The 54,726-nt window shown below is 55.4% G+C and carries 63 protein-coding genes; 42 read left to right on the top strand and 21 right to left on the bottom strand.

Annotated elements, in window-relative coordinates:
- Positions 1–178: 178 nt before the first annotated feature.
- Positions 179–763, bottom strand: coding sequence for an FMN-dependent NADH-azoreductase (locus AC13DE_RS04595; protein ID WP_483047181.1), 585 nt, complete (start codon positions 761–763; stop codon positions 179–181).
- 137 nt (positions 764–900) lie between these two features.
- Here AC13DE_RS04595 and AC13DE_RS04590 point away from each other — a divergent pair, with 137 nt between their 5' ends.
- Both AC13DE_RS04590 and AC13DE_RS04585 read left to right on the top strand, forming a co-directional pair.
- Positions 901–1,776 carry a LysR family transcriptional regulator gene (locus tag AC13DE_RS04590; protein ID WP_446314266.1) on the top strand — a complete coding sequence of 292 codons (876 nt, stop codon included), beginning with the start codon at positions 901–903 and terminating at the stop codon, positions 1,774–1,776.
- Complete coding sequence (locus AC13DE_RS04585; protein WP_483047180.1) at positions 1,776–2,657, top strand: DMT family transporter; 882 nt, start codon at positions 1,776–1,778, stop codon at positions 2,655–2,657. The genes AC13DE_RS04590 and AC13DE_RS04585 overlap by 1 nt, the downstream gene beginning before the upstream one ends.
- Before the next feature lie 206 nt (positions 2,658–2,863).
- Here AC13DE_RS04585 and AC13DE_RS04580 read toward each other — a convergent pair whose 3' ends face one another.
- Positions 2,864–3,244 (bottom strand): ArsR/SmtB family transcription factor, encoded by a 381-nt coding sequence (locus AC13DE_RS04580; protein WP_483047179.1) that lies wholly within the window; start codon positions 3,242–3,244, stop codon positions 2,864–2,866.
- 262 nt (positions 3,245–3,506) lie between these two features.
- Here AC13DE_RS04580 and AC13DE_RS04575 point away from each other — a divergent pair, with 262 nt between their 5' ends.
- The 5 genes from AC13DE_RS04575 (at position 3,507) to AC13DE_RS04555 (ending at position 6,117) form a co-directional block, all read left to right on the top strand.
- On the top strand, positions 3,507–3,836 hold the full coding sequence (locus tag AC13DE_RS04575) for an AtpZ/AtpI family protein (RefSeq protein ID WP_446296611.1): 330 nt from the start codon (positions 3,507–3,509) through the stop codon (positions 3,834–3,836).
- Position 3,837: 1 nt separating this feature from the next.
- Complete coding sequence (locus AC13DE_RS04570) at positions 3,838–4,596, top strand: F0F1 ATP synthase subunit A (RefSeq protein ID WP_446296612.1); 759 nt, start codon at positions 3,838–3,840, stop codon at positions 4,594–4,596.
- Positions 4,597–4,663: 67 nt separating this feature from the next.
- Entirely contained in the window at positions 4,664–4,900 is a 237-nt protein-coding gene (locus AC13DE_RS04565) for a F0F1 ATP synthase subunit C (protein WP_138662497.1), read from the top strand.
- Between the two features lie 86 nt (positions 4,901–4,986).
- Positions 4,987–5,553 carry a F0F1 ATP synthase subunit B' gene (locus AC13DE_RS04560; protein ID WP_446296613.1) on the top strand — a complete coding sequence of 189 codons (567 nt, stop codon included), beginning with the start codon at positions 4,987–4,989 and terminating at the stop codon, positions 5,551–5,553.
- Between the two features lie 3 nt (positions 5,554–5,556).
- On the top strand, positions 5,557–6,117 hold the full coding sequence (locus tag AC13DE_RS04555; protein WP_446314269.1) for a F0F1 ATP synthase subunit B: 561 nt from the start codon (positions 5,557–5,559) through the stop codon (positions 6,115–6,117).
- Positions 6,118–6,219: 102 nt separating this feature from the next.
- On the opposite strand, the gene AC13DE_RS04550 is transcribed toward AC13DE_RS04555, so the two are convergent.
- Entirely contained in the window at positions 6,220–6,981 is a 762-nt protein-coding gene (locus tag AC13DE_RS04550; protein WP_483047178.1) for a FadR/GntR family transcriptional regulator, read from the bottom strand.
- A 93-nt stretch (positions 6,982–7,074) separates the two neighbouring features.
- On the opposite strand from AC13DE_RS04550, the gene AC13DE_RS04545 reads away from it, so the two are divergent.
- Together AC13DE_RS04545 and smc are read left to right on the top strand one after the other, a co-directional pair.
- Entirely contained in the window at positions 7,075–7,416 is a 342-nt protein-coding gene (locus AC13DE_RS04545; protein ID WP_483047177.1) for a hypothetical protein, read from the top strand.
- A gap of 195 nt (positions 7,417–7,611) precedes the next feature.
- On the top strand, positions 7,612–11,067 hold the full coding sequence (smc, locus tag AC13DE_RS04540; RefSeq protein WP_483047176.1) for a chromosome segregation protein SMC: 3,456 nt from the start codon (positions 7,612–7,614) through the stop codon (positions 11,065–11,067).
- A gap of 82 nt (positions 11,068–11,149) precedes the next feature.
- Here smc and AC13DE_RS04535 read toward each other — a convergent pair whose 3' ends face one another.
- Positions 11,150–12,139, bottom strand: a complete 990-nt coding sequence (locus AC13DE_RS04535) for a glutathione S-transferase family protein (RefSeq protein ID WP_446296618.1) — start codon at positions 12,137–12,139, stop codon at positions 11,150–11,152.
- 185 nt (positions 12,140–12,324) lie between these two features.
- Here AC13DE_RS04535 and AC13DE_RS04530 point away from each other — a divergent pair, with 185 nt between their 5' ends.
- Complete coding sequence (locus AC13DE_RS04530; protein ID WP_446314273.1) at positions 12,325–12,684, top strand: hypothetical protein; 360 nt, start codon at positions 12,325–12,327, stop codon at positions 12,682–12,684.
- A gap of 2 nt (positions 12,685–12,686) precedes the next feature.
- On the opposite strand, the gene AC13DE_RS04525 is transcribed toward AC13DE_RS04530, so the two are convergent.
- Positions 12,687–13,856, bottom strand: coding sequence for a MalY/PatB family protein (locus AC13DE_RS04525; protein WP_446296619.1), 1,170 nt, complete (start codon positions 13,854–13,856; stop codon positions 12,687–12,689).
- A gap of 99 nt (positions 13,857–13,955) precedes the next feature.
- Between AC13DE_RS04525 and def (AC13DE_RS04520) the strand changes: the two genes are divergently transcribed.
- The 5 genes from def (AC13DE_RS04520) to AC13DE_RS04500 are packed head-to-tail and all read left to right on the top strand — an operon-like array spanning position 13,956 to position 16,619.
- The gene (gene def / locus AC13DE_RS04520; protein WP_446296620.1) at positions 13,956–14,474 is read left to right on the top strand and encodes a peptide deformylase; all 519 of its coding nucleotides are present in this window, start codon (positions 13,956–13,958) and stop codon (positions 14,472–14,474) included.
- Positions 14,471–14,938 (top strand): peptide deformylase, encoded by a 468-nt coding sequence (gene def, locus AC13DE_RS04515; RefSeq protein WP_483047175.1) that lies wholly within the window; start codon positions 14,471–14,473, stop codon positions 14,936–14,938. The genes def (AC13DE_RS04520) and def (AC13DE_RS04515) overlap by 4 nt, the downstream gene beginning before the upstream one ends.
- Positions 14,935–15,432, top strand: a complete 498-nt coding sequence (def, locus tag AC13DE_RS04510; protein ID WP_446314275.1) for a peptide deformylase — start codon at positions 14,935–14,937, stop codon at positions 15,430–15,432. The genes def (AC13DE_RS04515) and def (AC13DE_RS04510) overlap by 4 nt, the downstream gene beginning before the upstream one ends.
- Positions 15,433–15,461: 29 nt before the next feature.
- Positions 15,462–16,376: a methionyl-tRNA formyltransferase gene (gene fmt, locus AC13DE_RS04505; protein ID WP_483047174.1), complete on the top strand. Its 915-nt coding sequence runs from the start codon at positions 15,462–15,464 to the stop codon at positions 16,374–16,376.
- 3 nt (positions 16,377–16,379) lie between these two features.
- Positions 16,380–16,619, top strand: coding sequence for a hypothetical protein (locus AC13DE_RS04500; protein WP_446296624.1), 240 nt, complete (start codon positions 16,380–16,382; stop codon positions 16,617–16,619).
- Positions 16,620–16,621: 2 nt separating this feature from the next.
- On the opposite strand, the gene AC13DE_RS04495 is transcribed toward AC13DE_RS04500, so the two are convergent.
- The 5 genes from AC13DE_RS04495 to AC13DE_RS04475 form a co-directional block, all read right to left on the bottom strand.
- Complete coding sequence (locus AC13DE_RS04495; RefSeq protein WP_446296625.1) at positions 16,622–17,245, bottom strand: trimeric intracellular cation channel family protein; 624 nt, start codon at positions 17,243–17,245, stop codon at positions 16,622–16,624.
- Positions 17,242–17,697, bottom strand: coding sequence for a ribonuclease HI (gene rnhA, locus AC13DE_RS04490; protein WP_446296626.1), 456 nt, complete (start codon positions 17,695–17,697; stop codon positions 17,242–17,244). Before rnhA ends, AC13DE_RS04495 begins: the two co-directional genes overlap by 4 nt.
- A gap of 142 nt (positions 17,698–17,839) precedes the next feature.
- Positions 17,840–18,292: a DUF3429 domain-containing protein gene (locus tag AC13DE_RS04485; RefSeq protein WP_483047173.1), complete on the bottom strand. Its 453-nt coding sequence runs from the start codon at positions 18,290–18,292 to the stop codon at positions 17,840–17,842.
- Positions 18,289–19,239 (bottom strand): 4-hydroxy-3-methylbut-2-enyl diphosphate reductase, encoded by a 951-nt coding sequence (gene ispH / locus AC13DE_RS04480; RefSeq protein WP_483047172.1) that lies wholly within the window; start codon positions 19,237–19,239, stop codon positions 18,289–18,291. Before ispH ends, AC13DE_RS04485 begins: the two co-directional genes overlap by 4 nt.
- 288 nt (positions 19,240–19,527) lie before the next feature.
- The gene (locus AC13DE_RS04475) at positions 19,528–20,070 is read right to left on the bottom strand and encodes a LabA-like NYN domain-containing protein (protein WP_446296629.1); all 543 of its coding nucleotides are present in this window, start codon (positions 20,068–20,070) and stop codon (positions 19,528–19,530) included.
- 128 nt (positions 20,071–20,198) lie between these two features.
- Between AC13DE_RS04475 and folK the strand changes: the two genes are divergently transcribed.
- The 11 genes from folK (at position 20,199) to recO (ending at position 29,025) form a co-directional block, all read left to right on the top strand.
- Entirely contained in the window at positions 20,199–20,801 is a 603-nt protein-coding gene (gene folK / locus AC13DE_RS04470; RefSeq protein WP_483047171.1) for a 2-amino-4-hydroxy-6-hydroxymethyldihydropteridine diphosphokinase, read from the top strand.
- Between the two features lie 70 nt (positions 20,802–20,871).
- Complete coding sequence (rpoZ, locus tag AC13DE_RS04465; protein ID WP_446296631.1) at positions 20,872–21,225, top strand: DNA-directed RNA polymerase subunit omega; 354 nt, start codon at positions 20,872–20,874, stop codon at positions 21,223–21,225.
- Between the two features lie 36 nt (positions 21,226–21,261).
- Positions 21,262–23,412: a RelA/SpoT family protein gene (locus AC13DE_RS04460; protein WP_446314281.1), complete on the top strand. Its 2,151-nt coding sequence runs from the start codon at positions 21,262–21,264 to the stop codon at positions 23,410–23,412.
- A gap of 34 nt (positions 23,413–23,446) precedes the next feature.
- On the top strand, positions 23,447–24,142 hold the full coding sequence (locus AC13DE_RS04455) for a DUF2062 domain-containing protein (protein ID WP_446296633.1): 696 nt from the start codon (positions 23,447–23,449) through the stop codon (positions 24,140–24,142).
- Entirely contained in the window at positions 24,126–24,878 is a 753-nt protein-coding gene (locus tag AC13DE_RS04450) for a pyridoxine 5'-phosphate synthase (RefSeq protein ID WP_446296634.1), read from the top strand. The genes AC13DE_RS04455 and AC13DE_RS04450 overlap by 17 nt, the downstream gene beginning before the upstream one ends.
- Before the next feature lie 89 nt (positions 24,879–24,967).
- On the top strand, positions 24,968–25,381 hold the full coding sequence (gene acpS, locus AC13DE_RS04445; RefSeq protein WP_483047170.1) for a holo-ACP synthase: 414 nt from the start codon (positions 24,968–24,970) through the stop codon (positions 25,379–25,381).
- Between the two features lie 104 nt (positions 25,382–25,485).
- Positions 25,486–26,322: a signal peptidase I gene (gene lepB / locus AC13DE_RS04440; protein ID WP_446296636.1), complete on the top strand. Its 837-nt coding sequence runs from the start codon at positions 25,486–25,488 to the stop codon at positions 26,320–26,322.
- Positions 26,319–27,005: a ribonuclease III gene (gene rnc, locus AC13DE_RS04435; protein WP_446306546.1), complete on the top strand. Its 687-nt coding sequence runs from the start codon at positions 26,319–26,321 to the stop codon at positions 27,003–27,005. Before lepB ends, rnc begins: the two co-directional genes overlap by 4 nt.
- Positions 27,002–27,910, top strand: a complete 909-nt coding sequence (gene era, locus AC13DE_RS04430) for a GTPase Era (protein ID WP_483047169.1) — start codon at positions 27,002–27,004, stop codon at positions 27,908–27,910. The genes rnc and era overlap by 4 nt, the downstream gene beginning before the upstream one ends.
- Positions 27,911–27,970: 60 nt before the next feature.
- On the top strand, positions 27,971–28,300 hold the full coding sequence (locus AC13DE_RS04425) for a DUF1491 family protein (RefSeq protein WP_446297580.1): 330 nt from the start codon (positions 27,971–27,973) through the stop codon (positions 28,298–28,300).
- The gene (recO, locus tag AC13DE_RS04420; RefSeq protein WP_483047168.1) at positions 28,300–29,025 is read left to right on the top strand and encodes a DNA repair protein RecO; all 726 of its coding nucleotides are present in this window, start codon (positions 28,300–28,302) and stop codon (positions 29,023–29,025) included. The genes AC13DE_RS04425 and recO overlap by 1 nt, the downstream gene beginning before the upstream one ends.
- 121 nt (positions 29,026–29,146) lie before the next feature.
- Here the strand turns inward: recO and AC13DE_RS04415 are convergent, their stop codons facing one another.
- On the bottom strand, positions 29,147–30,832 hold the full coding sequence (locus tag AC13DE_RS04415) for an acyl-CoA dehydrogenase family protein (RefSeq protein ID WP_483047167.1): 1,686 nt from the start codon (positions 30,830–30,832) through the stop codon (positions 29,147–29,149).
- 146 nt (positions 30,833–30,978) lie between these two features.
- Between AC13DE_RS04415 and AC13DE_RS04410 the strand changes: the two genes are divergently transcribed.
- Positions 30,979–31,746: a sulfite exporter TauE/SafE family protein gene (locus tag AC13DE_RS04410; protein ID WP_483047166.1), complete on the top strand. Its 768-nt coding sequence runs from the start codon at positions 30,979–30,981 to the stop codon at positions 31,744–31,746.
- Positions 31,747–31,748: 2 nt separating this feature from the next.
- On the opposite strand, the gene AC13DE_RS04405 is transcribed toward AC13DE_RS04410, so the two are convergent.
- Positions 31,749–32,111 carry a helix-turn-helix domain-containing protein gene (locus tag AC13DE_RS04405; RefSeq protein ID WP_483047165.1) on the bottom strand — a complete coding sequence of 121 codons (363 nt, stop codon included), beginning with the start codon at positions 32,109–32,111 and terminating at the stop codon, positions 31,749–31,751.
- Positions 32,112–32,266: 155 nt separating this feature from the next.
- Between AC13DE_RS04405 and AC13DE_RS04400 the strand changes: the two genes are divergently transcribed.
- On the top strand, positions 32,267–33,163 hold the full coding sequence (locus AC13DE_RS04400; protein WP_483047164.1) for a helix-turn-helix domain-containing protein: 897 nt from the start codon (positions 32,267–32,269) through the stop codon (positions 33,161–33,163).
- A 77-nt stretch (positions 33,164–33,240) separates the two neighbouring features.
- Positions 33,241–33,948, top strand: coding sequence for a hypothetical protein (locus AC13DE_RS04395; RefSeq protein ID WP_446297575.1), 708 nt, complete (start codon positions 33,241–33,243; stop codon positions 33,946–33,948).
- 53 nt (positions 33,949–34,001) lie between these two features.
- Here AC13DE_RS04395 and AC13DE_RS04390 read toward each other — a convergent pair whose 3' ends face one another.
- Positions 34,002–35,600, bottom strand: a complete 1,599-nt coding sequence (locus AC13DE_RS04390) for a phosphoenolpyruvate carboxykinase (protein ID WP_483047163.1) — start codon at positions 35,598–35,600, stop codon at positions 34,002–34,004.
- A 362-nt stretch (positions 35,601–35,962) separates the two neighbouring features.
- Here AC13DE_RS04390 and AC13DE_RS04385 point away from each other — a divergent pair, with 362 nt between their 5' ends.
- The 7 genes from AC13DE_RS04385 to AC13DE_RS04355 are packed head-to-tail and all read left to right on the top strand — an operon-like array spanning position 35,963 to position 41,319.
- Positions 35,963–36,664, top strand: coding sequence for a response regulator transcription factor (locus tag AC13DE_RS04385; RefSeq protein WP_446297573.1), 702 nt, complete (start codon positions 35,963–35,965; stop codon positions 36,662–36,664).
- Positions 36,665–36,705: 41 nt separating this feature from the next.
- Positions 36,706–38,382, top strand: a complete 1,677-nt coding sequence (locus tag AC13DE_RS04380) for a sensor N-terminal transmembrane domain-containing protein (RefSeq protein WP_483047162.1) — start codon at positions 36,706–36,708, stop codon at positions 38,380–38,382.
- A gap of 9 nt (positions 38,383–38,391) precedes the next feature.
- On the top strand, positions 38,392–38,817 hold the full coding sequence (locus AC13DE_RS04375) for an HPr kinase/phosphorylase (RefSeq protein ID WP_446297571.1): 426 nt from the start codon (positions 38,392–38,394) through the stop codon (positions 38,815–38,817).
- A complete protein-coding gene (rapZ, locus tag AC13DE_RS04370) occupies positions 38,810–39,703 on the top strand; it encodes an RNase adapter RapZ (protein WP_446314286.1) in 894 nt (297 codons plus the stop codon). The genes AC13DE_RS04375 and rapZ overlap by 8 nt, the downstream gene beginning before the upstream one ends.
- Complete coding sequence (locus AC13DE_RS04365) at positions 39,700–40,092, top strand: PTS sugar transporter subunit IIA (protein ID WP_446297569.1); 393 nt, start codon at positions 39,700–39,702, stop codon at positions 40,090–40,092. The genes rapZ and AC13DE_RS04365 overlap by 4 nt, the downstream gene beginning before the upstream one ends.
- 15 nt (positions 40,093–40,107) lie before the next feature.
- The gene (locus AC13DE_RS04360) at positions 40,108–40,377 is read left to right on the top strand and encodes an HPr family phosphocarrier protein (protein ID WP_446297568.1); all 270 of its coding nucleotides are present in this window, start codon (positions 40,108–40,110) and stop codon (positions 40,375–40,377) included.
- Between the two features lie 51 nt (positions 40,378–40,428).
- Positions 40,429–41,319 carry a lysophospholipid acyltransferase family protein gene (locus AC13DE_RS04355; RefSeq protein ID WP_446297567.1) on the top strand — a complete coding sequence of 297 codons (891 nt, stop codon included), beginning with the start codon at positions 40,429–40,431 and terminating at the stop codon, positions 41,317–41,319.
- 71 nt (positions 41,320–41,390) lie between these two features.
- Here the strand turns inward: AC13DE_RS04355 and AC13DE_RS04350 are convergent, their stop codons facing one another.
- Entirely contained in the window at positions 41,391–42,266 is an 876-nt protein-coding gene (locus AC13DE_RS04350) for a 3-hydroxybutyryl-CoA dehydrogenase (protein ID WP_483047161.1), read from the bottom strand.
- 157 nt (positions 42,267–42,423) lie between these two features.
- Here AC13DE_RS04350 and AC13DE_RS04345 point away from each other — a divergent pair, with 157 nt between their 5' ends.
- Positions 42,424–43,254 carry a DUF6473 family protein gene (locus tag AC13DE_RS04345; RefSeq protein ID WP_483047160.1) on the top strand — a complete coding sequence of 277 codons (831 nt, stop codon included), beginning with the start codon at positions 42,424–42,426 and terminating at the stop codon, positions 43,252–43,254.
- Between the two features lie 53 nt (positions 43,255–43,307).
- Here AC13DE_RS04345 and AC13DE_RS04340 read toward each other — a convergent pair whose 3' ends face one another.
- From AC13DE_RS04340 to AC13DE_RS04315, 6 genes are all read right to left on the bottom strand, one after another.
- The gene (locus tag AC13DE_RS04340) at positions 43,308–44,234 is read right to left on the bottom strand and encodes an electron transfer flavoprotein subunit alpha/FixB family protein (RefSeq protein WP_446297564.1); all 927 of its coding nucleotides are present in this window, start codon (positions 44,232–44,234) and stop codon (positions 43,308–43,310) included.
- Positions 44,234–44,992 carry an electron transfer flavoprotein subunit beta/FixA family protein gene (locus tag AC13DE_RS04335; protein WP_446297563.1) on the bottom strand — a complete coding sequence of 253 codons (759 nt, stop codon included), beginning with the start codon at positions 44,990–44,992 and terminating at the stop codon, positions 44,234–44,236. Before AC13DE_RS04335 ends, AC13DE_RS04340 begins: the two co-directional genes overlap by 1 nt.
- Before the next feature lie 144 nt (positions 44,993–45,136).
- Positions 45,137–45,709 (bottom strand): cob(I)yrinic acid a,c-diamide adenosyltransferase, encoded by a 573-nt coding sequence (locus AC13DE_RS04330; RefSeq protein ID WP_483047159.1) that lies wholly within the window; start codon positions 45,707–45,709, stop codon positions 45,137–45,139.
- The gene (locus AC13DE_RS04325) at positions 45,709–45,915 is read right to left on the bottom strand and encodes a twin transmembrane helix small protein (protein WP_446314289.1); all 207 of its coding nucleotides are present in this window, start codon (positions 45,913–45,915) and stop codon (positions 45,709–45,711) included. The genes AC13DE_RS04330 and AC13DE_RS04325 overlap by 1 nt, the downstream gene beginning before the upstream one ends.
- Before the next feature lie 59 nt (positions 45,916–45,974).
- Entirely contained in the window at positions 45,975–46,802 is an 828-nt protein-coding gene (locus tag AC13DE_RS04320) for an SDR family oxidoreductase (protein ID WP_483047158.1), read from the bottom strand.
- Between the two features lie 61 nt (positions 46,803–46,863).
- Positions 46,864–47,481: an SH3 domain-containing protein gene (locus tag AC13DE_RS04315; protein ID WP_483047157.1), complete on the bottom strand. Its 618-nt coding sequence runs from the start codon at positions 47,479–47,481 to the stop codon at positions 46,864–46,866.
- A 201-nt stretch (positions 47,482–47,682) separates the two neighbouring features.
- Here AC13DE_RS04315 and AC13DE_RS04310 point away from each other — a divergent pair, with 201 nt between their 5' ends.
- From AC13DE_RS04310 to AC13DE_RS04300, 3 genes are read left to right on the top strand one after another with little or no spacing between them, the layout of a single operon-like run.
- Positions 47,683–50,004: a DNA topoisomerase IV subunit A gene (locus AC13DE_RS04310; protein WP_483047156.1), complete on the top strand. Its 2,322-nt coding sequence runs from the start codon at positions 47,683–47,685 to the stop codon at positions 50,002–50,004.
- 57 nt (positions 50,005–50,061) lie between these two features.
- The gene (locus AC13DE_RS04305) at positions 50,062–51,318 is read left to right on the top strand and encodes a DUF898 family protein (RefSeq protein WP_483047226.1); all 1,257 of its coding nucleotides are present in this window, start codon (positions 50,062–50,064) and stop codon (positions 51,316–51,318) included.
- Positions 51,315–52,409 carry a M48 family metallopeptidase gene (locus AC13DE_RS04300; protein ID WP_446313096.1) on the top strand — a complete coding sequence of 365 codons (1,095 nt, stop codon included), beginning with the start codon at positions 51,315–51,317 and terminating at the stop codon, positions 52,407–52,409. Before AC13DE_RS04305 ends, AC13DE_RS04300 begins: the two co-directional genes overlap by 4 nt.
- Here AC13DE_RS04300 and AC13DE_RS04295 read toward each other — a convergent pair.
- Positions 52,406–53,755 (bottom strand): cytochrome P450, encoded by a 1,350-nt coding sequence (locus AC13DE_RS04295; RefSeq protein WP_483047155.1) that lies wholly within the window; start codon positions 53,753–53,755, stop codon positions 52,406–52,408. The genes AC13DE_RS04300 and AC13DE_RS04295 overlap by 4 nt on opposite strands.
- 126 nt (positions 53,756–53,881) lie before the next feature.
- On the opposite strand from AC13DE_RS04295, the gene AC13DE_RS04290 reads away from it, so the two are divergent.
- Positions 53,882–54,463, top strand: a complete 582-nt coding sequence (locus AC13DE_RS04290; protein WP_446297555.1) for a hypothetical protein — start codon at positions 53,882–53,884, stop codon at positions 54,461–54,463.
- Between the two features lie 126 nt (positions 54,464–54,589).
- The coding region (locus AC13DE_RS04285; RefSeq protein ID WP_273101514.1) for a GTP-binding protein at positions 54,590–54,726 on the top strand (137 nt) is incomplete at its 3' end.

Raw genomic sequence — 54,726 nt, 5'->3', positions numbered from 1 at the left:
GCCAGCGTTTAATACACAAATGCCCCCACGGGCGTAACACGCTGGTGGGGGGCGATCTCTGACTGCGCCAGAGACCGGAAGACATGATGCTTCCGGAGGAATGGGGGTTGTTTAGGCAAGGGGCGGGCGAGAGTCAACCCGCCCGCGTTACCGGTGCGCTTGTACGGGATCAGCCGGTTTAGGCCGCTTGCGCCAGCGCGTCTACTGCATCGTTGGCCCGTGCAATCGTGCCTTCGGGATCGGTGGCCAAGGCGTCGGCTGACACGATGGTCACATCGGTCATTCCCATGAAGCCGAGCACCGCTCTGAGGTAGCCTGTGTTGAAATCAGCTTCGGATCCGGCTGGGACACCGCCTGATGCCATGGCGACGATCACGCGTTTGCCTTTGACCAACCCTTCGGGGCCTGCCTCGGTGTAACGAAAGGTGACACCAACACGCGCAACGAGGTCAATCCACGCTTTCAACGACGGGGGAACGCTGAAGTTGTAGATCGGCGCGCCGATGACAATGGTGTCGGCGGCTAAAAGTTCGGCGACCAGTTTATCGGATTCCGCCAGTGCTTCGGATTGTTCGTCTGAACGGTTTTCTTCGGGGGTGGCGCGGGCAATTGCCCATGTATGGGTGATCTGAGGCAGCGGTTCGCGCGCCAGGTCGCGTACGGTGACGTCCGTGTCACCGAGTTTCGCGATAATACGGTCGGTCAGGGCGCGGGTTACAGAGTCTGTAGTATTCGCGGATGAATCAATGCGCAGGATAGACATGAAATATGATCCTTTCGGTTCGGGTTGCTGCTGTCCTATTAAATTGTGTCTTGCTCATGCGAACGCAACTTGCGTAAACGCGTGGTGCGTGTTCAAATTTGCACAATGGGCGCAAAGCGCTGTTGAGAGACTCGCGGATGGATAACTGGGACGAGATCAAGACTGCCTATCAGGTGGCGAGATTGGGGACGGTAAGTGGTGCTGCCGAGGTGTTAGGCGTGCATCATGCGACGGTGATACGTCACATCGATGCGCTCGAAGCGCGCCTTTCGGTAAAGCTTTTTCAACGCCATGCGCGGGGATACAAGGCGACCGAAGCGGGCGAGGATTTGCTAAGGGTGGCAGAAGCGACCCATGACCAGTTCAGCCAGCTTGCCAGCCGGATCAAAGGGCGCGGCGATACGATATCAGGAGAGCTTGTCGTTACATCGTTAATTGAACTGGTTGGGTGGATGACGCCGGTTCTGGTGGCCTTTCAAAAGGAAAACCCCGATGTCACTGTGCGGTTTCTGACCGGTGAGCGGCTGTTCAGACTTGAGTACGGTGAGGCACATGTGGCGATCAGGGCAGGATTGGCACCAGACCAACCCGACAATGTCGTTCAACCGTTCATCACGCTCCGGGTCGGGTTTTATGCGCATAAATCTTATGTAGACAGGTTCGGGATACCTGCCGGCGTCGAGGACTATGCAAAGCATCGCTTTGTGGTTCACGATGACATGCAGATGCGCGCGCCCTTTTTCCAGTGGATGCATAAAGTTGTTCCGAAGGACGCAATGACATTCCGCTGTCTGGATTCCAACGCGCTGACCGAAGCGATCCTGAGCGGCGCCGGCATCGGGTTCCTGAACCAAAGGGATGCGAAGAATAACCCGGATCTGATCGAAATCCATCCCGCGCTACCGGAATGGGATTCTCCGCTTTGGCTGGTAACGCATGTTGATCTGCATCGAACACCAAAGGTGCAGGCTTTGGTGAAGTTTCTCAAAAGCAATGCTAAAGGCTTGGTTTGATGCGGCCCGACCTAAAGGGGCATCTTGCAATGCTGACGTTCTCTGCCTTGGTGGCAGGGTCATTTTCGCTGGGCTCCATGTCGGCCAATCTGATTTCGCCAGCGGCCTTGAATGCCGCGCGGTTCATCATTGCAGCGATGGTGATTGCGGTTGCCGTGGTGACGACCACGGGCTTTCACCGCGAAGCGGCACGTGCGCCTTGGCGATATCTTGTTTTGGGGGCGCTGTTTGCGGTCTACTTCGTGCTGATGTTCGAGGGGCTCAAAACAGCGCCGCCCGTCAGTGCCTCTGCGGTCTTTACTTTGACGCCAGTCATGGCGGCTGGCTTTGGTTGGCTGTTACTGGGGCAAATAACGACGCCGCGCATGGCGTTCGCGCTGGCCATTGGGGCGGGCGGTTCGCTTTGGGTCATTTTCCGTGCAGACCTGGAGGCGCTTCGTAACTTCGAGATTGGACGGGGCGAAGCCGTTTTCTTTGTCGGGTGTATCAGCCACGCCTTGTATACGCCGATGGTTCGCAAGCTGAACCGAGGGGAGCCCGCGGTGGTGTTCACGCTTGGCACTCTGCTCGCGGGGGCAGCGCTGCTGTTGATCTACGGCTGGCGAGATGTTCTGGGCACCGATTGGGTCGAGCTACCGTCGATTGTCTGGATCACCATCTTCTATGTAGCGGTAGCCGCGTCGTCGGCAACTTTCGTCCTCTTGCAGTTCGCGTCGCTTCGACTGCCCTCGGCCAAGGTGATGGCCTATACCTATCTGACGCCCAGTTGGGTTATTTTGTGGGAGATCGCGCTTGGCAACGGGACCCCACGTTTGGCGGTGCTTGCAGGGGTGCTTTTGACGATTATTGCTCTTTATCTGCTGCTGCGCGATGACGGCTGAAACAATATCCTGGGCTTGATGGAACCCGGAGGGTGGTTTTCGCGTTTGGTCACAGAAAGTTTATAAAAGGACTTCTCAATGCGTAGCATTATTTATCTGATTGGTTTGATTGTAGTTGTTTTGGTCATCTTGCGTTTTGCGTTCGGTGTGATTTAACAGCTTCATTCTTGGCTCTTCCGTGTAAAACCTCGTCGCGGAAGAGCCAATTATTCCCTTTCCTCGTCCTGCCTGCTTTCTGTTACTTCTGTTGTCGCGCCAGAACGGAACGAAACGAGTTCAGCCGCGATAAATCTCTCGAAATCATCAAGGTTTACCGGTTCAAACTGGCCGAACCCCTGCATCCAGACCGATGGCGGTTTGAGAGCGGATGGTTCGAGCTTGCACCACTTCACGCGACCGCGCCTTTCCTGTGTGATCAGCCCCGCGCGCTCAAGCACTCCCAAATGTTTGGAAATCGCAGCGAGCGAAATCGCGAAGGGTTCAGCGACGTCCGTCACCGCCATGTCGTCCTCGAGCAGCATAGCTAGTATGGCCCGGCGCGTCGGGTCGGCGAGGGCGGCGAAAACAATATCAAGACTGGCGGTCATGGTGTGGGCATTATCCAATATTGAAAGACACAAGGTCTGGTGATCCTGCCAGGCCTAGCTAATGTATCGCATGTTCAACCGAAAGGTTGAATAAGGAAACCGTCGAGTTTGATGGTGCGCAGCCCTGAAATTCGGATAAACCCCACGGGCTGCAAACAATAAATCTAAATATAATCAGGATGTTACGTTAATCCACCACACTGTTGACTCTGGCAGCGGGTAAAAGTAGCTACTGCGCAACACATCTCGTGAGGGTTCAGGCGTGACCGATCCAGACCAACAGCAGCGGCTAAAGCAGCTAGAGGCAAAGATCGAAGCCGCCAAGCGCGCGCAAGCGCCGAAACCTCGGGTGGATGAACACTATTCCCAGGCCTCGCTTGCCTGGCGGATGGTAATCGAACTTTGCGCCGGTCTCGGGATTGGTTTTGGCATCGGATATTCGCTGGATTGGTTCCTTGGAACGCTCCCGATATTTATGGTGCTGTTTGTAATGCTGGGCCTCGCGGCGGGAGTGAAGACAATGCTCCGTTCCGCGCAGGAGATCCAGGAAAAGAAAGTGGCCGAAGAGGCCGACGAGGATAAAGGGGCCTGAGATGGTTGCAGAAGCAAAAGGCGCAGAGGCGGGCGGATTGGTTTTCCACCCGATGGACCAGTTCATCGTCGAGCCGTTCTTCGGCGACGGTGCAGTATCCTGGTACACGATAACCAACTCTACTGTATGGATGGCCATCGCCGTGCTGGCAGTATTTGCGTTGCTGGTTATGGGAACTTCGAAGCGGGCAATCGTCCCGACGCGAATGCAGTCGGTCGCCGAACTGGCGTATGGCTTTATTTACAAGATGGTCGAAGACATCTGCGGTAAAGAAGGCGTAAAGTACTTTCCGTATATCATGACCCTGTTCATGTTTATCGTGTTCTCGAACTTCCTGGGTCTGTTGCCAATGGCATTCACGCCCACTTCGCATATTGCTGTGACGGCGATTATGGCATTTGCGGTATTCTTTGCCGTGACGATCCTGGGTTTTGTCAAGCACGGCGCTTCGTTCCTCGAGCTGTTCTGGGTATCCAGCGCGCCTCTGGCGCTCCGTCCGATCCTGGCATTGATCGAAGTAATCTCGTATTTCGTACGCCCGGTAAGCCACTCTATTCGTTTGGCTGGTAACATGATGGCCGGTCACGCCGTTATCAAGGTGTTCGCAGGTTTTGCGGCGATCGCGGCGATTGCACCGCTGTCCGTTGTCGCCATTACCGCGATGTACGGGCTCGAGGTTCTGGTGTCGTTTATCCAAGCTTACGTGTTCACCATTCTGACGTGTGTCTATCTGAAAGACGCGCTTCACCCGCATCACTAACAACGGGCGTGGGTCATTCTGACCTGCTCCACTTCATCACCTCAATTCCATCGTAAGGAGAATTCTCATGGAAGGCGATATCGTACAAATGGGCGCATACATCGGCGCGGGTCTGGCATGCATGGGCATGGGCGGCGCGGCAGTTGGTGTGGGCAACGTAGCGGGCAATTTCCTTGCCGGCGCATTGCGCAACCCTTCGGCAGCTGCCGGTCAGACTGCCACACTGTTCATCGGCATCGCCTTTGCAGAAGCACTCGGGATCTTCTCGTTCCTCGTTGCCCTGCTGCTGATGTTCGCCGTTTAAGCGTCAGACTGACACTTCCTTACGCTTCGGGCAGCGGGCTTTGGTCCGCTGCCCATGGGATTTGACCGTTTTGACAGGAGGCCAGCATGGCAACCGAGACTACAAATAGCGACGGCCTTGCTGACGTGATGGGGGTACAATCCCACACGCCGGCCGATACCGCACCTGGCATGCCTCAACTGGATTTCACGACCTTTGGCAATCAGATATTCTGGTTGATTATAGCGTTGGTCGCGATCTATTTTATCCTGTCGCGCGTTGCCCTGCCGCGTATTGGCGCTGTTTTGGCTGAACGCCAAGGCACGATCACCAATGACATTGCTGCTGCCGAAGACCTTAAGGTCAAGGCGACAGAGGCAGAAGCCGCATACGACAAGGCGTTGATTGAGGCGCGCGCGGAAGCGCAGCGTATCATCGCGGCCGCGAAAGCGGATATTCAAGCAGATCTTGCCAGGGCGATGGCCGAAGCAGATGTGGAAATATCCGAAAAAACCGCAGAATCTGAAAAAGCCATCAGCGAAATTCGGGCAACCGCCATGCAGAATGTCGAAGTAGTGGCCAAGGATACTGCCGAAGCGATTGTTGTTGCTTTGAGCGGTTCGGCTGATGCGAAAACTATTTCCGCGGCGGTTGATGCCCGGATGAAAGGATAAGCCATGCGTTTGACTTTCTCAGCACTTATTGCCGGTACGGTCGCATCGCCAGCATTCGCCGCTGGCGGGGCTTTCTTTTCGCTGACAAACACCGATTTCATCGTTTTGATGGCATTCATCTTGTTTGTAGCGGTTTTGATTTACTACAAGGTGCCATCGGTTCTGGCGGGCCTGCTGGACAAGCGTGCAGATGGGATCAAATCCGAGCTCGACGAAGCTCATACGCTGCGTGAGGAAGCTCAGATGCTTCTGGCCAGCTACGAGCGTAAACAGCAGGAAGTTAAGGATCAGGCAGACCGTATCGTCACCGCCGCAAAAGCCGAAGCAAACGAAGCTGCGGATCAGGCACGGATCGACCTTGAGAAATCCATCACGCGTCGTCTTGCCGCCGCCGAAGAGCAGATCGGTTCCGCTCAGGCTGCTGCTGTGAAGGAAGTTCGCGATCAGGCGATCGTGATTGCGATTGCCGCCGCGAAGGAGGTTATCGCCAAGAAGATGACCGCCGCTGAAGGCAACGCATTGATCGATAGCGCGATCGCAGAGGTCGATGCCAAGCTGCACTGAGCAACCTGCAAGCTAGATTGATTAAGGCCTCGGATCGCTCCGGGGCCTTTATTTGTTCATGCACCGGCACGTACGCCAAAGCAAGGAAGGTAGATTTTCGCTCTAGCTTTCGTGCTGGAGTCTCTGCCGCGCCACTTCCTCGTTTCGTTCGGCCTTTTGATGGTCCCTAAGCGCGTTTTCAACGTAGGTAAGATGGGCCTCGACCGCAGTGCGGGCGGCTTCCGGATCCCGCGATTGGAGGGCATCATTAATGCTCCGGTGCTGATCAAGCAGGGCGGATCTGGTCGTACGCTGCTTGAACATCACCTGCCGGTTATAAAACACCCCACCGCGCAACAGATCATACATTGACCGCATCATATGCAACATGACCACGTTATGGCTGGCTTCGACGATGGCCATGTGAAATTGTGCGTCCAGCTGCGCTTCTTCATCGGGATTGCGCTTTTGATGCGCCGCTTCCATCTTGGAAAATACCGTTTTTATGACCAGAAGATCGGTATCCGATCCCAATCGGGTTGCGCGCTCTGCGGCAAGCCCCTCCATATCACGCCGGAACGACAGGTAATCAAACACCGCTTCATCATGCCGCCCGAACAGGTCGATCAAGGCAGGCGAAAATGCCCCGCCCAACACATCCGCAACATATACCCCTGCGCCAGGCCTGGATGCGAGCAACCCACTCGCCTGGAGCTGAGCAATCGCATCCCTAAGAGAAGGTCTGGAAACAGCGAGCCGTTCGGCAAGTTCGCGTTCCGCAGGAAGTCTTTCGCCCGGCCGCAAGATACCACGCAGGATCAGCTCTTCGACCTGACGCACCACAGCATGCGATAATTTTTCGGAAGATATGGGGCGAAAGGGCATGATATTATCCTTGGATTGGTCAAATTATATGACCAATGGCTACAAGCGGCAATGCGATTTTCGCTGGCTCGTCGTATGTTAAGGGATCGTTAAGTGGCGTTGACCTACGGTTTTTCGATGAAGATCATCGCTGTTTTAGGATTTGTTGCTTTAATAGGTAGCGGATGCAACACCCCGGGTCCGTATTTTCGCGGTATTGAACCTGTTCGCATCACGGTTGAAGGGTCGGTATTTGATGTACGTGTCAGGGGGGAAACCGCTGAAGCCATCCGCATCAATCCCGAATATGCACCGCGTTTCGGCGTAATCAGAGACCGGGCGAGTGTCGCGGCAATGACGGTGAGCGGGTGCAGCGTCAAGGAAGTGTTGGGCGATCAGGCGTTGGTGATCATCCGGTTGGATTGCGATCGGGCTGGTCGAAGGCGGCCATCATGAATGAAGGATGACCGGTTTCGGCCGTCGCATCGGACGCTTAGCGTGCAAAGGGGGCGGGTTGCCACGGCGGTGCCGGAACAATCTCTTGTGGATAAGCAGTGCGTGATATGCTTCTTGTTGTGTGCATAGGTTGACACGGCTTGGTGAACCCCGCCACCCTGTGCCACTACTGGAATCACACGGGCAGGGCACAGGTTGCGCTTTTCCAAGCTTCGACTAACTGGCTTCAAGAGCTTTGTAGATCCTACGGATCTGATTATCGCTGACGGCTTGACCGGCGTCGTCGGGCCGAATGGATGCGGTAAATCCAACCTTTTGGAAGCGCTTCGATGGGTAATGGGTGAAAACCGGCCTACCGCGATGCGTGGAGGCGGCATGGAGGATGTCATCTTTGCCGGTGCATCGACCCGTCCGGCCCGAAATTTTGCCGAGGTTGCTCTTCACATCGACAACACGGAGCGGTTGGCCCCGGCAGGCTTTAACGACGCCGACCAAATCGAGATTATACGTCGGATCACCCGGGATGTCGGTAGCGCCTACAAAGCCGCTGGCAAAGATGTTCGGGCACGTGACGTACAGATGTTGTTTGCAGATGCGTCGACCGGTTCGCATTCGCCTGCACTGGTACGCCAGGGTCAGATTGCCGAGCTCATCAACGCGAAACCCAAGAACAGACGACGTATTCTGGAGGAAGCCGCCGGCATTTCCGGACTATATGCCAGACGGCATGAAGCCGAATTAAAGTTGAACGGTGCCGAGGCCAACTTGACTCGCGTGGATGACGTGATTGAGCAACTGGCCACCCAGCTTGCCCAGCTAAGTCGTCAGGCCCGACAGGCCGCCAGATATCGCGAAATCGGCGATGATCTGCGAAAGGCCGAGGGTATGTTGCTGTATCGGCGCTGGCGCGAGGCAGATGATGCACGGGCTGCGGCTGCGGGCGATCTGCGTGAACGCGTCACACAAGCGGCTCGGGCAGAGGCTTCCGTCCGGCTGACGGCAAAAGAACGTGAGTTGGCGGAAAATGCACTGCCCTCCCTGCGTGAGGAGGACGCGATCGCGTCGGCGGTGTTGCAAAGGCTGCTTACCGAGCGTGACAGTCTGGCCGAACAGGACACCCGCGCCAAGGCGACGATTGCAGCACTGGAGAAACGCATTGCGCAGCTTGGACATGATATCGACCGAGAAGCAGGTCTGAACCGCGATGCCGTCGAGACCATAGAGCGTCTGGAATGGGAGGCCCGCGAGCTTGAGAAAGCGGGCGCAGGACACGCAGACACACTCGAAGCTGCCGCTGACGCCGCACGTGAAGCCGCAGCCGCGCTCCAGGACCACGAGGAAGAGCTTACATCGCTGACAGAAGACGTAGCCCGGCTGGCGGCGCGTCATGGATCCGCTGAACGTCTGCTTGCGGATCAGCGCAAAACCCTGGGCAAATCCGAAGCCGAGGCACTCAGGGCCCGGCAAGCCGTGGAAGAAAGCCAAGCGGCCTTGGCCAAGGCGGTGAGTGATTTCAACGCTGCAGAAACCGCTGAAACCCATGCGGTTGAACAGGCGGCAAGTGCCGAGGAAATACTTGCCGAAGTGGAGGAAGCCCGCGCAGAGACACAGCACCGGGAAGCTGACGCCCGGGTTGAACGGTCCGAAGCGGAAGGGGAAATGAATGCCTTACGGGCCGAAGCCGGGGCGTTGGCAAAGTTGGTTGAGCGCGACACAGCCGAGGGCGGCCAGCTTCTGGATCGGTTGCAGGTCGAGCACGGCTTTGAAAAAGCGTTGGGTGCCGCACTGGCCGACGATTTGCGTGCGCCAGAGGTCGATATCGACGGTCCTTCTGGGTGGGCTGCTTTGCCCGAGTATCCATCGGTGCAGCCTCTTCCAGCAGGCGTCACTGCATTGACCTCTCATGTTTCAGTGCCTGATGTATTGGTCCGCAGGATGACCCAGATCGGGTTGGTCGACGCGGATGACGGTCCTCGGTTGCAGGCGTCGCTGCAACCTGGTCAGCGGCTGGTTTCGCCCGAGGGCGATTTGTGGCGGTGGGACGGTTACCGGGCGTGGGCTGAAGACGCGCCATCGGCCGCGGCCCTACGGCTGCAACAAATCAACCGGCTTGAGGTGCTGAAACAGGCATTGGAACAAGCAACCCAACGCGCGGATGGCGCACGTGACGCGCATGAGCGACTGCAAGATACCCTTAACGCGCAGACCCAAGCAGACAAGCGGGCTCGCGAGGCGCGCCGGGAAGCCGATCGCGCTGTTGCCGACGCAGGCCGAGCGTTGAGCCGCGCCGAAGCGGACCGCAATCTTGCCGAGGGGCGCCTGGAAAGCCTGGGGCTTGCTGTCGCACGTCACGATGAAGAAGCATTGGAGGCGCGTCGGTCAGTTGTCGAGGCCGAACGGGTGTTGGCGGGGCTGGGTGATGTCGGCAAAGCCCGCGAGGGAGTGGACGCTTTGCGGATGACAGTCGAGGGCGCGCGGATCGCGATGATGTCACGCCGGTCTGCCCATGATGAGCTTCGCCGCGAGGGGGACGCCCGCCTTAGGCGTTCGCAAGAGGTGACCAAGGAGCTGAGCGGCTGGAGGCATCGGCTCGAGACTGCTGACAAGCGTAGCGCGGAGTTGATTGAACGTAAGGCGGCTTCTCAGCAAGAATTGGAAACAGCGGCCTGTGTTCCTGCTGACATCGCCGCCAAGCGTGACGAGTTGACCGGAGCGATCGTGACAGCCGAAAACCGCAAGGCCGAGGCTGCCGATCAATTGGCGGCCGCTGAGACCACGTTGCGAGAGGCGACGTTGGCGGAACGAGAGGCTGAGAGGTTGGCATCGGAAGCTCGCGAAGCGCGCGCCCGGTCCGAAGCGCGTACCGAAGCGGCGAAAGAGACTGTTGCGCATGCGGCTGACAGGATTTCCGAAGAGCAGAAGCTCACCCCCAACCAACTGCTTGGCAAACTGGGTCTTTCCCCCGATCAGATACCCGGAACCGAGGCGTTGGAAACGGACGTCAGCCGGTTCAAGCGCCAACGAGAGGCATTGGGGGCGGTAAACCTGCGGGCCGAGGAAGATGCGAAAAGCGTGCAGGAAGAATACGATACCCTGACCACCGAAAAGACCGACCTGACCGAAGCGATCCGGACGCTTCGAAGCGGGATAGCCAGCCTTAACCGGGAAGGGCGTGAACGGCTTTTGACGGCGTTTGAACAAGTGAACAGCAACTTCTCAATGCTGTTTCGTCACCTTTTCAATGGTGGCGAGGCCAATCTTGTCATGGTGGAATCCGACGACCCGCTGGAGGCCGGGCTGGAGATCATGTGCCAGCCTCCCGGGAAGAAGCTGAGCACCCTTAGTCTGCTGTCGGGAGGGGAGCAGACATTGACGGCGATGGCGCTGATCTTCGCGGTGTTTTTGGCAAATCCGGCTCCGATTTGCGTGCTGGATGAAGTTGACGCGCCGTTGGATGATGCGAATGTCACGCGGTTTTGCGATCTGTTGGACGAGATGTGCCGCCAGACCAACACACGGTTTTTGATCATTACGCACCATGCTGTGACGATGGCACGGATGGACAGATTGTTCGGTGTGACGATGGCGGAACAAGGCGTCAGCCAGCTGGTGTCGGTCGACCTGAAAAAAGCCGCGGCGATGGTAACCTAAGGGGTAGGGTCGCATAGCATCCTGCATTGCCCTGTGTGGACGCTTGCAAGTTGATGGATAACCGCCGCGCTGTTGATTGTTTCTATTTCGCCTCCAACCGCCCGCGGTCATGCGGTGCAGAAAAATCAAGGACTGGGTTGATGGGAATGATGCGATGGGGGTTAATCATATCGTGGCTATAGTGATAGTGGCGCACGATATGGTCAAAATGCACCGTTTCCGCGATCTGGGGGATTTGATACAGTTCGCGCGTGTACGCCCAGATATTGGGGTAATCAGTGATCCGCTTACGATTGCATTTAAAGTGCAGATGATAGACCAAGTCAAAGCGGACCAACGTCGTAAACAGCCGCCAATCAGCCTCTGTCAGTGTTGATCCGGTCAAATAACGATTTTCCGCCAAGATCGATTCTATCCAGTCCAGACTATCGAACAGCGGATATACCGCGCTGTCATAGGCCTCTTGGCTTGTGGCGAATCCGGCCTGATATACGCCGTTGTTTACAGTGTCATAAATGCGATCGTTAAGGGTCTTTATCTGATCGCGTAAGGGCAGGGGCCAATAGTCATCCTCGTTACCCGTCACTGTGTCGAATGCACTGTTGAACATACGGATGATTTCGGACGATTCATTAGACACGATCGTATTCTTCTGAATGTCCCACAAGATCGGAACAGTCGCACGCCCGCTGAATTTTGGCGCAGCCTTGGTGTAGATGTCGCGAATATACCTATCACCGAAAAGACTGTCTCCGGTCGCGCCGTTGAAATCAGTATCAAAGGTCCATCCGTCTTCGAGCATATCGGGGTGCACGACCGACACGGAAATATGGTCTTGCAGCCCTTTCAAAGCACGGAAGATCAAGGCGCGGTGCGCCCATGGGCAGGCATAGCTAACGTAAAGGTGGTAGCGCCCGGATTGCGCCGGAAAACCAGCGTCTCCGGAAATTCCAGCGCGGCCATCCGTGGTCACCCAGTTACGAAACTTGGCGGCGGAACGTTCGAACTTTCCGCCCGACGCTGCCGTATCATACCATTTGTCCTGCCATTCGCCGTCGACCAGAATGCCCATACATATTTCCTTCACATGTTCGGGATAAAGCTAATGCCAGAGACCAATTTAGCCATACGCGGTGGCGCACATCGGGTCTGCAATGGCGCACGTCAATGGCGCACGACGGAAAATATTTTCGAGAATCTCTTGATTTTACCGTGGGGTGCGCCACGCTTGAAGTTACAACAGTTCGGGGGGATGCTGTGGAAATTGCACTGTCAAAAGAAATTCAGGCGGGCTTGGAAGCCGCCCGTACAGAAAGCCTGCGCAAAGCTTCACGGTTACGCGTCGAAGTCGACGGGACGTATCACCGGGTACTGCGTTTTTGGTCGACAGGGTTTTCACTCAAGGCAGAAAACGCACCCCAGTTGCGGGGGCTGGTCGATTTATACGATGGGTCGATACATCTGTTTCAATGTCTGGTCATCGCTGTGGATGAAGAAGACGGGGAAATGCTGTTCGAATTCAAACGTGCCACGAAGGTTTCGAACAAAGCCGCATTGGATTTCGAAAAATCAGGTGGAGCGCCGGCGGGGCTGATCACCGCCAACGCCTTTTCCTGAGACTACTGTAGGTCTTTAAACGCGTCACGAAGCCTCGCACAGGCTTCTTCGACACGGGTGCGTGGCGTAGCGATATTGAAGCGCATGAAGCTTTCGCCTCCTTTGCCAAAACTCGCCCCGTGATTTGCAGCTATCTTGGCTGTTTTTTCAATGCGGGAGGTGACCTCGGATTGCTTCATCCCGGTGTTCTTGAAATCCACCCATGCCAGATACGTCGATTCTAGCGGCATCGATTCTAGGCCTGGTATCGCGTTGATCGTCGCGTCGAACATTTTGCGGTTGCCATCGAGATAGATCACCAGTTCGTCCACCCATGCAGCACCTTGTTGTGAATACGCTGCGGTTGCCATCACCAACCCGAACGAATTCGGTGAAAGCCCCATCGCCGCCATGCGTTGAGCAAAGATGCTGCGTAATTTTTGATCTGCGATGATCACATTACCCGAGTGGCAGCCGGCGATGTTGAATGTCTTGGTCGTGGCTGTCATCATTACCAACCGATCCTCTATACCGTCGATAAGTGCCATAGGGGTGTGATGGCATCCTGGCATAGTCAGATCGTGGTGAATTTCATCCGATACCAGCACCAGATCGTGTCGTTTTGCAAATGCTGCCACCTGCTCCAGCTCGGCTTTGGTCCAGACCCGTCCGCCGGGATTATGCGGCGAACAAAAAACAAGCATCGATTCGTCGCCATTCATCTGGGCGTCATACGCTTCGAAGTCCAATTCATAGCGGCCATTGTTATTGACCATCTCGCATTCCACAACTTTGCGCCCCGAAGCAGTAATGATACGTGCGAATGCGTGATATACCGGCGTGAACAGCACAACGCCGTCACCGGGATTGGTAAAGGCATCCACACACATCGCGGTGCCGTTCACCAACCCGTGGGTGGTAAAGACCCATTCGGGGTCGATCTTCCAACCATGCCTGTTATCCATCCACCACTGGATCGCATTCAGATATTCACGGTCGTCCCCGAAATATCCGTAAATCCCATGGTCAAGCATGGATTGCAGAGCGTCCTGAACCACGGCCGGCGGACGAAAATCCATGTCTGCGACCCACATGGCAATACCGGTGTTTGCGGGGACGCCGTAGATAGGCTCCATCTTGTCCCATTTGGAGCTGTGGGTGCCTTGCCGGTCGATAATTTCGTCGAAGTTCATTCGGTGCTCCTGTCAGATTTGGCGGCCACGCTATACGTAATCGACATGACCGCAAGCCCCGAGGTTGCAGCGGAGGCTGCGTTGTCCTAAATCAGCTTTATGAAACGCAATATCCTCCTTCACCCCGACCCCCGGCTGAAAAAGCCCTGTGCGCCCGTTACCGAGATGACGGATGAGTTGCGCAGTCTGGCAGATGATATGTTGGCGACGATGTATGATGCGCCGGGCATCGGCCTTGCCGCGCCCCAGATTGGTGTGCTTAACCGTTTGATCGTGATGGATTGCGTTAAAGACGAAGCCGAAGCACCGCGCCCGATGATCATGTTCAACCCCGAAGTGATTGCATCTTCCGACGAGTTGAATACCTATGAAGAAGGGTGCCTATCTATTCCTGACCAATACGCTGATGTGACGCGACCGGCAGACGTGGATGTGCGCTGGATTGATCGCGATGGTAACGAACACACCGAGACGTTTACCAAGCTTTGGGCGACCTGTGTACAGCATGAGATTGATCACCTTGATGGTAAATTGTTCATTGATTACCTCAAGCCGCTGCGCCGCCAGATGATCACACGAAAGATGGCGAAGTTGAAACGCGAATTGGCTCGCGAATGAGCGTGCTCGATATCGTTTTGTGGCCAGATGCCGGCCTTTCCACGCAATGCGTGCCGGTCGTCGCGATTACCCCTGAGCTAGAGCAACTGATCGCTGACATGTTCGACACGATGTATGCAGCCCAAGGGCGTGGTCTTGCCGCGCCGCAGGTTGGGAGGACGGAACGTATCTTTGTGTTCGATGCCAACTGGAAATCCGGCGTGCCGTCGCCTGTCGTCTGTGTGAACCCGGAAATCCTGAGCGTGTCGGAGCAGCGTGTAGAGGGCGAAGAGGCTTGCCTGTCTATCCCCGGCGTTCCTATGAAGATTTACCGAGCGTCAGAGGTAACTTTGCGCTGGGCGGATACCCGGGGCATGTACACCGAAAGTTTCAGCGGTGCGGAGGCGGTGATCGTTCAACACGAAAATGATCACCTTGACGGGATCGTTATCTACGACCGACAGGCTCAGGGCGGGGTGCAATGACGGTTCGACGCATCATTCCGTGGCCAGATGCCTGCCTGCGTACCATTGCCGCAGAGGTGACGGAAATCACCGATGAAATCCGCACTACCTGGGACGATATGATCGACACGATGGATGCAATGCCGGGGGTTGGCCTGGCGGCCCCGCAGATCGGCGTGATGCTTCGGCTTGCTGTGGTCGACGCTTCGCAGGGCCGCAATCGGCGCGTCAGGCTCGCCAATCCGGTTGTGGTGGATGCGTCCGCGGTGATGAATGAATATGAAGAAGCAAGCCCGAACCTGCCTGGGGTGTCGGCCAAGATAAAGCGACCCCGCGGAGTGACAGTTGAATATCTAGATGAAACAGGTTCCTTGACGCGGCGTGATTTCGTCGGGCTTGAAGCAACCAGCGTACAGCACCAGATCGATCACCTGGCTGGCCGGATGTATTTCGACAACTTGAGCAGAATGCGGCGTGACATGTTGTTGCGCAAAGCCAGGAAGACCGTAAGCTAAATATCACTAAACCCCCCGGGGAGGACTGTATGCGTGTCATTTTTATGGGAACCCCCGAGTTTTCGGTGCCGGTGTTGGACGCGTTGGTAGAGGCTGGCCATGATGTCGCGTGCGTATACTGCCAACCCCCACGCCCCGCCGGGCGCGGCAAGAAAGATCGGCCCAGTCCGGTGCAGCTTCGCGCTGAGGAATTGGGGTTACCGGTGCGGCATCCCGCTTCGCTAAAGACCCCCGAAGCTCAGGCGGAGTTCGCGGATCTGAATGCGGATATTGCTGTGGTGGTGGCATATGGTCTGATCCTGCCGCAGGCCGTCTTGGATGCACCAAGTCATGGGTGCCTGAATATCCACGCCAGCTTGTTGCCACGCTGGCGCGGGGCGGCCCCGATCCACCGGGCCATCATGGCGGGCGATGCGCAAACTGGCGTTTGCATCATGCAGATGGAAGCGGGGCTGGACACTGGCCCGGTGCTGTTGAGTGAGACCACGCCGATCGGATTGCACGAAACGACGACCGAATTGCACGACCGTCTAAGCGCTATCGGGGCACGGCTGATTGTAGAGGCTTTGCAAAAGCTGCCGGACCTTGTTCCCGAAGCGCAGCCGGACCAAGGCGTGACCTATGCATCGAAGATCGACAAGAGCGAGGCGCGTATCGATTGGTCACGGCCTGCGGTCGAAGTTGATCGGTTGATCCGGGGGCTGTCGCCTTTTCCTGGCGCGTGGTTTGAACATGATGGTGTGCGCATCAAGGTGTTGCAATCCCGGCTGGACGATGGCGATGGCCGCACCGGAGAGGTGCTGGACGAGAGTTTGCGCGTGGCGTGTGGTCAGGGCGCGGTGAAGCTGACGCAGTTGCAACGCGCGGGCAAAGCGGCGCAGGATGCAGACACGTTCCAACGCGGGGCCCAGATTGCGCCAGGCACCATGCTGAGCGGGGGATAGAACATGTTTCCGACAATGATCGGTACTGTTGTGATCGCTGGCATCGTTGGCTATGTCGCGGAAAGAACCGGCTTTACCCGGAACGGTTATCTAGCGTCGATCATCATCTGCGTGGGCGGCGCATTCCTGTTTTATTTCGTGCGCCTCATGTTCGGTATCGGATTTAGCTCAGCCGGGCTGAATGCCATCGCTTCGTCGATCGGCGCACTGATCATCGTGCCGTTTCATTGGCGGCGAAAATAGCCTCAGACGCGCGGCGGCCGGCTTTTGTACACTGGCAGGTGCCAGCCGAAATACAAAGATCCTGCCCGCAGAACCCATGTGACACAGGCCCCGATAACCAGTGCTGTAGCCGCTTCGCCGAGTATGGCGCGTGCGGCGATCGCAGCTGTCGATCCGGCAAAGGCGGCGGTGACATACAGTTCGCCCTGTTTAAGCACCAAAGGAACCTCACCCACCACGACATCGCGCATCAATCCGCCCATGCAACCCGTTATGATGCCCATCAGAACCACGATTGTCGGCGATTGTTCAAGCGAAAGCGCGACGCCGGTGCCAGCCGCCACGGCAACGGCCAAGGCAAAGCTGTCTAGCCAGATCAATGCGCGATATCGGCTTTCCAGCAAATGTGCGGTGAAAAATACGATCAACGCCGCAAGAACGCCGACGCCAAGATACATGGGGTTGTTGATCCAGAAAATCGGATCACGGTCGAGCAACAAGTCGCGCAACGTTCCACCGCCCAATGCAGTGAGGCAGGCAATGAACGCAAACCCAACGAGATCGAGCTGGGCACGACTTGCCACCAGCGCACCAGTGATTGCAAAAACCAGAACCGATGCGTAATCAAGCAGGCCGAGAAGCGTCATTTGCCCTTGAACGGTGCCATGCCGGCCCGCGCCAATTCGTCGGCACGTTCGTTTTCTGGGTGACCAGCATGACCTTTGACCCATTTCCAGGTGACGGAATGGCGGGCGTTTGCTTCGTCCAGTCTTTGCCAAAGCTCGGCATTTTTCACTGGTTTTTTCGCAGCGTTTTTCCAGCCATTCTTTTTCCAGCCGTGAATCCAGCCGGTGATGCCGTTTTTGACGTAGTTGCTATCGGTGACGATCGTGATTTCGGTAGGGCGCGCCAACGCTTCCAGTGCGCTTATCGCGGCCATCAATTCCATTCGGTTGTTAGTGGTGTTGGGCTCCCCACCTTTCAGCTCACGTTGTTTGACGACCTTGTCGCCCTCCATCGCTTGCATCAATGCTCCCCAGCCTCCAGGGCCGGGGTTACCTGAGCAGGCTCCATCGGTGTATGCAATCAGCTTCGCCATGCGCGCAGACATATCTAGTCTGGGCAGGCGGCGTCCAGCCCCTATCGTACTCTAGGGCATGAACTTTGATCCTTGTGCCGGCCCATCTGAACGGCAGTGACGCATTCGTGTGAGTCGCATAAACGTCACTGGCAGGGGCGGCTTACAGGAAAACTGCGGTCCATAAGCAAATCAGGATAATTGCCGTCAGCGGAATGCGTAGCTTCATCCACCAGTCGGGGGCCAGGCCCCACCGCCAAAAGGCAAAATCCAGCACCAATAAACCGGCAAAACCGAACATAAGATTGAACCCCGCACTGACTGGGCCACCACCTGTCATGAAAAACACCCAAAGCGCGGGGACGGCGGCAAGCAAATACCCGGTGGTTGCGCGTGGTCCTTCGACCTTGGTGGCGAAGCCCCACAGTATGCCCGACATGAATGCCAGGATTACCGCCCCGTAAAATAGCTGTATATATGGGCCGACAAACCGTCCGCCCAATGTCGTGGCAGCCCAGAGCGCCAAAGATTGATTTGCAGAGGTCAAAGCCCCCCAGACAAAAGGGATCAAGCTTGCCAGCCCGATCCACAGCGGAGCCCGGGGCACATCTGTCATGCCGATGCCCGCAACACGCGCGGCACTTTGAATTCTACGTTTTCTACAGCAGTTTCGACCATTTCTATGGTAACATCATACCGGTCCCTGAAGGCATCAATGACCTCGTTGATCAACTGTTCCGGGGCCGACGCACCTGCGGTGATGCCCATGCTTGCGATACCTTCCAGGCTACGCCAGTCAATATCGTGTGCACGCTGAACGAGCTGTGCGTATCCACAGCCGGCGCGTGCGCCGACCTCGACCAAGCGGCGGGAATTAGAGGAGTTTGGAGCACCTACAACCAGAATCGCGTCGCATTTCGGAGCCATCGCCTTGACCGCTTCCTGGCGGTTGGTGGTGGCATAGCAAATGTCTTCTTTGTGGGGCCCAACAATCGAAGGAAAGCGCCGGTTCAGCGCCGCGACGATTTCCGCAGTGTCATCGATGCTTAATGTGGTCTGCGTGACGTATGCCAGCTTGGCCGGGTCGCGGACTTGTACCTTTTCTACATCGGCCGGTGTTTCGACGAGCAGAACCTCACCTTCGGGAAGCTGCCCCATGGTGCCTATTGTCTCGGGATGGCCGGCGTGACCGATCATGATCATTTGCAATCCGGCTTCGGCGTGTCGTTGGGCCTCTATGTGTACCTTGCTTACCAAAGGACAGGTCGCATCGACATACACCATATTCCGCGCTTCGGCTTTCGCAGGCACAGCTTTTGGCACCCCATGCGCCGAAAATATCACTGGCCTGTCGTCGGGGCATTCGGACAGTTCTTCCACAAACACCGCACCCTTGTCGCGCAATCCGTCGACGACGAATTTATTATGGACAATTTCATGACGCACATACACCGGTGACCCCCACTTTTCGATCGCCATCTCGACGATCTTGATGGCACGGTCGACCCCGGCGCAGAACCCGCGCGGAGCAGCAAGATATAGGATCAGGGACGGTTTGGGCATGGGTGACTCCTTGCGGTGGGCCATAGGTAAGGTCTCTGCTCGGTGGGGTCCAGACCACGGCTAGGCGTAATCACGCCTGTGAAGCTGCGAAAAATCGCTTTTATCTTCAGAAAACTAAGATTTCCCCATGAATTTTAACATCTTAACAATTTACGGGAGAGTGGTATGGTCCGAATCGCTTCCCTAGGGTAAACTGGGGGCATGCGAAGCGTGAATTACTAGCGACCGCGAAAGGCATTTTCAGATGTTCTGCCCGTGTTGTCAGTACATGATGGCACGGGTTATTTTTCACTCATTCTCTTCCCTGGGCGGACGGCCAAGCACATCCCGTAAATCTTCGAGCTCAATGAAATTGTCGGCCTGCCTGCGCAGTTCGTCCGAAATCATCGGAGGTTGGCTGCGGATGGTGCTGACGACGGATACGCGTACACCCTGCCGTTGCAGGCTTTCCACGAGGGGGCGGAAATCGCCATCGCCGGAAAAGATAACGATGTGATCAAGATGCGGAGCAAGCTCCATCGCATCGACCGCCAGTTCGATATCCATGTTGCCCTTCACCTTTCGGCGACCCATGCTGTCGGTATATTCTTTCGCAGGCTTCGTTACCATCGTGAAACCATTGTAGTTCAGCCAATCAACCAACGGGCGGATCGGTGAGTATTCTTCGCTCTCCAACAAGGCTGTATAATAAAAGGCGCGTAAAAGTTTGCCTCGGCGCATGAACTCTTGACGTAGCAACTTATAGTCTATGTCAAAGCCCAGGTTCTTTGCGGCAGCATACAGATTTGACCCGTCGATGAACAACGCCAGTCGTTCGTCTTTGTAAAACATTATCGACCTCTTTTTAAATGCGTCGTTATCCAAACGTCGGCGCGTGAAATGTAGAATAAATTCATAATGTTTTGTATTCGTACATATTACAATTTGTGTATGACTAAGGATTTTTTAAGGGGCGGCAAGTGAAGACAAATACTGCGAGTGGCAATGATCGGCCTACCAAAGACAACATTGCCCTGATCGCACTGGGAAGTAATCAATTGTCGGTTGCTGGCGATCCCAAGGATACTGTCTTGCAAGCAATGGAAATTATAGAAAATTCAGAGGCCGAGATTCTCGCGTGCAGTAAGCTCTATACAACCTATGCACACCCTAGTGGGTCGGGTCCAGATTTTATCAACGCGGCAATAAAAATTTCAATTTCTCAATGCCCAGAGCAAATCCTGAATTTTTTACACAGAATCGAGACAAGGTTTGGGCGTGAGCGTTTGGTCCGATGGGGTCCTCGAACCATTGATCTTGACCTGTTGGCCGTTGATACAGAGATTCGGCCTGACGTTGAAACCTATCTGCATTGGCGACGGCTCTCGGAAATTGAACAGGCACATCAAGCACCTTCCGAGCTGATTTTGCCGCACCCCAGATTGCAAGACCGCGCGTTTGTTCTGGTTCCTTTGGCAGATGTTGCGCCGGAATGGGTGCATCCGGTACTAAAAAAATCGGTACGCGAGATGTTGAACGCTTTGCCCGCAGAAGATAAAAAGGGCGTGAGACTGGTCGAATAAGCCCTTGTAAATTGGAACGATGGCTTCTAAATAGTCGGCTTCTTGAAGGATTCATGATTGGAGCATCCCTATGGCCCGCGTCACCGTCGAAGATTGTGTAGATAAAGTGCCAAATCGGTTCGAGCTCGTCATGCTTGCCGCGCATCGTGCCCGTGAAATTGCTGCGGGATCTCCGGTGACCGTGGATCGCGACAACGATAAGAACCCTGTTGTATCGCTTCGTGAAATTGCTGATGAAACCCAATCGGCAGATGATCTTCGTGAGCGTCTGATCGAAAGCAACCAGCACCAGATTGAGGTCGATGAACCCGAAGAAGACGCAATGGCCCTGCTTATGGGTGGCGAACAGGATAAGCCTGAAGAAGACAACATGTCTGAAGAGATGCTCTTGCGGCAGTTAATGGCGGCACAGGGGCAGGGCTAACGCCCGCGCCCTGCGGGGCAATAAGGCAGGACAGGCATGAATACCGCCGACATTACGGCTGACGACCTTATCGCGCTTGTCCGCGCCTATAACCCTAAAACAAATGAAAATCAGATTCGTCTGGCCTTTGACTATGGCCAGCGCATGCACGAAGGCCAGTACCGTCATTCTGGTGAGCTTTACTTTACGCATCCGGTTGCCGTCGCCGCAATTCTGACCGAACAGCAGCTTGATGATGCGACAATCATCACGGCGCTCCTTCATGATACGATCGAAGATACCAAGGCGTCATTTACGTCGGTAGAAGAGATGTTTGGCCGCGATGTCGCCGAATTGGTAGACGGCGTGACCAAGCTGACGAACTTGCAGTTGAATTCAACTGAGACGAAGCAGGCCGAAAATTTCCGCAAGCTCTTTATGGCTATGTCCAAGGATCTACGCGTGATCCTGGTCAAGCTCGCGGACCGGCTCCATAACATGCGCACCATCAAGTCGATGCGCCCCGATAAGCAGATTCAGAAGGCCCGCGAAACGATGGACATCTATGCGCCACTTGCGGGCCGCATGGGTATGCAGTGGATGCGCGAAGAGCTTGAGGATCTCGCGTTTCGGGTATTGAACCCCGAAGGGCGGCAGTCGATCATCCGGCGCTTCATTACGTTGCAGCGCGAAACCGGCGACGTGATTCAGCGGATCACTGGTGACATGCGCCACGAGTTGGAGAAGGCAGGCATCGAGGCTGAAGTCTTCGGCCGTGCCAAGAAGCCCTATTCGATCTGGCGAAAGATGCAGGAAAAAGAGCAATCCTTTTCCCGTCTGTCAGATATTTATGGTTTCCGGGCAATTACGAACTCCGAGGATGAATGCTACCGTGCGCTTGGTGCCATTCACGGACGTTGGCGGGCCGTTCCTGGCCGGTTCAAGGATTATATCAGTCAGCCTAAATCGAACGGGTATCGCTCGATCCATACCACGGTTTCGGGCCGTGACGGCAAACGGGTCGAGGTCCAGATCAGGACCCGCCAGATGCACGATGTTGCAGAATCCGGCGTTGCGGCGCATTGGTCGTATCGCGACGGGGTTCGGACCCGCAACCCGTTCGCGGTGGATCCCGTCAAATGGGTCGCACAGTTGACGGAGCAGTTGGACTCCGAAGAAGATCACGAAGATTTTCTCGAGGCCGTCAAGCTTGAGATGTACGCGGATCAGGTGTTCTGCTTCACGCCCAAGGGCGAAGTGGTCAAGCTGCCCCGCGGAGCGACCCCTATTGATTTCGCCTATGCGATTCATACGCGGATCGGATCGGCCTGTGTCGGTGCCAAAATCGACGGCATGCGCGTGCCGTTATGGACGCGCATCAAGAATGGTCAGTCCATCGAGATCATAACAGCACAGGGCCAGACGCCGCAGGTGACATGGCTTGACATCGCGACGACCGGCAAGGCGAAGACCGCGATCCGGCGCTCGCTCCGCGAGGTCGACAGGGCCCGGTTTGTTAGTCTGGGCCGAGAGCTCGCGCGGTCCGCATTCGAGCAAATGGATAAAACCGCAACCGAAAAGGTCCTGCGCACCGCCGCGCGAAATCTACGGCTTGCCGACGTAGAAGATCTGTTGGCCCGGCTGGGTTCGGCCGAACTGACGGGGCGCGAAATTGTCCAGGCGGTCTATCCCAATCTCCAACCTAAACCTGGTGAACAGATCGACAAAAAGCGGGCCGTTGTCGGGCTTGAGCCAGGCCAGTCCTATGACCGTGCCCCGTGTTGCGAACCTTTGCCCGGTGAACGCATCGTCGGGATTACCTATCGTGGCAAGGGTGTCACCATCCATTCTATCGACTGCGAAAGGTTGTCTGCCTACGAAGCTCAACCCGAGCGGTGGTTGGACCTGCGCTGGCATGATGGTCCGCACCCGTCGGTTTACGGGGCGACTCTGGATCTGACCATCGGTAACGGGGCAGGGGTGTTGGGGCGGATCTGCACCTTGATAGGTCAGTCAAAGGCCAATATCTCGGATCTGGAATTTTTAGACAGAAAACCCGATTTTTATCGATTGTTGATCCATGTCGAGCTTCGAGACATCGAGCATCTGCATTCCCTGATGCCGACGCTCGAGGCCGAAAGCGAGGTGGCCGAGATCAGTCGATACCGCAATATGAAGCAACCAAAGCAAGGCGAAAAAGGCGCATAACCCGACCACGCAGCTTAGTGCCAAGGAAGAACCATTGATATTTAAACGCCGCGATCCAAAGCCGACATTGCGCGCCATGGCTGAATTCATGTGGCCGCGTGGCGGATGGACGCGTGCGTTTCACTATGTCAAACACCGGATGCGGCGGCTTCCCGATACGCCCGAGCGTATCGCGCGCGGTATCTGGGCGGGCGTTTTCACGACGTTCACGCCGTTTTACGGCCTGCATTTCATCGTCGCCGCGTTGATCTCGCGGGTGATGCGTGGAAACCTTCTTGCGGCATTGATGGGTACCTTTTTCGGTAATCCGCTTACCTATGTTCCTATCGGGCTGTCATCGCTTTCCATGGGGCACTGGATCCTTGGAACCACGATGGTGGAAGGTGAAAACCGATCTTTCGGCGGTAAGTTCTTTGACGCCGGTCATGATCTTTTGGGAAATCTCGTGGCAATTTTCACCAGTCGCGATATGGACTGGACCGGGCTTGCAGTGTTTTGGCGACAGGTGTTCTATCCGTATCTTATCGGGGGTATCGTTCCCGGAATGATTTGTGCAACGGTCGCCTATTACCTGTCGGTTCCGTTGTTGCGCGCGTATCAAAAACGTCGCAGTGGGGTGATAAAGGCGAAGTTCGAGGCGCTCAAGAAAAAGGCTGCGGCGAAGGCTGAAGCAAAACGTGGTGCAGAGCGGTCATTACGAGAAGGAAAAGATCATGGCGGCACAAGGTAAGCTTAGACTCGGAGTTAACATCGACCATGTAGCCACGGTCAGAAATGCTCGTGGTGGTGCCTATCCCGACCCTTTGCGTGCAGCGCGCGCCGCACAGGAGGCCGGTGCCGACGGCATCACGGCCCATCTGCGAGAAGACCGCCGCCATATTACCGACGCAGATATCGAAGGGTTGCAAGAAGTCCTGAACGTGCCTCTGAACTTCGAGATGGCCGCGACCAAGGAAATGCAGACCATCGCGTTGCGCCATAAACCTCATGCGGTTTGCCTTGTCCCCGAAAAGCGCGAAGAACGCACGACTGAAGGCGGATTAGAGGTCGCGCGCGAAGAAAACCGTCTGGCTCATTTCATTGCACCTTTGCGCGAAGCGGGCTGTCGCGTCAGTATCTTTATCGCCGCAGACCGGCGTCAAATCGAGGCGGCAAATCGGATAGGTGCCGAGGTTATCGAACTACACACCGGGGCCTATTGTGACGCCTTTGCCGAAGGGCATTGGGAGGAAGCACAAAAAGAACTGCAAAAGCTTGAGGAGATGGCACGCTATGGGCATGAGCTCGGTCTGGAGATCCACGCGGGCCATGGCCTCACGTATGACACAGTGTCGCCCATTGCCGCTTTTCCGCAGGTTCAGGAGCTGAACATCGGGCATTTTCTGATAGGCGAGGCGATTTTTCTGGGTCTTGGTCCGGCCATACACGAAATGCGCCGTCTGATGGATGATGCGCGTGCTGATTAGAAAATCTGTCAGGTAACAGGGCCTGAAAATGCAAACCGTGGTCTGCGCATGAAGGCATATCAAATCCCAAAAAGAACAAGGGCGTCCCTATGATCTTAGGTGTCGGAACTGATCTGGCCAATATTGAGCGTATCCAAGGAACGCTTGACCGCTTTGGGGACCGGTTTCGGAACCGGGTATTCACGCAGGTGGAACAACAAAAAGCAGAACGTCGTCGCGATATAGCTGGCACCTATGCCAAACGTTGGGCCGCCAAGGAAGCCTGTTCCAAGGCGCTTGGAACCGGGCTGAGAATGGGAATAGCCTGGCGTGACATGACCGTTAGCAATTTGCATACAGGCCAGCCCGTGATGGAGGTCACAGGATGGGCGGCGGAACGTCTGGAGCAGATGACCCCGGCCGGACACGAGGCGATAATCCATGTCACGTTGACTGACGATCATCCCTGGGCGCAGGCATTTGTGGTGATTGAAGCCGTGCCTACAACGTTGAAAACACCTTAACGGTAGCATCGTGCCCTATCGGGGCGTGCACAGGCATGGCTTTGCTTGACTCGCGCTGATGGTGGCCGCATGTAGCCATCAAACAGATTATCAGGAGCGCCCCTATGGCCGCCAAGGAAAAGACCGGCAACGCATTTGTCGAAACCATCAAAACAATCGTCTATGCTCTGTTGATTGCGGGCGTGTTTCGGACACTTTTCTTTCAACCATTCTGGATCCCCTCGGGATCAATGAAAGAGACCCTTCTGATCGGTGATTTCCTTTTTGTGAACAAAATGGCTTATGGCTATTCCTACGCGTCCTGCCCCAGCATAATGATCCCGCGATTTGGGATCGAGGTGGATGCAAAAGATATTTGCGGCGTATTTGATGGCGACAATACCAGGTTGTTCGGGTCGGAACCAGAACGCGGTGATGTTGTCGTGTTCCGCCACCCAGTGTCAGGCCGCGATTATATCAAAAGATTGATCGGACTGCCCGGTGACAAGATACAGGTGACCAATGGCGTGGTCAGTATTAACGGGACAGCCGTCAAACTGCGTGACGACGGGGTGTTCACCGAAGAGATGACGAGACAAGGCCCCCAGGGGATGCGTCCACGTTGCGAGAATGGTGCCGTCGGCGAAGGCGGAGAGTGCAAGAAATCCCGTCAGATTGAAACATTGCCGAATGGTGTCGAACACGCGATATTGAATATTGGCAACCAAGCGTCCGATAATACCGGGGTCTATACTGTACCCGAAGGGAATTACTTTTTCATGGGCGACAATCGCGATAACTCGGCCGATAGCCGTCTTGCCCAACTGGCGGGTGGGGTCGGGTTCGTGCCGTTCGAAAACCTTATCGGCCGCGCCGACCGGATTGTATTCAGTTCGGCAGGACGGTCCATGCTGTTTTTCTGGACGTGGCGCAGCGACCGTTTCTTCAAAGCAATCAAGTGAAGCTGAGCGCGGATCTCAAGGCTTTTGAAAGCCGCATCGGGTATCACTTTACCAAGCCCGAATTGCTGAATCGCGCGGTGACACATGCGTCGATGTCATCGGCCAATCGGGATGACAACCAGCGGCTGGAGTTTCTGGGCGACCGGGTGCTGGGTCTGGTGATGGCCGAAGCGTTGCTGATGCTTGATCCGGGTGCCACCGAAGGGCAATTGGCCCCCCGGTTCAACGCATTGGTCCGCAAGGAAACTTGCGCCGATGTGGCACGCGAAATCGAAATCGGTTCTGTTCTCAGATTGGGGCGGTCCGAGATGCTGTCCGGTGGTCGCCGCAAGCAAGCTTTGCTTGGGGATGCGATCGAGGCGATTATCGCCGCGGTTTATTTGGATGCCGGATTTCCGGCGGCCAAGGATCTGATCCTGAGGTTGTGGAATGACCGCATTCACACGGTCAAACAAGATGCGCGTGATGCGAAGACCGCTTTGCAGGAATGGGCGCAAGCAAGAGGCTTTCCGCCCCCGGCATATGTGCAGACCGACCGTCAGGGACCGGACCATGCACCGTTGTTTACGATAAGGGTGCAGATCGAAAACGGACACAATGCCGTGGCGGTTGCACCTTCCAAGCGCCAGGCTGAACAATCCGCGGCAAAAATGTTACTCGCACAATTGGAGAAAAATTCATGACCACCCGGGCCGGCTTTATCGCCCTGATCGGTGAGCCTAACGCGGGCAAATCCACGCTGCTGAACCGGATGGTCGGCGCAAAAGTATCAATTGTTACGCATAAGGTGCAAACCACCCGCGCCCGTATCCGCGGAGTTGCGATGCACGATGAAAGCCAGCTGGTTTTTGTCGACACACCTGGTTTGTTTCAGCCGCGACGCAGGCTTGACCGCGCCATGGTTGCGGCAGCCTGGGGGGGCGCTGCGGATGCGGATATCGTAATTCTTCTGATTGAGGCAAACCGGGGAGTAACCGAGGGTGTCGAGCGCATTTTGGAAGCCCTTGCCAATATCGGACACAGTGGCAAGGTGGCGCTGGCGATAAACAAAATCGACCGCGTTGAAGCGCCGGTCCTTTTAGGCCTGAGCAAGGACATCAACGAGCGCTATCCGTTTGCGGAGACTTTCATGATTTCCGCCGAGCGCGGCCATGGCGTAGATGCCTTGCGCCAGTGGCTGGCGACCGAAGTGCCGCAAGGGCCGTGGCTTTACCCGGAAGATCAGATTGCCGATTTGCCGATGCGGATGATCGCCGCGGAAATGACTCGAGAAAAGCTGACGCTGCGGTTGCATCAGGAGTTGCCCTATCAGTTGACGGTGGAAACCGAAAACTGGGAAGAGCGCAAGGATGGATCGGCACGGATTGATCAAATCGTCTATGTGATCCGTGACGGGCACAAAGGTATTGTACTGGGGCAAAAGGGCGAAACCATCAAATCTGTGGGCAAGGCAGCGCGTGAGGAGCTTGAGGAGTTTCTGGGGCGCAAGGTGCATCTGTTCTTGCAGGTCAAGGTGCGGCCGAACTGGCTGGACGAGGCCGAACGCTATTCGGAAATGGGGCTGGACTTCAACGACGGCAATGTCTGACTTTTTGGCTGATCGACCCTTCGGGGAGGATTTGTATCCATTTGGAAGGTGGGTGATGCCATGTCTCGACTGACGGCGCGATTTTGGGTAGATGCGTATCTGGCCCGGCTTAGGGTCTATGACATTCCCGCGTTTGTCGTGGCCCACGGCGACGACACCGGGGGGGCGGTTTTAGTCAAGCTAGCGACCCTGGACGGTAATGCATTGTTGTTTCACAAAGGCTTTGACCTGGAGACCGGTGAGCGCGTTTGGGTCGAGTTGGTGTCTGGATGCGAGGCCGACGTTGATGCGTCTATCGAGAAGCAACGGGGATTTGACCCTGATGTCTGGGTGATCGAGGTAGAGGACCGGCAAGGCCGCCATCTGTTGTTCGATGAGGGGTTGAGGTGATGGAGTGGCGCGATCAGGGGATTTTGCTGAGCGTGCGACGACATGGGGAAACGTCGACCATTATCGAAGTGTTTACTCCGACCCAAGGTCGACATCTGGGGATCGTACGCGGCGGTACGAGCCGCAAGATCGCGCCCGTTTTGCAGCCGGGTGCCCAATTGGATGTCGCGTGGCGTGCTCGACTGGAGGAGCATATTGGGGCATTTACGGTTGAACCCGTGCGCAGCAGAGCGGTGACGGCTATGGGTGATCGGATGAGCTTGGCGGGGCTGAACACCGTGACGGCGTTGCTTTCATTCGGGCTCCCGGAGCGTGAACCGCATGTACCGTTGTACCATAGAACGCAATCCTTGTTGGACTTGCTGGGGCAGGGCGACCTGTGGCCTCTGGCTTATCTGCATTGGGAATTGAGCCTGTTGGAAGAACTGGGTTACGGGTTGGATTTGAGCCGCTGTGCCGTTACCGGTGATCGGAAGGGGCTGGTGTTCGTATCGCCGAAGTCGGGCCGGGCCGTCACCCAGAGGGGCGCGGGGGAATGGGCGGATAAACTGCTGCCGTTGCCGGCGGTGCTTCTTGGAGAAGGTGATGCCAGTGATGCTGAAGTCGCGGCGGGGCTCAAGACCACGGGATATTTTCTGGAGCAGCATTTGGCGCGCGGGTTGGGGGGGAAGCCGTTGCCCGAAGCGCGTGCCCGATACATCGATGCGTTCAGTCGCAAGCGCTGAAGCGTCGCATGCCGGGGGCGCCCCAGCGTGAGGGCCGTCGTTGGAAGAACGAATGGGCAGGGGGCACCGGACATCAGGGCAGTGTGTGTGCGAACGGATTGACGGTGCGCCCCTTCTGCCCTTAGCCAAGCAGGCGCCGCGCGATGACCTGTGCCTGTATTTCGGCAGCCCCTTCAAAAATATTGAGGATGCGGGCATCACACAACACACGGCTGATCTTGTATTCCAGTGCGAAACCGTTGCCCCCATGAATTTGCAGGCCGTTGTCTGCAGCGGCCCAGGCGACGCGCGCGCCCAATAGCTTGGCCATACCTGCCTCGACATCGCACCGCCGTCCTTCGTCTTTTTCGAAGGCGGAAAAATAGGTCAGTTGGCGGGCGATCATTATCTCCACTGCGATCATGGCAAGCTTGGACGAAACCCGCGGGAAGCTGATCAACGACTTGCCGAACTGCTTACGGTCGATCGCATACTGCATGGATATGTCGAGCGCCGATTGCGCGACGCCGATTGCACGGGCCGCGGTTTGGATACGCGCGCTTTCAAACGTCTCCATGAGCTGTTTGAAGCCCTTACCCTCTTCGCCGCCAAGCAGATTTTCGCCTTTGACGTCGAAGCCATCGAAGCCCAGCTCGTATTCCTTCATCCCACGATATCCGAGAACCTCGATCTCGCCACCGGTCATGCCCGCCGAGGGAAAGGGATTTTCATCGTCACCTGGAAGCTTTTCGGCAAGGAACATCGAGAGTCCCTTGTAATTTGTCGTATCGGGATCGGTACGGGCCAAGAGCGTCATAAGGTGAGTGCGGGCCGCGTGGGTTATCCAGGTCTTGTTACCGGTGACCTTGTAATTGTCGCCGTGCTTGACCGCACGGGTGCGCAGGGCACCAAGATCAGACCCGGTATTCGGTTCAGTGAACACAGCAGTCGGCAAGGTTTCGGCGCTGGCGATGCGGGGTAGCCATTTGGATTTTTGCGTATCGGTGCCACCTGCCAAAATCAGCTCGGCGGCGATTTCAGACCGGGTGCCCAGCGAACCGACGCCGATGTAACCGCGCGACAGTTCTTCGGAGACCACACACATAGAGGCTTTGGACAAACCCAGCCCGCCGTATTCTTCGGGGATGGTAAGGCCGAATACGCCCAGTTCAGCCAATTCGTTGATGACCTCGATCGGGATCAGCTCGTCTTTGAGGTGCCACTCGTGGGCAAACGGCTCTACCTTTTCTACCGCGTAACGACGAAATTGTTCGCGAATCATTTCCAGCTCATCATCGAGGCCGGTGCGACCTACGGTGATGTTGGCACTGTGCTCTTGCATAAGTTCAACCAGACGGGTGCGCGCAGCTTGGGTGTTGCCATGTTGTATAAGGGTCTGGATTGCGGAATCGTTTGCGCATTGCTGATCGCTCTGCGCCAGTCCAAGATCATGCAAGCGCAGCATCTCGCCCTGGTTCATTGCGATGCCACCGAAAATCTGCGCCAGATATTCGCCGAAACCGATCTGGAAAATAAGCTGTTCGACTTCGGTGAAATTGTCCTCGGCAGAGAGTTTTTCAGCCCAAAGCTGCATTTGTCTGAGTGCCTGCACATAGGTTGCCAACCACGCAAGGCCATGAGCGGCTGTCTGGTTCGCCTCTATCAGGTCGTTTGATACCCGACCGTCGTGAGTTACGGTCCGACGAACGGACGCCGTGGCCTTGTCAAGAACGTCATTCACGGGAGGCAGCGCGTCTGCCGCCAATTTGAGGAGGTCGCCAAGAATGATTTGCGAGCCTGTCATTGCGTGTTGTCCATCATGTGCCAATTCAACGGTCCCTTTTTCAGCTTGGGACTGACATAACCCTTTCGCAGGTGCAGCACAATAAAGATACGTTTATAAGCGGTAATTTGATCGATAATTGCGCGGATGAATTTTCGTGCGCTCGGTTGGATTGTTGATATTAGAGACAAATGGATATGTTTTTCAGTTTCATCACGCCCGAACAAATGATGTTCGCCTTCGCCATTGCTATGGTCGCGGGGTTCATCAAAGGGGTAGTGGGCTTTGCCATGCCGTTGGTTCTGATTTCGGGCTTGATAACCTTCTTACCGCCCGACGTCGCCTTGGCCGGCTTGATCCTGCCTACGGTCACGACCAACCTGTTTCAGGCTCTTCGTCAGGGTGTCAGGGCCGCGTGGGCCTCTACGAAGCTGTTCAAGGTATTCCTGATCGCGGGAGGGGTGGCCCTTGTTGCATCGGCGCAGATGGTACGCTTCTTGAATGCGCAAACGATGTTGCTGGTCATTGGCGTGCCGATAACGTTTTTTGCTCTTTGGCAAATCACGGGGCGCAGTTTCACTCTTGCCCAGCGGTCATCAAAAATCGAGGTTTTGATCGGTGGATTCGCCGGGGCCATCGGAGGTGTATCGGGCGTATGGGGGCCCCCGACGGTGGCATATCTGACGGCCCTAGGGACGCCCAAACACGACCAAATGCGCGTTCAGGGCGTGGTCTACGGGCTTGGGGCCATTGCGCTTATGTTCGCGCATATCGGGTCCGGCGTTTTGAACCGCGAAACGCTACCATTTTCGATTTCGTTGGTCCTGCCGGCTTTGGGGGGCATGTGGTTGGGTGCCCAGATCATGGATCGAATCGACCAGGCATCATTTCGCAAGGCCACGCTTTTCATTTTGTTGGTGGTGGGCGCAAACCTGGTCAGACGCGGACTGTTTGCTTGAAACTACTGCCCTTGCCGGCTGACGGTGACGCCGGAGACATCTTCGATAAATGTAACGATGCGGGTTTTTACAGCATCATCCTTTATCGCGGCCAAAGCGCTGACAATTTCCACGCTCGGGTCTGATTTTGGTGTTTCGCTCTGTTCGTCATGCAGGCCTTCGAAAAAATACGAAGGCGTCACGTCAAGTATCTGGGAAAGTTCAAATAGCCGGCTTGCAGCCACACGGTTGGAGCCGATTTCATACTTTTGAATTTGTTGGAAAGATAGATTCAACTTCTTGGCGACATCAGTTTGGGACAGTCGACGCAATGTTCTAACTTGTTTTAGCTTTTTCCCGACATGGATATCTACTGGGTGGGACATGTCATTAATACCTCTGGTTGTTATTGGGATAGTCATCCCCAAAACTCTCTTTACGATCAATTGGATAGTTTCGTTCAATTTCAGGTTACATATGTACCATTGATGTATTATACAATCGTTATCGATGTATTATTTATTTACCGTCAGAGACTTTTATGAGCGATGATCTCCAGAACGTTGTGGATGAGGTGGGCGAAAGCAAAGTTCCGGCTTTGCTTTATGAAATGATGCGTTCCTTCACCGTTCTGGCCAGAACGTTGAACCTTAGCCATACGGTGCGTGAGCTTAACAGCACGCGCCAAACCGTCCGCCGTCATATCGCTCAGCTTGAAGAATTGATGGGGGCCACGTTATTCGCTGTCGATGACCGCAGATATCACCTGACGGCGCGCGGGGAAGAAGCTTTGCCCGAAGCGTTGGAGATCATGGCGCGGTGCAAGACCTGGGCTTTGGGCGATCTGCGCAGTGTGGGCGGATTGATGCGATTATCGCACGAGCATCCAAACGGCTGGGCTTTCTATCAGCAGCAACAGTCGCTGACCCAAATCTGGGGAGAGGAATCGCCCATTCTACGCAAAGTGTTCCATGCTTGGTGTTCCAGCCGGGGAGAACTTGAGCATCCGGAGTTTCAGTCCTTGCGGCCCTATATATTGGTTTATCGCGATTCGCCGCACGGATGGATCTGCACAGAGCTGGGGCAAGAATCGTTTTATACCAGATGGTGGGGGTGGAAGATTGCGCGCAGCAGTATTGGACGCCCGTTGCGACAGTTCCCGGGAGGCTCGGAATTTGAGGCGATGTTGACCGGGCCCTTTCGGGAGGTCCGGGCAAATGGCGGTGTCCGATTGGACGAAGTGGTCACGCAGATTCCACGACGTGAGGGTGAAAAACCTACACCCTTGGCATATAAGAGACTCTTGTTGGCCAGTCGTTTTCCTGACGGAAGCTTTGCGTTGATTGCTGCGATCGACAGATCACGGGTGATATCAATCTCAGGCCTGGACCAAAGCACGCTTGCCGCCATGCCTGCCGATGCCGTCGTGTCAATTTGAGGTGCTTCATGAAAGGCAAGCCAGACTCATAAAATTGGGTTAAACTTCGAACTCTATTGGATCGAAGGAGACCGCAAGTGACGTTACAAAGTTTTCAAGACGATCAACGGTTCGCAGCAAATTGTACAGCGCTGCTACAGAGCGCGGGGATTACCGTAACCATCGGTTACGACTTTGACAGCTATAGGAAAATTCTTGGGAAAGCACGCCCGGACCATGTGCTCGGCATGCCGTTCGACCCTGAGCTGCATACCCTGACGCAGAGAAATGCGTTTTGGGTAATCGGGCACAACAGCAAGGGTGAAGTCATGCACACCCAGGCGATGCGTTTGCTGGATTTGCAAGGGGCCAACCTCGCCGAATATATGCGGTGCTCATACAAGGACTTCCCGCCGCCTGGTGTGGATATCGATTTGCAACGCTCGCGTTACCGTCCGGGGCCGGGCGCGCACCGCATCTCGGGCCAGGTTTGTTATCACGGAGAGTTTTGGGTTGGCACCACGCCGCGTGAATTCCGCAATGTGGGGTTATCGTCCGTGTTGGGACGATACGCATTCTGGCAAGCGATTCAACACTGGAAGCCGGACCATGTCGTCGCTTTCATGCAAAATTCAGTTGTCTACAAAGGGTTTCCCGCGCGGCACGGTTATATGCATACCGAACCAGGTGCGCTGCATTGGTTCCTGACCGGACAAGACGTGCCCATCGAGGGTTTCATGTCTTATATGGGAAGCGATGATTTGCAGTATATACTGGATATGCCGCTTTCTGGCCTGGCAGCCTGATCGTCTTGTGCAGAAGCCGCGACATCAAGCGGCTTCTGCTAAGATGATGGCTATCAACCGATGGCTGCAGCTTTTACGTCTTCGTCGATGTATGGCATGTATTGCTCGAAGTTTTCCGAGAACATTTTCACCAGTTTGGCGGCCTGGCGGTCATAGGATTCCGGATTGTCCCATGTGCGGCGGGGATCCAACAGAATATCCGCAACCCCTGTGACCGAAACCGGTACCTCGAACCCAAAATTCGGGTCTTTGCGATATTCTACACCGGCAAGCGCCCCTTCGAGCGCTGCGGTTAATAGCGCGCGGGTCGCCTTGATCGGCATCCGGCTGCCGATACCGTGTGCGCCGCCTGTCCATCCTGTGTTGACCAGCCAGCACGTGGCACCGTGGGTCGCGATCTTTTCACGAAGTAGATTGCCATAGACCTCGGGGCGGCGTGGCATGAATGGTGCGCCAAAACAGGTCGAGAACGTAGGCTCCGGTTCGGTTACTCCCCGTTCGGTGCCCGCGACCTTGGAGGTGAAGCCAGACAGGAAGTGATACATTGCCTGCGCCGGGGTCAGACGCGCGATGGGTGGGAGCACGCCGAACGCATCGCACGTCAGCATGATGATGTTCTTAGGGTGGCCGCCGGTCGCCTTGGTCGATGCATTGGAGATATAGTGCAGCGGGTAGGCGCAACGCATGTTCGCTGTCAGGGAGTCGTCATTGAAGTCCAGCTCTTTGGTCTCTTCATCAAAAATCATGTTTTCGATGACGGTGCCGAACTTTTCGGTGGTCGCATAGATCTCAGGCTCGGCTTCGCGGCTTAGGCTGATTGTTTTGGCATAGCACCCGCCTTCGAAGTTAAAGGTGCCGTGGTCTGACCAACCATGTTCGTCATCCCCTATCAACGTCCGGCCCGGGTCGGCCGACAACGTTGTTTTTCCCGTCCCGGACAGACCGAAGAACACTGCGGTATCAACCGGATTGCCGGTAGCGTGATTGGCCGAACAATGCATCGGCATGATATCTTTTTCAGGCAGTAGATAGTTCAAAAGCGTAAAGACGGACTTCTTGTTCTCGCCCGCGTATTCTGTGCCCCCGATCAAGATCATTTTCTTGTCAAAATTCATGGCGATCACGGTTTCAGACCGGCAATCGTGCTTTTCCGGATCGGCGGAAAAACTGGGGCAGTTGATCACGGTGAAATCTGCAATGAAGTCATCCAGCGCGTCACGTTCTGGCCGGCGCAGCATGTGACGGATAAATAGTCCATGCCATGCCAATTCGGTGACCATACGCACGTTGATTGCATGTCGCGGGTCGGCCCCACCGATCAAATCCTGGACGAAATAGTCGCGCCCTTCCATATGGGCAAGCATATCGCGGTAGAGCGCGTCAAACCCTTCGGGTGACATCGCGGCGTTGTTATCCCACCAGATTGTATCTGCGACACTCTCAGTTTTAACCACATGTTTGTCTTTGGGAGACCGGCCGGTGAACTTACCTGTGGTAACCAGGAAGGTTCCCCCCTTGCCAAGCGTCCCTTCGTCACGTTGCAGCGCAGCTTCGACCAGCGCGGGTTCGATCATGTTGTAATAGACATTACCTAGCCCGCTGATGCCTTGGTCTTCGAGGCGAAACTGCGGATTTACGCGGCCTAATGTCATGTGATGTCTCCTGTAGCTACGCCAATTTTTGGCGGCAAATTTTTGCACAAATGGCTAGGCCAGTGCGACCATAGTCGCCTCATAGCACGTCAATTTATGATATGAACAGGTAGCTTTGGCGCAGTTAGCGCCATCATGTCGGTGTTTATCCGTCTAGTTCGAAAACAATAGCGTCGCGCGCCGAAATACCTTGGGATTTTGCGCTTTATGTGCGTCAATTTAGCCATTCCTAACTAAATTGTGGCGAAAATACGACTATGATGGGAAGTGATTCGCACTTTGTGATTGATTCGCAGCTGTAAATTGATGATCAATAGAAGAAAAACAAATGTTAATTGAGCAGCTTAAAAAGGAAGCAGGCAATGTCAAAAATTGCGTTGGTGGATGATGACAGGAATATCCTGACGTCCGTTTCAATGACCCTCGAGGCTGAAGGTTTTGAGGTGGAAACATATAACGATGGGCAAGCCGCACTGGATGCGTTCAACAAGAAATTGCCCGATATGGCGGTGTTGGATATCAAGATGCCGCGCATGGATGGAATGGATCTGTTGCAACGACTGCGTCAGAAAAGCGCGATGCCCGTTATCTTCCTCACGTCCAAGGATGATGAGATCGACGAAGTGTTGGGTTTGCGCATGGGGGCCGACGATTACGTAAAGAAGCCTTTTAGTCAGCGGTTGCTGGTGGAACGTATTCGCGCGCTTTTGCGCCGTCAGGACGCCGTCGAAACCAACGAAGTCGGAGACACCGAAGAGACAAAGGTTATCGAACGTGGTGAACTGCGAATGGATCCTCTTCGTCATGCGGTAAGCTGGAAGGGAAAAGATGTATCCCTTACAGTGACCGAATTCTTGTTGCTTCAGGCTTTGGCCCAAAGACCGGGCTTTGTTAAGTCGAGAGACCAGTTGATGGACGTCGCGTATGACGATCAGGTTTACGTCGACGATCGTACCATCGACAGCCACATCAAACGCCTACGCAAAAAAATGCGGACTGCGGACGATGAATTCTCAGCGATTGAGACACTTTATGGCATCGGTTACCGGTACAACGAAGAGTGATCTAAGCCATGGCGATTGCCGAAAGGAATTTTGTGCGAGACATGACCACACCCACCCGGGGCGGTGATGTTGTATTGGGCGACGACTGGGTCGCCCCGGACAATACCGTGACTGATGAATTGCAACAGAAACGCGCCCGTCGCGGGATATTCTCGCTACGCGCGTCGCCGTTGACGCGGAAAATCATCACGTTCAACCTGATCGCACTGAACGTGCTTGTCGCGGGTATTCTATACCTTAACTCTTCCCGGGACAGCCTGGCGGTTCAGCGAGGCGCGTCGTTGGTCGCTGAAGCTGAACTGATTGCCGATGTTTTCGAAGCGCAACTGCCTGTCGGTACCAATGTCAACCTGGCTACGCTGGATGTAGCGGGCAGCCTGGCACAGCTTGACCTGCGAACCGGCATCGAAGTTTTCGTACTTGATGTTAATGAAACGCTTTTGGCCCAGACCGCAGGCCGTGCTGTGCAAACCGGTGGCACAACACCACGGGCGAACAAGACCTGGCTTACCGATGGGCTAAGCTGGCTATGGTCCACGATCTCGGGCCCGTTTGACATAAGTGTCAACCCAAAACAGATCCCGGTCGAAGAACAGCTAAAGCCCATTGCGGTCGCTGCGCTTGGGGGCGGCACACAAATTCGGAATAACTTTGATGTGGCTGGGGGAAATCTTTTTACGGTCGCTACTCCGATCTTACAAAACGGTACGCCAATCGGTGTCATCGCCGTAAGTTCTGCGGCTGGCGAGATTGACAGGCTTGTTCGGGCGGAACGCGAACGCGTGCTGCAAATGTTTGTGATCGCGACGTTGGTCTCGATTGGGCTTAGCCTTGTTCTGGCATCGACTATTGCGAACCCGCTTGCCGATCTTGCTGCAGCCGCCGAACTGGGTCGCGACAAGGATGCGCGCAAAATGAACCCTGGCCGTATACGTATCCCTGATCTTACCGCGCGCCCCGATGAAATTGGCCGGCTTTCCGGTGCTTTGCGCGGTATGGTTTCTGCGCTTTACAACCGTATAGACGGGAACGAACAATTTGCCGCTGACGTCGCTCACGAAATCAAGAACCCGTTGGCGTCGCTGCGGTCGGCGGTCGGTACGTTGCGGCTGATCAAACGCGAGGATCAGCGCGAAAAGCTGCTGGACGTGATCGATCACGATGTGCGCCGGCTCGACCGGTTGGTCAGTGATATCTCGAACGCTTCGCGTCTGGACAGCGAACTGGTCAAAGAGGAGGAGGAACCCTTTGATCTGCTGACAATGATCGACAATCTCGGTCAGTATCTAGGGGATGACGCCCGGAAGCGCGGCATTGATTTCATCACCGATCTGCCTGACACCCCAATCATCGTTCACGGGTTGGAAGCGCGGTTGGCGCAAGTTTTTGTCAATCTTATCACCAATGCAGTGTCATTCTGCGAAGACGGGGATGCGATCCGGGTCTGGGCGCGCAAGCGTGAAAATCGGGTTCTGGTCGTTGTCGAAGACACCGGACCAGGCATTCCGGATCAAGCGTTGACAAAAATTTTCAAACGCTTCTATTCCCAGCGGCCGGATGAACATTTCGGAAATAATTCCGGGCTCGGGCTGGCGATCTCCAAACAAATTGTCGAAGCTCATGGTGGTGTGATCTGGGCTGAAAATATTCGCCCAACCGAAGCTGACATTACGTCAGAACCACTTGGCGCACGTTTTGTCGTAGGTTTACCAATCTGAATTTGGTCCATGAAAACAAACGTTCATGCCACCTCAATCGCGGTCGACGGGCGCGGAGTTCTTATCCTGGGAGCATCTGGGCAGGGTAAATCCTCACTCGCCTTACAGTTGATTTCGCTTGGGGCTGTATTGGTGGCTGATGACCGCACCGATCTGGTCGAAAAGAACGGAGTGCTACACGCAAGTGCCCCCAAACCTATTGAAGGGATGATCGAGGCGCGTGGCATTGGATTGCTGGCGCTACCCTATATTCGTGACATTCCCATTTACCTCATCGTAGATTTGGATAACGATGAGACGGACAGACTTCCAAAGCCGTACTACAAAACTTTACTGGACGTCCGCATTCCCAGCTTGAGGCGCGTTAATGGCAATCACTTTCCAGCTTCTGTTTTTTTATACCTCAAGACAATGAAACAAAGTTTTGATGACTGACCCGATTGGCACGACCAGACGTATCGTCCTGGTGACAGGCCCCGCCGGGGCCGGGAGGTCTTCGACGTTGAACGTACTCGAAGACGCTGGGTTTGAGGCAATCGACAACATCCCGCTGCGGATGCTACGGGCTCTTTTGGACGCTCCGGGGCAATTGCGCCCCATGGCCTTGGGGATAGATCCGCGAAACCGTGACTTTTCGACGGATATGATCGCAGAATTGCTGATGCAGATGAGAAGTCTTACCGACGTAAGTGTCGAGCTGCTGTATCTCGACTGCGCGACAGACGTGCTTTTGCGTCGATTTTCCGAAACCCGCCGGCGTCACCCCATGGCGGATTCCGATAGTCCGGTCGAAGGCATACGCCGCGAAAAAGAATTGTTGGCACCGATCCAAGCGATGGCTGACGTGCTGATCAACACCACTGAACTCAATGTCCACGAGCTCCGCCGCGAAGTCGAGCATTGGTTCGCACGCGATGGTCAGCATAGCCTCAACGTATCCGTTCAATCCTTCTCCTACAAAAGAGGCCTCCCCCGCAGTGCCGACATGGTCTTTGATTGCAGATTTTTGCGAAACCCGTTTTGGGAACCGTCGTTGAGGCAATTGAACGGGACGAACGTCGAGGTTGCTAGATATGTGAGCGAAGACCCGCTTTTTGCGCCGTTTTCCCAACAGGTCCTCGATCTCAGTCTTTTGATCTTGCCCGCTTGCAAGACTGAGGGCAAATCCCATATCTCTCTTGCGTTTGGTTGCACCGGCGGGCAACACCGCTCTGTTACCTTGGCAGAGTTTCTGGCTTTGAGGCTTGCGAAAGAAGGCTGGCAGGTGTCAATAAGGCACCGCGAGCTGGGTCAAAATTTACAGGAAGAGAAGCGGCATTGATAGGAATCGTGATAGTCGCACATGGCGGATTGGCCAGAGAGTATTTGGCCGCGATCGAACATGTCGTTGGATCGCAGGCCGGCGTTCGTGCGATTTCCATTCAAGCGGATGATGATCGAAGCGCCAAGGAGCGCGAGATTTGTCAGGCGGCCGATGATGTGGACACTGGCAACGGTGTGGTCGTCGTCACCGATCTGTTCGGAGGATCCCCGTCGAACCTAAGCCTGCTTGCCTGTCGTCCGGAAAATCGCAGGATTCTCTACGGTGCCAATCTTCCAATGTTGATCAAACTCGCAAAGTCCCGGGACTTTGATGTTCCTGATGCGGTACGCGCGGCGTTGGCAGCAGGAAGAAAGTACATTGATAGTCAGAACGTCAGTGCAGATTAACAAGGCTAATAGACTATGACCCAAATATCTTTGAAAATTGTAAACGAAAAAGGGCTTCATGCCCGTGCATCCGCTAAACTGGTTGAAGTCGTAGAAGCTTTTGATGCCCGCGCCGAAGTCTGCAAAGATGGAATGTCGGCTTCCGGCGATAGTATCATGGGATTGTTGATGCTGGCGGCGTCCAAGGGCACGACAATCGACGTGCAGTTGTCCGGCCCAGACAAAGACGCCTTGGCCGAAGCATTGACAGCCCTGGTCGCCGACAAGTTTGGTGAGGGTAATTGAGCATTGTGAAATACACTCCAGAAGCCGCGATCTGCGTTCGGGAAGCGTTCTATGATGGATGAAGCGCAAACGACGCTTCCCGCTGAAACGCGCCTTTCATCAGATGAAGGCGTGAAATTCACGAAGTATGACCGAAGCAGCCTGTCTTATGCGTCCACATTCGATCATCCGATCAAATCGGGGGTGATCAGTCTGATAGAGCTTTTGACCGGTCGATTGACTGTCCTGCGGCTGATCCGAAAATTTGAAAAACAAGGAGCCCCGACGGGGCAGGCATTTTGGCGTGCCGCGCTCGATACGATGGGAATTAATCTTACGACGCCACAGGCGCAACTGAACCGCATTCCTGAAACCGGCCCGGTGATCATCGTCGCGAACCATCCTCATGGCATGGTCGATGGCATGATCTTTGCTGATCTCATCGGGCGCGTCCGGTCGGACTACCGCATTCTGACCCGGTCGCTTTTGACATCTATCGACGAAGTCGCAGGGAGCTATATGATCCCCGTACCCTTCCCGCATGACCCCGACGCGCAGCGCAAGGGTGTGGAAATGCGGGCAAAGGCAATGAAGCATCTCCAAGCTGGTGGCGTCGTGGCGCTTTTCCCATCTGGGGTGGTGGCGGCTTCTCAAACGTTTTTCGGACCAGCGGTTGAAGCGGAATGGAACGTCTTTACCGCAAAGATGATCAGGCGGTCCGGGGCGCAGGTGGTGCCCATGAAATTCCCTGGTCAAAACAGCCGTGCCTATCAGATTGCCAATAAACTTTCACCGATGCTGCGACAGGGCCTGCTGCTGCACGAGATCGTCCATGCGTGCAACAAACCCCAGGGTCCAATTGTCGGGCATCCCCTGACCCCAGATCAAATCGCCACCCATGGGCAAGATCCGCGCGGCTTCATGGCCTGGCTAAGGTCACACACGCTTTCTCTTGAAAATTGATTCCAATTCCAGATGGTTCTAAATCCCGGGGGCTTGGGGGCTGGCCCCCAAACTGGATATGCACCCGGCGTTCACCGGGTCGGTACCGGAGTGTCTCCGCGGTAGTCATAGAACCCGCGTTGAGATTTCCTGCCAAGCCAGCCGGCCTCGACATACTTTGTCAGTAAGGGGCAGGGGCGATATTTCGTATCCGCCAAGCCGTCGTGCAAGACGTTCATGATGGCCAGACACGTATCAAGCCCTATGAAATCCGCCAGCTCCAGCGGACCCATGGGATGGTTCGCGCCAAGTTTAAGTGAACTGTCTATCGATTCCACAGACCCGACGCCTTCATACAAGGTATAGACAGCTTCATTGATCATCGGCATCAAGATGCGGTTAACGATAAACGCGGGGAAATCCTCGGCCGTCGCCGCGGTTTTTCCCAGTTTTTCGACCACGGCGCGGCAGGATGCAAAGGTCTCCTTGTCCGTGGCAATGCCGCGGATCAATTCAACCAGCTGCATCACTGGGACGGGGTTCATAAAGTGAAATCCCATAAATTTCTCGGGCCGCTCTGTCCTGCTGGCCAGACGGGTGATCGAGATCGACGATGTATTTGACGTCAAGATCGTGGTCGGTTTCAGGTGAGGGATAAGGTCCTCGAAAATAGCTTGCTTTACCGTTTCGCGCTCTGTGGCAGCTTCTATGATAAGATCACTTTGCCCCAAATCACTCAGCGTCTGCGTCGTCTTGATCCGCGCAAGCGCGGCGTCACGGTCAGGCTCGGTCACTTTTCCTCGTCCGACCTGACGGTCAAGGTTGCCGGTAATTGTATCAATAGCCTTCTGAAGCGCCTCCGCGCTGACATCGGTCAACAGCACGTCATATCCTGCCAGCGCCATGACATGGGCGATACCGTTGCCCATCTGTCCCGCGCCCACGATGCCGATTGTTTGGATGTCCATGCACTGCTCCTTGCTATCCCCGCATACCATAGGGCCTGCGGCAAGGTACCCGCAAGAGCGGGTTATCCCGACAAGTTTGCAAAAATTCAATCTTTAACGGAATTGAAGTACCCTCAACCGATGGTCGCTTCCGGGTATCAATAAAGGATTGGGAATAATGACCTACAATGCGAGAGGGCCGGGGGCTCTCGACTATTTTCCGTGTCGGTATGGAATGTCGAGGTTGCTGTTCCGCGGGCCTAAATCAAAGCTGGATCATCCTTATCTGGCGTTTATCGGCGGAACAGAAACCTATGGACGATTTATAGCTGACCCATTCGTTGCTCTGGTTCAGAAAAAAACCAATATCTGTTGTGCGAATTTTGGCTACTTAAACGCTGGAACGGACGTGTTGTTCGGCGACCCGTCTATCCAGGACGCGATTGCGAATGCTGATGGCACCGTGGTCCAGATTGTCGGCACCCAGAATATGACAAACCGATTTTATACGGTTCACCCCCGCAGAAACGACCGGTTTGTCGCCCCGTCCGCTGCGCTAAAGCGGCTGTTCCCCGAGGTTGATTTTGCGGAATTCCACTTCAACAAGCATCTTTTGCAGACATTACGCAGATTATCGGTAAGCCGTTTTGAGGTTGTGCGCGAAGAACTGCAGGCGAGTTGGGTAAACCGAATGCAGGAAAGGTTAAGAGAGATACAGGGTAAAGTATTCCTGCTCTGGTTTGCTGAACCGGAAACAGCGGGTTCAAGCCGGACGGACGCCGGGTTAGGGGCTGACCCGCTGTTCGTGACGCCCGCCATGATAGATGACGTTCGCACCCATGCAGACAGGCTGGTGTACGTCGTTCCATCGCCGTTGGCTCAGCTGGAAGGTTTAAAGGGGATGTTCTTCGACCCGTTCGAGGCACATATCGCCCGTGAAATGCCCGGGGTGCGAGCTCACACGGAAGCTGCAGAGGCGATTGTCGGCGCGCTGAACGACGTCTTATGAGAAGCGAAAGGCCCGCATCACAATGTGCGGGCCCTTCATGATGAAACGGTCGTTTACAGCTTTTCTATCAGCTCTGGCACGGCTTCGAACAGATCGGCAACAAGGCCGTAGTCGGCCACCTGAAAGATAGGTGCCTCTTCGTCCTTGTTGATCGCGACGATGATCTTGCTGTCTTTCATGCCCGCCAGGTGCTGGATGGCACCCGATATGCCGACTGCAACATATAGCTGCGGCGCGACAACTTTGCCGGTTTGCCCCACCTGCCAGTCGTTCGGGGCGTAGCCCGAATCCACCGCAGCACGCGAAGCGCCGACAGCGGCCCCGAGCTTGTCGGCGAGTTTTTCGATCAGCGCAAAATCCTCTTCCGACCCGACGCCACGTCCGCCCGATACCACAACCCCAGCAGAGGTCAGTTCGGGTCGATCGCTTGCGGCAACGTGATCTTCGACCCAAGACGACAGGCCAGGGTCAGACACGGCCGACACGGTTTCGACAGACGCAGACCCACCTTCACCGGCGGCATCAAAGGTCGAGGTGCGGAAGGTAATGACCTTTTTCGCATCAGAGGACTTTACCGTCTGGATCGCGTTGCCCGCATAGATCGGGCGTTCAAACGTATCCGCATCTATAACGCCGGACGCATCGGAAATAATCATGACATCCAGCAATGCAGCCACGCGAGGCATTACGTTCTTTGCATCCGTCGTCGCTGGCGCAACGATATGGTCGTATGCATCCGCCATCGATACGATCAACGCAGCCGTGGATTCTGCCAGGCGGTGTCCCAGCGTGGCATCTTCTGCGACCAGCACTTTTGCAACACCGTCAATCTTGGCAGCCGATGCGCCAGCGGCGGCGGCAGAGCTACCGGCACACAGAACGGTCACATCGCCAAGCTTTTTCGCTGCCGTTACAGCCTTGGCTGTGGCGTCCATTGCCAATTCGCCATCTGTTACTTCTGCAAGGAGTAGAACAGCCATTATACAGCCCCCGCTTCTTTAAGTTTTGCGACCAGCTCATCAACAGAGTCGACCTTGATACCGGCGGCACGTTCAGAGGGCTCAACCGTTTTAACGATCTCGAGGCGATTCTCGACCTCGACGCCGTAATCAGCCGGGGTCTTTTCATCCAACGGCTTTTTCTTGGCCTTCATGATGTTTGGCAACGACGCGTAGCGGGGTTCGTTCAAACGCAGGTCGACCGTGACGACAGTCGGCATGGAAACCTTGATAGTTTGCAATCCACCGTCAACCTCGCGGGTAACAACCGCATTGTCGCCGTCGATTTCGACCTTTGACGCGAAAGTCGCCTGCGACCAGCCCATGAGGGCGGCCAGCATCTGACCGGTGGCGTTCATGTCATTGTCGATTGCCTGCTTGCCACAGAGCACCAGACCGGGGTTCTCTTCCTCGACAATGGCTTTCAGGATCTTGGCAACAGTCAGCGGTTCGATGTCATTGTGAACATCGTCAGTCGCCACCACAAGGATCGCGCGATCGGCACCCATCGCCAGCGCAGTCCGCAGCGTTTCTTGCGATTGCTTGACGCCAATGGATACGACCACGACTTCTTCGACCTGACCGGCCTCTTTCATGCGGATCGCTTGTTCGACGGAAATTTCATCGAACGGGTTCATCGACATTTTTACATTGGCAAGATCAACACCCGTTCCGTCCGCTTTTACACGTACTTTAACGTTATAGTCGATCACGCGCTTAACAGGTACCAATACCTTCATCAGCGTTATCTCTCCTCGGTTGACGACTCGGGGTTTGGGGCCGAGTCATTTTCTCTCATGTTGGTGTAACGAAGCTTGGCGATGCAAAACAGCCAAAAAACGGCGTTTTAGCGTCTTCCGACGCGGCGTTGTGTTGAACGAAAACTATCTGTTTGCACCTGGAACCCATAAAACGTCGTCTTTTCCCCCGTTGTTCGACGCGCGTGCCGCGACAAAAAACCAATCGCTGAGGCGGTTCAGATACTTCACAGTTACGGTATTGATATTTTCTTGTTCTGCCAACAACACCGTCAGACGTTCAGCGCGGCGCGCGACGGTCCTGCACACATGAAGATGCGCAGCCAATGCGGTCCCGCCCGGCAGGATGAAACTGCGCAACGGTTCGAGGTCAGCATTCATCACGTCAATTTCTTGTTCCAGACGTTCTACCTGGGCCGTCACCAGACGCAGAGGGGGATATTCCGCCTGTTCATCCTTTTCCATATCAGGGCGACACAGGTCTGCCCCCAAATCGAAGAGATCGTTCTGAATACGTGACAAAGCCGCGTCGGTTTCGCCTTTGGCATCTAACCGCGCCACACCTACAAAACAGTTCAGCTCGTCGGACGTGCCGTAAGCTTCGACGCGCGAACTGTGTTTGGCAACGCGTTCTCCGTTACCCAAGGCTGTGTCGCCCTTGTCACCTGTGCGGGTGTAGATCTTGTTAAGAACAACCATCAACCTATGCCTTTTTTTAGGTAAACATATATCACAATCAAAATCACTGCGATGAACTGCGCGATCAGCCTGAGGCGCATCAGCTTGTTGGAATTGCGTTTGTTGAATTCACCGCCGCTGGCGAAACCACCCAAGCCAAGCACCAGAATGATCACGACCGCTATGACGGCGATGACGACAAGGATGAACAGCGGATCAGCAGGCATGAGAATTCCTCCATTGTTATGGATGGTGTAACGGCGCAACAGCCCTGTGCAACATCAAATTACCGTGCGAGGACCCAGTCCAGCGTCCGTGTGGGCAGAACACGCCGCAGAATCCCGGAAATATACGTTGGTGTCGTGACATAATAACGCGGCCGGGGGCGGGGTGATTCAAGCGCATGAACCAGCTTTTTCACCACCGCTTCGGGAGGCAGCTCGAATGTATCGGGGCCGCGGCTTTGATACAGGCGCTTGCGCAACTGGGCCTCGTACTGCGTTTTGCGTGGGGAATTCTCCCAATCTATCCAACGTTCGAAATGTGGAATGGAATTCACCCTGATCTTGGATGTGACCGGGCCTGGCTCAATCAGAATAACCCGGATATTGCTGCCGCGCATCTCTAGCCTCAGCGTATCGGTCAGGCCTTCAAGGGCGAATTTGGTGGAATTGTACGCGCCTCGCCAGGGTAACGCGACCAGCCCCAGCACTGACGAGCAGTGAACAATGCGCCCATGACCCTGGGCTCGCATCACTGGAAGAACAAGTCGGGTCAGCTCGTGCCAGCCAAAAAAGTTACTTTCGAAAATTGCACGCAGCGCATCGGTCGGTAAATCCTCAACGGCCCCGGGGGTCGCGTGCGCGCCGTTGTTATAGACTGCGTCCAGTGACCCGCCCGTCGTGTCCAATACCTGAGAAAGCGCAGTGTGGATCGTTGCGGTATCCGTATAGTCAAGAAGGGGGCTTTCGAACCCTTCGGCTTTGAGCCGGTCGCAATCAACTTGCTGGCGACATGTGGCGAATACGCGCCATCCCCGGGCGCGCAGGCCGCAGGCGGCAGCATAGCCAATGCCCGAAGAACAGCCAGTAATCAGAATCGTTTTGACGGTCATAAAAAAAGAGCCTCTTGCTAGAGGCTCTTTGTCACTTTTGATAGGGAGTTAGCAATGTCGCTTAGCTGCGGGTCAACAAAAAGTCTGCCATCCAACCTTCGGAGCCGCCATCAACCGAGCGCAACTTGACCCAACCGTCGCCATTGTCCTGGATAACTTCTACCATGTCACCACGACCCATTTTTGCAACGACACCGTAGTCGGTGCCAGGGCCGCCGCGCAGGTTAACCCGGTTACCGTTTACCGAACGAATATCGGCTGTGGCGTTCACATCGTTGGACTTAGCTACAGTTTCGTTAGAGGTGTCGGTGGTTTGCAGGACAGCAGGGGACGCTGCTGTGGAGCTGGACCCGGAAGCACTAACGGGCACATATGCCGCATTCGTGACAAAGGCTGCGTTTTTTGCACCGGTGTTGTTACGGGCCGCGGTCAAGTTCAGCGCAACGCGCTTTACGTCGTTGTTGCCATAGCCCTTAGGCGTTGTATCAACCGGCTTGACCTTAGTTGCTACCGTGGTGGCGCTGGGTTCATCATGACTGGTAAGCCGTAAAATGATGTTTCTTTGGGTTGCATCATTCGCTGCAAGAGTTTGGCTAGCAGGCTTGAAATCCGTACCGCCGCTCATCTCGAAAAAAGCCCAGCCTAAGAAGCCGAATGTTAGTAAGATAAACTTTGTCATGGCAGTGTCCCCAAATCAGCATATTTTTGAGAGCGCGACATTTGATCCGTGCCGATCTCTCTTGGGTTACTAACCCCATAGGCGGAAAACGGTTCCAAATTGATTACAACGTTGCAGTACAGCGACAGTTGATCTTATGTTGAATGGTTGCGCCACAAACAGCCGCTTGCCGCTTCACCCGCGCTTGGCTAAACAGCTTGGATGTCTGATATTACCACGCCGCCAGAGCTTGACCCTCGTAATACCACCGAACCGTTGCGCCTGGCGCTTGGGGATAGGTATCTCACCTATGCATTATCGACAATTATGCACCGTGCTCTGCCGGATGCACGTGATGGGCTAAAGCCCGTACACCGGCGAATCCTTTATGCGATGCGCGAACTGCGGCTCAATTCCACCGGAGGTTTCCGGAAGTCTGCAAAAATTTCCGGCGATGTGATGGGGAACTATCACCCGCACGGTGATGCCGCGATTTACGACGCCATGGCGCGTTTGGCGCAGGATTTTAACGTGCGCTATCCACTGGTCGACGGTCAGGGTAATTTTGGCAATATCGACGGTGATAACCCAGCCGCAAGCCGCTATACTGAGGCGCGGATGACCGCCGTAGCCGAAGCGATGCTGGAAGGATTGAACGAGAACGCGGTCGATTTTCGTGAAAATTACGATGGCACCCTTACCGAACCGGTGGTCCTGCCTGCCCAGTTTCCCAATCTGTTGGCAAATGGGTCGTCGGGTATTGCCGTGGGCATGGCAACCAACATCCCGCCGCACAATATCTCGGAACTGGTAGATGCCTGCATCCATCTGGTCAAAACACCTGATGCGCGCGACGATACGTTGTTGAAGTTCGTGCCAGGCCCGGATTTTCCCACCGGCGGGATCATTGTCGAGCCGCCTGAAAATATCGCCAACGCCTACCGTACCGGCAAGGGCGGCTTTCGGTTGCGCTGTCGTTGGGAAGTCGAAGATCTGGGGCGCGGCGTCTGGCAGATTGTCATCACTGAAATCCCGTATCAGGTTCAAAAGTCGAAGCTGATAGAAAAGATCGCCGAACTGATCCAGACCAAGAAAATTCCGATACTGGGTGATGTTCGTGACGAGTCCGCGGAAGATATCCGTCTGATTATCGAGCCAAGGTCAAAGAACGTTGACCCTGACGTCCTGATGGGCACGCTGTTCCGCAGCTCCGACCTTGAGGTACGGTTCTCGCTGAACATGAACGTCCTGATCGACGGGCTGACGCCCAAGGTTTGCTCGATGAAGGAGGTGCTTCAGGCGTTTCTGGATCACCGACGCGAGGTGCTACAGCGCCGATCAGCACACCGGATGGAGAAAATAGACCACCGTCTGGAAGTTCTGGAAGGCTTCATCATCGCGTTCCTGAACCTTGACCGGGTGATCGATATCATTCGCTACGATGACGACCCCAAAGCCGCCTTGATGGCCGAGGATTGGGGTAAGGATCATGTGCGCGCGACAAGCGAGGCTGATTACCTTTCGCCAGCGCCGACAACGGAAAATTCGCTAAGTGAAGTTCAGGCGGATGCGATTCTGAACATGCGCCTGCGCTCCTTGCGCCGTCTCGAAGAGATCGCGCTGCTGCGCGAGCAGTCGGAACTGATGGAAGAGCGGTCCGGTCTTGAGGACTTGCTGGATAACGTGAGTTTGCAATGGAACACCATTGTGGACCAGCTTCGCGCGACGAAAAAGCAATTTGGTAAAGACTGGATACTCGACGGCAAGAATGTCGGGCGCAGACGGACATCATTCGCCGAGGCCGGCGTGATCGAAGACGTGCCTCTTGAAGCGATGATCGACCGTGAGCCTATCACAGTCGTCTGTTCCCAAATGGGTTGGATCCGCGCCATGACCGGCCATATCGATCTGAATCGAGAGCTGAAGTTCAAAGACGGTGACGGGCCGCGTTTTATCTTCCACGCCGAAACGACGGACCGGCTTTTGGTCTTTGGTTCAAATGGCCGTTTCTACACTGTTTCAGCCGCGAACCTGCCCGGCGGACGCGGCATGGGTGAACCCTTGCGATTGATCGTTGACCTGCCGAACGAAGTTCAGATTGTCGATATCTTCATTCATAAAGCCGAGCGCAAACTCCTTGTCGCTTCCTCTGCCGGGGATGGTTTCATCGTGCCCGAAGACGATGTTCTGGCGCAGACGCGCAGTGGCAAACAGGTGTTGAACGTACGTGGAGATGCCAAGGCGATGATCTGTGCCCCTGTCGTCGGGGATGCTGTCGCCGTCGTCGGTGAGAACCGCAAAGTGCTGGTTTTTGGGGTGGACGAGTTGCCGGAAATGGGACGCGGCAAAGGGGTGCGGTTACAGAAGTACAAGGATGGTGGACTGTCGGATGCGACTACCTTCAAACGCGAGGAAGGGCTAAACTGGCTCGATCCCGCGGGGCGCACGCGTTCGGTTGTCGATCTGGACGAATGGGTTGGCAAACGGGCGACCGCTGGGCGGATGGCCCCACGCGGATTTCCGCGCAACAATCGCTTTGGCTGACTGTAGCGTCCGGTGACAGACGCGTTATTGACCTACCCCAAAACAGCTGCCGAGGGCATGTCGGTCGATTTCGTGGGAAGGCGCGGTGCCTTGTTCTGGCTCGCCTTGAAAACCGGTTTCTTCACCATCATCACGCTAGGATTTTATCGTTTCTGGATGAAGACCAGACTGCGACGCTGGTATTGGTCGGCGATCCGCCCCGGCGGCCATCCCATGGAATATGTCGGAGAGCCTCTGGAAAAGCTGCTTGGGTTCTTCATCGCGGTGGTGATCTTGACCTTTTACATCGGTATCGTGAACCTGTTGCTGATGTTCCTGAGCTTTGCAGTGTTTTCAACTGCGTCCGTTGGATACCTCGCAAGCTTTGCCGGCGTGGTGCCGTTGTGGTTCTATGCCCGCTACCGGGCGCGGCGCTATGTCTTGTCCCGTACCCGTTGGCGTGGTGTCCGCTTTGGCCTGGAAAAGGCTGCATGGGGATACACGTGGCGCGCCGTTGCTCATTGGTGCGTGACCCTCATCAGTCTGGGCGCGCTGTGGCCGCGCATGACGTTTTACCTTGAGAAATATGTGACTGACCGGACGTATTTCGGATCAGCGAGATTGCATCAGGATGGTCATTGGTCAATGCTTTACCGGGCCGCGATCCCCTTGATCATCGCGTTGCTGCTATTGGCGGGGTCGATGGTCTGGATTTTATGGTACGATCCGGTTTTCGGTCCCGAGGGCTTGAGCCTGAGCGGCATAGCCCATGATATATTAACAGACGGTACAGTGGTGTATCCTCTTGCCCGACCGGAAAGGCTTTTGCTGGTGCCGATCGCCCTGGCTGGCATCGTCTATAGCGCGATACATTATCGCTTTGTATCCAAGCGGTTGATGGCAGGGCATAAATCGGCGGAAGGCATCACATTGGCTTCGCGGCTGAGTGGGCCACGTGTGGCATTCATCTACACATTCGGCAGCTTCATTGCCTATTCGGTTCTGGTTGTCGGCGTTGGTGCGCTTGCTATCGCTGGATTGGCCGTTTTTGGCCCGAGTGCGCTTGTGTTTCTCGACCTTGGTATCGAAGAAGCTTCTTTGGACATCCCGCAGTCCGTGGCGGTGGCTCTTTTAGTAATGTTCTATCTGGCGATATTTTTGTTGTGGAACGTGTTGTACAACACGTTTGTAACGTTTCCGCTGATGCGTCACTTGGCCAGAACCACATCATTGCCCAAGCGGTATGGCCTGCGCTACGTCAGCCAGCGCGCACGCGACGAATTTGCCGAAGCAGAGGGATTTGCCGAAGCGTTGGATGTCGGGGCCGCGATATGAGCCGGGGCTTTGACGGTTTCGGGTCCGCATATTTTGACGGAGATCGCCCTGTGGGCGAGGAAGTCAGCCTGCATCTTGCGAACCACAATCTGCAAATCGGGCTGGACGACGGAAACACGTTGTTCTGGCCCGTGAAAGACATTCGCCTTTTGCCGGACCTGGCGGGCAAAAAAGGGTACGTCCTGCGCCTTACCACAGACCCTTTGGCGCGGCTGTACCTGACCGATCGCAGTTTGATGACATTTCTGCCGACGCCGCGTGGCAAGATACCGGCCAGAGGCCGCCGCAGGTTACTAGCTTGGGCTGTCGCGGCGGTTGCGGCGGTAGCACTGCAAATTGCTGTGTTGGTGCCATTGTTGGCTGATCGCTTGGCAGCGTTTATCCCTCCATCGGGTGAAAGGGCGCTAGGGGCCGCAACGCTTGATCAGATACGGCGGGTGCTGGATGATACAGGCTTGGATCCCTTGTCCTATTGCGAAAACCCTGCCGGGGTGGCTGCGTTGACCCGGATGACCAATGCCCTGAACCAAGGGAAGGATCGTCTGGAGAATCTGAGCGTTCACGTGCTGGATCACCCGATGGCGAACGGGTTTGCGCTGCCGGGCGGTTACGTCGTGCTGTTTCGCGGGCTGATCGACCAAGCCGAAAGCCCGGATCAGATCGCCGCGGTTCTTGCGCATGAAATGGGCCATGTCTGGACACGGGATCCGACCCGTCATGCGTTGCGTTCGGCTGGGTCTATCGGGGTGCTCGGGCTGGTGTTTGGCGATTTCGCCGGGGGTGCAGCGGTCCTGTTTCTGACCGAGCGGCTGATAAGCGCACGCTACAGCCAACAGGCGGAAACCGATGCGGACACATTCGGATACACCCGGTTGGGCGCGGCGAATGTGTCCCCCGCGGTGATGGGTGACATGTTTGATCTCTTGCGTGATACTGCGGGCGACACAAATCAATTGTTGGCGCATTTTCTAAGTCACCCGACGCTGTCGCAGCGCATAGATGCAGCACGGGCAGCGGTAGATGCCTCGCGCAGTTACACCCCGATTCTGGACGATACTTCCTGGGCAGCTTTGCAAAAGATATGTGACTAAAGCGGGTCTGCCTTCAACCATACCCCACCTTCAGGGCGCAGGGTCAGTATCATCACCGGCTCGGGGTCCTTGCCGGGCACAGGCGTAAATCTGAAGCGGGACAGAAGCGTCGCAAGAATGATCACCGCCTCTTGCAAGGCAAAGCTTGCCCCGATGCAGATGCGCGGGCCGTCCCCAAACGGCAGATACGCGTAACGGTCGATATTCTTGCGATCATCGAATCGTTCTGGTCGAAAAGCATCGGGATCGTCCCAAAGCAGCTTGTTACGCCCCAAAGCATAAATTGGGATCATTACCGTATCACCGGTCCGTATTTCGCGGCCTCCCAATGTGTCAGGCCTGCGGGCGCTGCGCGAGATGATGCCTGCAGGCGGATATAGCCGCAGCGCTTCTTCGATAATTTGTCGTATATAGGGCAGGTTATCTACGTCAGAACCGGTCGCTGCACGCCCTTGCAGGACCGACTGCGCTTCTGTGCGCGCCTTTTCCTGGGTAGTCTGGTCAAAGCCCATCAGATACAGCGACCAGGCTAATGTCAGCGCAGTAGTTTCGTGCCCGGCAACGATGAAGGTCAACAGGTTGTCGCGCAATTCGGCGGTATTCATCCGGCGTTTGGTTTTGGGGTCTTCACCCTGCAATAACAGGTCCAGCAGGTCAGGGGTGCCGGTGTTGCCGCGCCGGGAACGGTCGTCGATTGCCCGGTCGGCAACCTGTTTCATCTCGCGCAGGGCCTTGCCAGACATGATGCGGCCGGGGCGGGGGACCCAATCGGGAAAGCCCAGGATATCGAATAGGCTGATCTTGCCCGCTTCGGCAATGTAATCGTCAATCGCCCCATGCACCGCATTGCGGTCAAAGGTATCATCGCCTGAAAAGGTCACGTCCGAGATAACATCGAATGTCGTTGTGACCATCTCGCCCAGAAAATCAATCGCGCGAGGCCCGGCTTGCGCAACACGCCCACACGACCGTTCGGCGGCAGCCGTCATGATCGGGGCAAGGTTCAGCACGTTGCGATGGGAAAAGGCCGGTGCTGCCGCGCGGCGCTGCCACCGCCAATGTGCGCCCTCTGCTATGAACAGAGAATCACCAATGGCTGGTTTTAACAAATTCTTGGTGACGAGCGACTTGGGATAGTCATCAAGGCGATCCAGCAGGATCGCACGGATGGCCGTAGGGTCCATCACCATGTGCCAGCGCTTGCCGGTCTTCCCAGAAACCATCGGTTGCGTGGTCGCGATTTGCGGTATGATGCTCAATATATTGCGCCGGGCCATCGACAGGCTCTTGAGGATACCCCAAGGTTCAGTGACCAGAGGCACGCGGACGGGCAGGCGTGTAGTCATTTCACATCCCTTTCGCTGTTTTCCACTGGGAAAGCATTATCATCCCACCGGAATTGCGGCAAAACATTGCACCATTTTCGACCATGCGCTATCGCATTGCGTATCTTTGCGCCGGGGAGGCTCCAAATGTTTCGTGTTTTAGCTGTCTTGTTAAGTTTCGGGGCTTTGGTTGCCTGTAACGGAGCCGCTGACCTTGATAAGGCCCCCGTGCCTTTGGGAGATTTCAAGCTTTATCATAACATCGTGGTGGCACCCAAGGTCCAAAAGCTGCCGATCAGCCGCGAGGTGAGCGAGGAGGTTCTGACCACGGCGGTCAAGAATGCCATCGCCGAAAGGTTTGATCGCTATGACGGGCAGCGCAAATATCACTTCGGAGTGAGTGTAGAGGGTTATGTTCTGGCCCCTCCGGGTATCCCCCTGGTGTTGGCTCCGAAGTCTCTCATGATCTTGAACCTGACGGTTTGGGATGACGCTTCCGGCACCAAGCTTAATGCCGAGCCGCAGCAGATCACCGTCTTTGAATCGTTTGACCAAGGGCCGATTGTAGGGTCCGGGTATACCAAGACGGCCGAGGAACAACTGAAAAACCTGAGTCAGAACGCCGCGAAGTCGATCGAGACCTATCTGGTGAAGCAGAATGAGGCCGAGGGATGGTTCAACCGCCCCGCGGATGCAGTCATAACCCGGGCACCTAAGAAGCAAGAATAAACAATATCTTAGGCAAAGGTTTGGAGATTGACCATCAAACGCTTGATTTTATGCTTCAGACCCAATACATCGCCCGCCAGATAGGGTTGGGTCTGGTGACAGGCCCTCAGTATAAAGGGCTGCACCATGGCTAAGGCAAAGTTTGAACGTAATAAACCACACGTTAACATCGGCACGATTGGTCACGTTGACCACGGCAAGACGACGTTGACGGCTGCGATCACCAAGTATTTCGGCGACTTCCGCGCCTATGACCAGATCGA

Source organism: Sulfitobacter sp. L-8 (assembly GCF_056859255.1).
The sequence above is the reverse complement of the archived record's forward strand: the minus strand, read 5'-3'. Positions and strand labels throughout refer to the sequence as shown.

What these genes read in the sequence shown, in the direction of transcription:
- AC13DE_RS04595 (WP_483047181.1), bottom strand. Translation starts at nt 763, where the DNA reads ATGTCTATCCTGCGCATTGATTCATCCGCGAATACTACAGACTCTGTA.
- AC13DE_RS04590 (WP_446314266.1), top strand. Translation starts at nt 901, where the DNA reads ATGGATAACTGGGACGAGATCAAGACTGCCTATCAGGTGGCGAGATTG.
- AC13DE_RS04585 (WP_483047180.1), top strand. Translation starts at nt 1,776, where the DNA reads ATGCGGCCCGACCTAAAGGGGCATCTTGCAATGCTGACGTTCTCTGCC.
- AC13DE_RS04580 (WP_483047179.1), bottom strand. Translation starts at nt 3,244, where the DNA reads ATGACCGCCAGTCTTGATATTGTTTTCGCCGCCCTCGCCGACCCGACG.
- AC13DE_RS04570 (WP_446296612.1), top strand. Translation starts at nt 3,838, where the DNA reads ATGGTTGCAGAAGCAAAAGGCGCAGAGGCGGGCGGATTGGTTTTCCAC.
- AC13DE_RS04565 (WP_138662497.1), top strand. Translation starts at nt 4,664, where the DNA reads ATGGAAGGCGATATCGTACAAATGGGCGCATACATCGGCGCGGGTCTG.
- AC13DE_RS04560 (WP_446296613.1), top strand. Translation starts at nt 4,987, where the DNA reads ATGGCAACCGAGACTACAAATAGCGACGGCCTTGCTGACGTGATGGGG.
- AC13DE_RS04555 (WP_446314269.1), top strand. Translation starts at nt 5,557, where the DNA reads ATGCGTTTGACTTTCTCAGCACTTATTGCCGGTACGGTCGCATCGCCA.
- AC13DE_RS04550 (WP_483047178.1), bottom strand. Translation starts at nt 6,981, where the DNA reads ATGCCCTTTCGCCCCATATCTTCCGAAAAATTATCGCATGCTGTGGTG.
- AC13DE_RS04535 (WP_446296618.1), bottom strand. Translation starts at nt 12,139, where the DNA reads ATGGGCATTCTGGTCGACGGCGAATGGCAGGACAAATGGTATGATACG.
- AC13DE_RS04525 (WP_446296619.1), bottom strand. Translation starts at nt 13,856, where the DNA reads ATGAACTTCGACGAAATTATCGACCGGCAAGGCACCCACAGCTCCAAA.
- def (WP_446296620.1), top strand. Translation starts at nt 13,956, where the DNA reads ATGAAACGCAATATCCTCCTTCACCCCGACCCCCGGCTGAAAAAGCCC.
- def (WP_483047175.1), top strand. Translation starts at nt 14,471, where the DNA reads ATGAGCGTGCTCGATATCGTTTTGTGGCCAGATGCCGGCCTTTCCACG.
- def (WP_446314275.1), top strand. Translation starts at nt 14,935, where the DNA reads ATGACGGTTCGACGCATCATTCCGTGGCCAGATGCCTGCCTGCGTACC.
- fmt (WP_483047174.1), top strand. Translation starts at nt 15,462, where the DNA reads ATGCGTGTCATTTTTATGGGAACCCCCGAGTTTTCGGTGCCGGTGTTG.
- AC13DE_RS04500 (WP_446296624.1), top strand. Translation starts at nt 16,380, where the DNA reads ATGTTTCCGACAATGATCGGTACTGTTGTGATCGCTGGCATCGTTGGC.
- AC13DE_RS04495 (WP_446296625.1), bottom strand. Translation starts at nt 17,245, where the DNA reads ATGACGCTTCTCGGCCTGCTTGATTACGCATCGGTTCTGGTTTTTGCA.
- rnhA (WP_446296626.1), bottom strand. Translation starts at nt 17,697, where the DNA reads ATGGCGAAGCTGATTGCATACACCGATGGAGCCTGCTCAGGTAACCCC.
- AC13DE_RS04485 (WP_483047173.1), bottom strand. Translation starts at nt 18,292, where the DNA reads ATGACAGATGTGCCCCGGGCTCCGCTGTGGATCGGGCTGGCAAGCTTG.
- ispH (WP_483047172.1), bottom strand. Translation starts at nt 19,239, where the DNA reads ATGCCCAAACCGTCCCTGATCCTATATCTTGCTGCTCCGCGCGGGTTC.
- AC13DE_RS04475 (WP_446296629.1), bottom strand. Translation starts at nt 20,070, where the DNA reads ATGTTTTACAAAGACGAACGACTGGCGTTGTTCATCGACGGGTCAAAT.
- rpoZ (WP_446296631.1), top strand. Translation starts at nt 20,872, where the DNA reads ATGGCCCGCGTCACCGTCGAAGATTGTGTAGATAAAGTGCCAAATCGG.
- AC13DE_RS04460 (WP_446314281.1), top strand. Translation starts at nt 21,262, where the DNA reads ATGAATACCGCCGACATTACGGCTGACGACCTTATCGCGCTTGTCCGC.
- AC13DE_RS04450 (WP_446296634.1), top strand. Translation starts at nt 24,126, where the DNA reads ATGGCGGCACAAGGTAAGCTTAGACTCGGAGTTAACATCGACCATGTA.
- acpS (WP_483047170.1), top strand. Translation starts at nt 24,968, where the DNA reads ATGATCTTAGGTGTCGGAACTGATCTGGCCAATATTGAGCGTATCCAA.
- lepB (WP_446296636.1), top strand. Translation starts at nt 25,486, where the DNA reads ATGGCCGCCAAGGAAAAGACCGGCAACGCATTTGTCGAAACCATCAAA.
- era (WP_483047169.1), top strand. Translation starts at nt 27,002, where the DNA reads ATGACCACCCGGGCCGGCTTTATCGCCCTGATCGGTGAGCCTAACGCG.
- AC13DE_RS04425 (WP_446297580.1), top strand. Translation starts at nt 27,971, where the DNA reads ATGTCTCGACTGACGGCGCGATTTTGGGTAGATGCGTATCTGGCCCGG.
- recO (WP_483047168.1), top strand. Translation starts at nt 28,300, where the DNA reads ATGGAGTGGCGCGATCAGGGGATTTTGCTGAGCGTGCGACGACATGGG.
- AC13DE_RS04410 (WP_483047166.1), top strand. Translation starts at nt 30,979, where the DNA reads ATGGATATGTTTTTCAGTTTCATCACGCCCGAACAAATGATGTTCGCC.
- AC13DE_RS04405 (WP_483047165.1), bottom strand. Translation starts at nt 32,111, where the DNA reads ATGTCCCACCCAGTAGATATCCATGTCGGGAAAAAGCTAAAACAAGTT.
- AC13DE_RS04400 (WP_483047164.1), top strand. Translation starts at nt 32,267, where the DNA reads ATGAGCGATGATCTCCAGAACGTTGTGGATGAGGTGGGCGAAAGCAAA.
- AC13DE_RS04390 (WP_483047163.1), bottom strand. Translation starts at nt 35,600, where the DNA reads ATGACATTAGGCCGCGTAAATCCGCAGTTTCGCCTCGAAGACCAAGGC.
- AC13DE_RS04385 (WP_446297573.1), top strand. Translation starts at nt 35,963, where the DNA reads ATGTCAAAAATTGCGTTGGTGGATGATGACAGGAATATCCTGACGTCC.
- AC13DE_RS04380 (WP_483047162.1), top strand. Translation starts at nt 36,706, where the DNA reads ATGACCACACCCACCCGGGGCGGTGATGTTGTATTGGGCGACGACTGG.
- AC13DE_RS04375 (WP_446297571.1), top strand. Translation starts at nt 38,392, where the DNA reads ATGAAAACAAACGTTCATGCCACCTCAATCGCGGTCGACGGGCGCGGA.
- rapZ (WP_446314286.1), top strand. Translation starts at nt 38,810, where the DNA reads ATGACTGACCCGATTGGCACGACCAGACGTATCGTCCTGGTGACAGGC.
- AC13DE_RS04360 (WP_446297568.1), top strand. Translation starts at nt 40,108, where the DNA reads ATGACCCAAATATCTTTGAAAATTGTAAACGAAAAAGGGCTTCATGCC.
- AC13DE_RS04355 (WP_446297567.1), top strand. Translation starts at nt 40,429, where the DNA reads ATGATGGATGAAGCGCAAACGACGCTTCCCGCTGAAACGCGCCTTTCA.
- AC13DE_RS04350 (WP_483047161.1), bottom strand. Translation starts at nt 42,266, where the DNA reads ATGGACATCCAAACAATCGGCATCGTGGGCGCGGGACAGATGGGCAAC.
- AC13DE_RS04345 (WP_483047160.1), top strand. Translation starts at nt 42,424, where the DNA reads ATGACCTACAATGCGAGAGGGCCGGGGGCTCTCGACTATTTTCCGTGT.
- AC13DE_RS04340 (WP_446297564.1), bottom strand. Translation starts at nt 44,234, where the DNA reads ATGGCTGTTCTACTCCTTGCAGAAGTAACAGATGGCGAATTGGCAATG.
- AC13DE_RS04335 (WP_446297563.1), bottom strand. Translation starts at nt 44,992, where the DNA reads ATGAAGGTATTGGTACCTGTTAAGCGCGTGATCGACTATAACGTTAAA.
- AC13DE_RS04330 (WP_483047159.1), bottom strand. Translation starts at nt 45,709, where the DNA reads ATGGTTGTTCTTAACAAGATCTACACCCGCACAGGTGACAAGGGCGAC.
- AC13DE_RS04325 (WP_446314289.1), bottom strand. Translation starts at nt 45,915, where the DNA reads ATGCCTGCTGATCCGCTGTTCATCCTTGTCGTCATCGCCGTCATAGCG.
- AC13DE_RS04320 (WP_483047158.1), bottom strand. Translation starts at nt 46,802, where the DNA reads ATGACCGTCAAAACGATTCTGATTACTGGCTGTTCTTCGGGCATTGGC.
- AC13DE_RS04315 (WP_483047157.1), bottom strand. Translation starts at nt 47,481, where the DNA reads ATGACAAAGTTTATCTTACTAACATTCGGCTTCTTAGGCTGGGCTTTT.
- AC13DE_RS04310 (WP_483047156.1), top strand. Translation starts at nt 47,683, where the DNA reads ATGTCTGATATTACCACGCCGCCAGAGCTTGACCCTCGTAATACCACC.
- AC13DE_RS04305 (WP_483047226.1), top strand. Translation starts at nt 50,062, where the DNA reads ATGTCGGTCGATTTCGTGGGAAGGCGCGGTGCCTTGTTCTGGCTCGCC.
- AC13DE_RS04300 (WP_446313096.1), top strand. Translation starts at nt 51,315, where the DNA reads ATGAGCCGGGGCTTTGACGGTTTCGGGTCCGCATATTTTGACGGAGAT.
- AC13DE_RS04295 (WP_483047155.1), bottom strand. Translation starts at nt 53,755, where the DNA reads ATGACTACACGCCTGCCCGTCCGCGTGCCTCTGGTCACTGAACCTTGG.
- AC13DE_RS04290 (WP_446297555.1), top strand. Translation starts at nt 53,882, where the DNA reads ATGTTTCGTGTTTTAGCTGTCTTGTTAAGTTTCGGGGCTTTGGTTGCC.